This is a genomic window from Cognaticolwellia beringensis, assembly GCF_002076895.1.
GTDB lineage: Bacteria > Pseudomonadota > Gammaproteobacteria > Enterobacterales > Alteromonadaceae > Cognaticolwellia > Cognaticolwellia beringensis.
On the sequence record NZ_CP020465.1, the window covers coordinates 1326444 to 1384114 of the forward strand.

Genomic DNA, 57671 nt, shown 5'->3' on the forward strand with positions numbered 1-57671 from the left:
TAGAAAAGCTTCTTGCTACGTTATAAGGTGATCCACCAATAAATGGACGATAATCGCCATTTTCCTGCTCGATCATGTCAAAAAGAGCTTCACCGAAAACAGCTACTTTAAATGTCATTTTAATTCCTTACTCTACCGGTTCTTAGTGCGTTAAAAACACTTTAATTGTTAGCTCGCTCAGTGCTAAAAAATGCAACTGAGTTTAATCTATACTTAATATACGCTCAGCTGTGTATTCATTGGTGATTAAACCATTGATTAATTTCGATCTGAGGGCGCCAAGTATGGCGAATACTTTTTCTTCACCGGCAGCAATGGCATATACCGCTTTATCAGAGTTTACTTTTAGCGGAGTACTGGCGACTCGTTGGTTAACGGCGCAGTCAATTAAGTTGCCATTGATATCTAAAACCCAACTAATTAACTCACCTACAGCGCCTTTGGTCTGTAATTCTTTGAGCTCTTTAGGGGTGACAAAACCATCGATATGAAGCGGTGAATTAATCGCTAAATTACCAACACCGACAAAAGTCACATCGGCTTGTGCTGCTAACTTTAAGTTATTGGCGATATAACGTTGCGCATGCAACTGCTCTTTTTCTTCCTTACTACTAGGCAGAACAGGTAATGGCATAGGGTAATGTTTAGCATTAATATGTTCAGCCATGCGCATAACAACATCGTATGACGAGGCCGAGCCATCTGAAGCCATGTTACCTAGTAAGGCAACTATCTGGTGTTGCTCACAGTTCAATAAAGCCAATTCCTCGACGCAAGCCCTTAAAACTCGACCTGTGCCCATCGCTATTACTTTCGGCTCTGCTGATTTTAAATGAAGCTCTATCTCTTTAGCACCCGCTTGAGCAAGTCCTAAAGTAGATGTTGGCTCATTTTCATCACTTGGCACAACAATACAAGATTGTAAGCCAAAGCGATTTTTAACTTTTAATTGTAAGTCCATACACTTAGCGATTGGATGTTCTAGCCGGACTTTAATTAAGCCTTCGCTCACCGATAAGGCAACCATGCGTTGTGCTGATTGACGAGAAACATTGAGTTTTTTAGCTATTTCTTCTTGCGTATTGCCGGCAACATAATAAAGCCAACCTGCTTTAGCTGCATCGTCTAACTTTCTTATTTCTGCATTAGATCGTTTTAACACGGTTTACCTCTCGTTATTAACTGATGAACTAAGCGAAGGAACTAGTTCAAATAACTGGTTCCAATGTCCTATTGTACTAACATCATCGAGTATTTGAGTAGTAATATCTTTATTTTTCAGGTGACTAGCCCCAATATACCGGATTACATGCATATTGGCCGCCTGAGCAGCACGGATGCCCGCGTTAGAATCTTCTATCACTAAGCAATTATGAGGTTCAACGCCCATTTTTTTAGCAGAATGTAAAAACAAATCTGGTGCTGGTTTGCCATTTTTTACCTCAGAGGAGGTAAATACTCGGCCGTCAAAATACTGTTCAAGCTTGGTATAGTGCAACGAATGTTTTACTTTTTCAGGACTGCCGCTCGTAGCAACACAGCTATTGACATTAAGTTGGGATAATATTCGGTCAAGATGCTCAGTTTGTTGTAACTCCGAGGCAAATACATCTATTAATGCTGCTCGATAGCGCTGGCGGAATTCGCTCGTTAACTTAACAGCAAAGTCGGCGAAAACTTTAGCGGTAACATGCTCAAAATTATAGCCTAAGAAGTTGATCAGAAAATAATCTTCTGATACCACAACACCGATTTCTGCAAGCATACTAAGGAGTACGCGTTGGCTTAATATTTCGCTATCTACTAATACACCATCGCAATCAAAGATGACCAAATTTATGGAGTTATGTCTGGATAAAGCCTTAGATTCAGTCATCTTTGTTTTTCCTATTGTATTATTATTTTAAATATCGCTCTAGGGTAGCAAGAGTACCGATATCCCAAAGCATTTCCAACCAAAAGGTAAAGTTTTTAGTAAAGTTTTCGTCATTACTTAGATTTCCAAATATATCATTCATTTGTAAAAATACTGACGGGTTTTCTTTAGCTAAAGTTGCTTGAGATATTAATCTTGCTGACTGCGGATCATCAAGCGTAAAATCACTTTCATCATTACCCCCTTCAAAACAAAGTCGGCACCATAAAGCCACCACAAGTGCGAGTCCTTTACAGTCCCTATTACTTGCTATGTTCGCGGCTATAATTGGCAAAATAAATTTAGGTAAACGGTTTGACGCATCTTGGCAAAGTCTAGGCACAGTATCGCGTACTTCAGGATTAGCGAATCTTGATTCGATTATCGAAAAATACTCGTCAAAGCTAACGCCAGGTACCGGTGCAAGGGTCGGAATAACTTCTTCGCTCACCAGCTTTTTAAGGTATTGACTGATCATAGGATCGGCCATTACATCATGGACAAAAGCAATATTTAACAGCGATGCAGGGTAGGCTATAGCAGCGTGACCGCCATTGAGAATGCGCAATTTCATTAATTCAAATGGTGCGACATCTTCAACAAACTCTACACCAACTTCCTCTAAAGGAGGGCGACCATTAACAAAATTGTCTTCTAATACCCATTGTCTGAAAGGTTCACAGAAAACTGGCGCTTGGTCTTCTATGCCAAACAAAGTTGTTAATCGTTCACGTTCTTGCACTGATGTCGCTGGCGTAATGCAGTCAACCATTGAATTAGGAAAGGTAACATTTTTGCTGATCCAATTTGCTAACTCAGGGTCAATTGCATTGGCCATTTCAGCGACAACACGTTGCGTAACATTGCCATTATGCGGAATATTGTCACAAGACATCACCGTGAAAGGTTTTATGTTTTGCGCGCGGCGAAATTTAAGTGCCGCAATAATTAAACCAAATACCGTAGAAGGTGAGTCGATATTAGCAATATCGGCTTGAATTTCTGGATGAGCAAGGTTAAAAGCACCTGTTTTGTCATCCATAAAGTAACCACCTTCAGTAATGGTTAAAGATACGATTCTAATTTCACTTTCACTGAGCGCAGTAATTAGCGTGGCAGCGTCATTTTCAATAAAATCGGTCATCGCTGCAGTCACCTGAGCGGTAAGATTTTTATCATCTAATTCAACAACGGTTGTTAACCAGTCTTGTTGCTTTAGTTTATCGCGCATTGCTGCATCGTATGACTTGATGCCCGCACCACGAATGGCCCAGTCGTGAGCAATTCCAGCGTTAAATAATTTGTGCATGTACATCGCTTGATGCGCACGATGAAAATTACCCACACCGATATGAATGATACCGGGCGATAAAGATTCTCTGCTGTAGTTAGGTTTTTTAACCTGACTTGGCAGCGTATCAAGGGTTTTATTGTTTAGTTTAATAGACATAGGTATTTGCTCTTAATTTCCAACAGGCTAAATTGCAACAACGCTAGCGTGTTGTTGTGGCAAAGTGACACCTTGAGCATCAAAATGAAGCATCTTGTTGTCCACGGCACTTAGAAAAATTCGGTCGCCATAAACAAAAGGACAATCTCCACCGGCTTTAACGGTAAAGGTGCCACTGCCTTCAACATGCACATGTAAAAAAGTTTCAGAGCCAAGGTGTTCAATGACACCTACTTTACCAGCCCACATGCCTTCTTCGGTTGATATTTCTATATGCTCTGGTCTTATGCCTAAGCAAGAGGTTGGATCACCAGCGATTGGATCGACATCAACAAAGTTCATTTTTGGTGAACCGATAAAGCCAGCGACGAATTTATTTACTGGGGTATTATATAGTTCAAGAGGGCTACCAACTTGCTCGATTATCCCGGCATTAAATACCGCAATTCGATCGGCCATTGTCATTGCTTCTACCTGATCGTGCGTTACATAAATCATGGTAGTGGCTAAGGTTTTATGTAGCTCAGAAATTTCTAAACGCATATTAACGCGTAAAGACGCATCTAAATTAGATAAAGGCTCATCAAATAAAAATGCCGAAGGTTGACGTACAATTGCTCTACCTATCGCTACACGTTGGCGTTGACCACCTGATAATTGCCCAGGTTTACGCTCTAGGTAATCAGACAAGTTTAATATTTTTGCAACATTGGCAATTTTGCTTTCAATTTCTTCTTTGCTAACTTTTGCACGCTTTAATGGAAAAGCGATATTGTTGCGCACCGACATATGTGGGTACAAAGCGTAAGATTGAAACACCATAGCTAAACCTCTTTTAGCTGGAGGTGTAGCGGTGGCATCTTCGCCATCAATTTCTATGTTGCCGCTTGTGGTGTCTTCTAAGCCGGCAATCATTCTTAATAATGTTGATTTACCACAACCTGATGGACCAACAAATACGATAAACTCGCCGTCTTTAATTTCTAGATCAATCGGTTTAATTACGCTTACATCGCCGAAATCTTTAGTTACTTGCTTTAAATTAATACTACCCATTTTCAAATCTCCTATTTAACTGCGCCGAAACTTAATCCACGCACTAATTGTTTTTGACTAAACCAACCAAGTATTAAAATCGGCACAATGGCCATTGCTGACGCTGCAGACAACTTGGCATAAAATAAGCCTTCTGGGCTTGAATAACTGGCAATAAATGCGGTTAGCGGCGCTGCATCAGCTGCGGTTAGAATGAGGGTCCAAAAGGCTTCATTCCACGCTAAAATTACATTTAACAATAATGTTGAAGCTATACCTGGTAAGGCTATCGGTAACAGAACATATAATATTTCTTCGCCGATAGTTGCGCCGTCCATTCTTGACGCTTCTAGCACTTCACTTGGGATCTCTCTAAAGTAGGTATATAGCATCCACACCATGATAGGTAAGTTGATCAAGGTCATCACAATAACCAAACCTATCTTAGTATCGAGTAAACCAAAATTACGGAACAACAAGTAAATTGGAATAAGCACACCTACTGGCGGCAACATTTTGGTTGAAAGCATCCACATTAATAAATTTTTAGTGCGCTTAGTTTGGACAAATGCCATTGACCATGCCGCTGGCACCGCAATTAACAGGCCTAAAATACTTGAACCTAATGAAATCACGATAGAATTCCAAAAATGATTAAAGTAAGGAGATCGTGCTAACACGTCTTCATAATTCTCTAATGTCCAATCAAACATGAATAAACTTGGGCTAGAAGATATAGCTTCAGCTTCTGTTTTAAAGCTGGTGATCAAGGTCCATAATATTGGGAAAAATATTAAGCTACTGATTGTCCAAGCTAAAAAGGTATAAATTAATTTTGATTTATGACTCTTATTTATCGACATCACTTAATCCTCCAAGTTCTTACCAATTAGACGCATTAAGAATATTGCAACTATATTGGCGATAATAACGGCAACAATGCCACCTGCTGAACCACCACCTACATCGAACTGTAGTAATGATTGTGTGTAAATTAGATAGGTAATATTGGTTGACTCATAACCTGGTCCACCGCTGGTCGTTACTAGGATTTCAGCGAAAATAGACAGTAAGAATATAGTTTCTATTAAAATTACCGCGGTAATTGCTCGCCCTAAATGAGGCATAACGATGTAATAGAACTTACTGAATGGTCCAGCACCATCTAAGTCTGCTGCTTCAAGTTGCTCACGGTCGAGTGATTGAATTGAAGTCAGTAATATTAGCGCTGCAAAAGGTAACCACTGCCATGAAACAATGATAATAATTGACAATAATGGTATTTGAGCAAAGAAATCTATTGGGGTAACGCCAATCCAATCGGCAAAATGAGCGAATAAACCATTAACAGGGTTCATCAACATATTTTTCCACACGAGAGCCGAAACAGTCGGCATAACGAAAAATGGCGCAAGTACCATAATACGGACATAGTTACGTCCCCATATAGCCTGGTCGAGCAATATAGCTAAACCAATACCGCCGCCTAGGGTGATCAATAAAACACCACCAACAAGTAAGATTGTATTAAAAAATGAAGTAATAAATGCCGGATCTGTTAAGAAAAATTCATAGTTTAAAAAACCAATAAATTCATTGTTTCCGGGCGTAAGCAAATTGTAATCTAAAAACGAAAAGTACAATGTCATGCATAACGGCACTAACATCCAAGCCAACAGTAAAACTACTGAAGGAAATAACATTATCCGAGCGAGTGTGCGTGAGTTTGTTGTCGCCATCACAGAGACCTTTTAAAAGTAAATAATTGGGTAAGCACTTACGGCTTACCCACCAATAACAAATGAACTATTTTGGATAACGCGCTTTTTTCATTGCACGTTCAACTAGGCGTTGAGAAGTTTCTAACGCTTCTTTCACTGTCATTGTTCCTGTTAATGCGGCAGAGAACTGTTGTCCGACTGCTGTTCCTATACCTTGAAATTCAGGGATAGCAACAAACTGCACACCGACATAAGGTACTGGTTTTACAGTTGGATTTTTAGGGTCTGCTGATTGAATTGAATCTAAAGTAATTTGTGCAAAAGGAGCTGCAGCCATATATTTAGGATTTTTATAAAGTGAAGCTCTTGTTCCTGGAGGAACATTTACCCAACCTTTTTTGTCTGCTACTAATTCAGTGTATTCTTTAGACGTTGCCCAACTAATGAATTTCATTGCCGCGTCAGACTTCTTACTACTTGCAGGTACGGCTAAAGTCCAAGCCCATAACCAGTTACCACGTTTTCCAAGGTTATTATGAGGGGCTAAAGCAAAACCTACTTTATCAGCGACTAGAGAATCTTCTTTGTTGGTAACAAATGCGCCAGCAACAGTTGCATCAATCCAGATACCACATTTACCCGTTTGGAATAACGCTAAGTTTTCATTGAATCCGTTAGCTGATGAGCCTGGAGGACCTGATTCTTCCATAATATCGACATAGTATTGTAATGTGTCATGCCATTCTTGCGAGTCAAACTGTGGTTTCCAGTTTTCATCGTACCAGCGAGCACCAAATGAGTTAGACATAGCGGTAATAAGTGCGATGTTTTCACCCCAACCTGCTTTACCACGTAAACAGATACCGTAAATACCTTCTTCTTTATCCGTCATTGCTTTTGCTGCTTTGCGAATAAAATCCCAAGTTGGGCTTTTAGGCATTTTAAGACCTGCTTTTTCGATAAGGTCAGTGCGATACATTACCATAGAGCTTTCACCATAAAATGGTGCAGCAAATAGCTTATTATCAAAGGTTAAACCACTGCTAATAGCCGGTAGTAAATCTGCTTTGTCATAGTTAGCGCCTAATTTATCAAGCTCTGTTAACCAACCTTGTTTTCCCCAAATTGGTACTTCATATGTACCTATGGTCATAACATCATATTGACCACCGCGCGTAGCGACATCAGTTGTCACACGTTGGCGAAGAATATTTTCTTCTAGTGTTACCCACTTCAGTTCAATACTCGGATTTTTGTCAGTAAAATCACTGCTCAGCTCTTTCATGGTGATCATGTCACCATTGTTAACTGTAGCTATGGTGATGGTTTCGCTTGCAACAGCAGCGCTCATCGTCATAACGCCACAAGCGAGCATTAATAATTTATTTTTCATCTGGTATTCCCCGTATTCAAAGTTAATGTCTCACCTAAAGGTACTAAATGAGACTGTTTTTTTTAATTGTAATTTACTTTAGTCTAGAAAAAGTAAAGCCGAATGCAATATAACTTAACTAACAAACAGCTTTACATCTCTAAGTAATAAACCGACAGAAGCCGGCTTATAACTTAAAATTTAACAGAGATTTCTGAAGTGAAACCGTCAAATCCAGTACCGATTTGACCGCCTGAGTTAACACCTTCTTCTTGATCAACATATTCAAACTTTAATAATGTCTTGTCATTGAACCAGTAACCTGCGGCTACTTGAATACGCTCTACATTGTTATCAGTTTGTGCAATTAAATCTGAAGTATTTTCAGCATCAGAGTAACGAGCTGCTACATAGAATTTGTTAGGAATAATGTAGTGCTGTGCTTCAATAGTATAGTACTCAACAGAAGTATCACCTTTAATTACGGTATTTGAATCGAAGGTTGTTCCGTTAGCATCAGCAACACCATTATCGCCGAAGTATGTAACACCTGCTACTGCATTACCTGCAGCATCTGCGAAGGTGTAATCATCAGTTGACTTACCAACCATTAAAATAACACTCGTATCAGGGGTAGGTTGATATGCTAGGTTTAACTGAATAATAGATTGTTCAAGACCAGGCATTGCGCCAACATGTGTATCACGTTCGCTTGAAGGACCCGCAGAGAAGTTGTAGTTCTCACCATCACCAAAACGGTAATTAGTCGTTGTTACACCAGCCATACTTGCTACGCCGTTTTCAAAGCGTAATTGATCGCCTTGATTAGCTTGGAAATAATTTAAACCTACTTTAAAACCGCCTTCAAATTCAAGCGTACCTTGGATGCGGTAATTGAAGCCTCGATCTTCTTGGAAAGCTTCGCCAAAACTTGAAGTCGTCATATGACCTGCAACATTGTAGCCACGAATAGTGCCGCTATCATAAGACTCGCTGTAGCTTAACTGCATGCCATTTTCTGCTGTTGCATAGTCAGTGATGCCGTTACCAATTAATGCATTGCCTTGGTTATCAGCGCCATCTTGAAAACCTTTAAATTGGAAAGGAGCTGCACCAATGTTACCTAAACGCAATGTTAGGTTTGCGTTTTCACGTGCTTGACCACTAAGGCCAAGTAATTCAAATTCTATGCCTGCAAAATCTTGGTGAAAGGCGAAATCTCGGTCACCGTTGTTACCGAAGTCATTTGGCTCTTCAGCAATGTCGACATCGGCCACGATATGCTCGTTAATGTGAAACTTAAGTTGTAAATTTACTCTTAAACGACCAAATCCTGAAGACTGTTCTTCATCAGCAGGACGGAAAGCACCGTCTTTCGCTTGAATTGATTGGTAGTTTTGCAATGCTAAAAAATTAACTTCTGCAAGACCGTCTAGAAATTCAGCTGATTGCACGTATGCAGGTGATGATGCTGCCATAACCGCTGCAGCTAGCATACCTAGTTTACCAAATTTCGATGTTGATTTGTTGTTAAGAGCTTTGTGTGTTTTTGAGTTAGACATGTATATTTCCCCTTTCCGCCTAATGGCAGAGTTAGTTTTTTTATACCTCATTCAAACTAAAGTATGAATAAGAGCAAAGTATGAATATTTTATATTTTATTAATAATTCTACTGCTTTTACATTGTTATCTTTGGTTGGCATAAGACCCAAAAAGGGCAATTGCTCAACGCGTGGTCATATTCCCACGTAAGGTTTTTGTCGTCAACCAGTTTGTGCGAAAAACATGCTAAATCTTAAGTTTAAATTATTTTATTGTTTTTATTCAATTTGTTATGAAATTTATTTTTTTAAAACAAACTAATTTATTGGTGGTGGTAGTTAATTTTTTGTTAATTAAAACCTTCTTATATGTAAATATTTATATAGCTTTAAACATGACAATCAAAATAAACTAAATTAATTGTAGTGTTTTAGAAGGTGTGTAAATTCATCGAGTATAAGTATAGATAGGGATTTTAATTTATAAAGAAGGGACTTATAGTATTAAAGTTTGCCAATTTTAATTGCAATAATTTAACAATGTTATATCAGGATTAGCATCAATATGATGCTCGTTTATTACTTAATTAAACGACTTCATTAAACGACTTAATGAAATTACATAAGACTAATGAATTTATGAAAGCCTTTGGCAATTACTCTTACATCTTCGGGATAAAATTTTACATGTGGCATTTCAGACATATCAATATATTCAAGATTAATAGTTAATAGTGTTTTTTCTAACTTTCTCCTTTCAGGTGCGGAGTTTTGGAATAAACGCAGTAAATCTATTTTTAGGTTAATAACACCATCTTTTGAAATAGTTTCATCAGATATGTCAAAATTTAATTCAGTATAACTCTCGTCGAAACCAATATGATAGACCAATGGCAGTGGGTTATTATTTATTGTTAACGTACCTTCCAATAACAAAAACTTATAACCTACTTGCCAGTTCCAAGCCATTCTACTATTAGGATCTAAGTCACCAGAAAACATTAGTGTGCCATTTGCTTTCGGATCTATGCCAACACCAAATGTTAATTGGTTAAGGTTACTAATCTCGATTTTGGGGATAACCATTTGGTGGAAAGCCTTATTCCCGTCAAACCGGATAAGGTGATAGCTTTCTTGTTCCGAAATGCTATTGCCCGGAAAGCTTAAACGAATATTGCTAATGAATAACTGAAAATCTCTGATTGAAAATTCACCATTACCACCAGGATTTTTATAGCTTTGAGTGTTCAGCACCAAAGGTTTATTGCCAACAAAGGGGTGAAAGCGCAAAGTTAAGTCTTGTGGAGAAGGGCGAAGCCAAACTGAAATCACCACTAATACAAGTACTAGTATTAATACACTAATAAAAATTTTGCTCTTGTTAACTTTGCTGTTGTTAGATTTAGTCATCACTATTCTCGGCGATAAAAGGGTCTGAAAAAGCACGGTTAGCTAAGAACTCTTCATCAGTTAACGTATGTAAAAATGCAATGATGGCGGCTATTTCATTATCATTGAGGTTTAAGCTAATATGAACGTTTTGTGTTTTCGGAATATTATCTGCTTCAATAATTAATGGGCTGAGCGTTTTACTGCGCTTAATGCCGCCATTGTAATGCGCTAAAACCTCTTGCAAAGTAGCAAAACGGCCATCATGCATATATGGAGATGTAACCGCTATATTGCGTAATGTGGGGGCTTTGAATAAGCCTCGGTGCGCTTCATTCTGTGTTAACGTAAATAAACCTGGTTGTAATGTTTGATCATTATCTAAGCCATTATTGCTAAAGCCATCAAACATAGTGCCAAAGCCGCTGGTGAGAAATTGGCTATGACAATCAATGCAATTTCCCCCACGTAATACCACTTTAGTATCAGGATGAGCCATAAAAAGCTTACGACCTTGTTCTTCTATGGCGGTAAGAGATATTTCGCCACGTAAATATTGGTCGTATCGTGAATTAGCTGAAATCAATGTTCGCTGAAAGCTTGCTAGCGCTTTCGCTATATTTTGTGCACTTATATTTCCAAAAGCTTGTTTAAATAGCTTTTTGTAGGTCTCATCATTATTTAAATCAACGATCAGTGCTTCGATATTACGCGCCATTTCATCATGGTGTGTAATGGGAATAATTGCTTGTTCTTCAAGCGATGAAGCACGACCATCCCAGAAAAAGTGCTTGGGTCCCCACATTAAATTCACTAAGCTCATGGAGTTGAAATCAAGGGGGATTCCTGACACGCCTACGGATGTTTTTAAACCGTCAGTAAAGGCCAATGCTTGCTTATGGCAGGTCGCGCAAGACACTTTGTTGTTGCTAGACAATATTGGGTCATAAAAAAGCCTTCTGCCGAGTAATACTGATTCTTGGGTTAAGGGATTATCTTCGGGCAAGTTAAAACGGCCAAAAACAAATGGTGCGGTTAATTCGACGAGGTGTGTGTCTAGTTTTTTATTCTGTTGTGTGTAAATAGTTGACGCTATAAATAAAACAGCGATAGCGACAACTATAGTAGCAATTTTCATGATGATTAATGATGGTGCGTAAAGCCAGAGCCAAATAAAGCTTCAATGTTATCGATGCCTTTTTTGTATTTTTCTTTGAAGTTAATTTCGCCAAGTCGCTCTCCTGTGAGAAGGTCATGTACGGTGACTGAGTGGTGATTTAATTTCACTAGAAAATCAACGTCAGTTGGATCATTGTCTTTAGCATCGCCTAAATTTAATAAATTATTTTGTACGGCAATAAGCTTGCGACCGGCCGCTGTTTTATAAAATATCATATGGTGAGCACCGCTTTCTGCTTTTATATCTTCGCCTGACGATACTAAGTTAGGTAATTGTTTTAAATCGTAGCGTTTGACTATACCGGGCACGCCATGGCTGATAAATAATTCGTCTTCATTACCATAAAACTCTAACGGTACGGCTGTACCTGCTGTGGCTCCGTCATATAATTTTTCAGGCGTATTAAAAGTTTTGGTTTTCTCATTGTAGGGAACTTTCCAAGTTTCAAAACCGAATAAGGTGTTTACTAAAATAGCAGGCTCGACTCCTTCGACAATACTGGGGCGCACAAAAAGCACTTCGACAGGAGACGATGGGAACCCAACAGGCTTGGCATCTTCAATGACAATGGTTTCTATTGGTTCTAAAGTGTTTAAGTCGATAATGGTTATGGTATTGCCAATTTCTGTAGCAATGGCTGGGTGAGTGGAAGATGTTACTACCATTCTATCGCCATAAGCTGAAATACCATGCGGGAACATGATGTAAGGCTGACCAGCTTCAACTTGAGACTTTCTTGCTTCGATAATTTTAATGACTTCGTTGGTTTGGGCGTTGAATACGCCGACCGTACCAGCGTCAATTTGAGTTAAATCAGAGCCGCCCATAAAGGTAACGAACATCGTTAGTTCACCATTGACGTTATGCCACATAATATCTTCTCCGACATTTTGTCCATTGGTGTTCAGGCATTCGAAGTTACTAATTATCGGCTCAGCTTTGGCGTTTCTCACCAAGTCAATTTCAGCTAAGCTGCATTGAGAGCCAAGCCCCGTGGCATACAAACGTCCGTTAGGGCTGTAATAAAGGTGGTGCATAGGCGCATCAAGTTTGGGGAGTGGGTAGTCATAAAGTATATTGCCAAAATTGGCCGAGTCGGGATCCATTTCAATAATAGCAATGCTATCGGTAGTCCCTAAGGTTGGCAGACCGCTAAGTAATACCATTGCTTGAGTTTCTTCAATGTTAATAGCATCATTTTGTGTCGTCGTTTGTTCTATAGTCGCTTTACTACTCGTTTCAGTTTTATCAATTGTTGCAGTTCTCGATGTTTTGCTGGCGTCGCCACAACCACTGAATAAAAGTATAGCTAAGGAAATTAATATTAGTTTGCTCATGATAATGTCCCTTTAATTATCTGTTTGTATTATATTTTTGAACAAACTTATAAAAACAGATAAACATTACGCCATACCCTTCACTGCAATTAACTACTGCCATTAAACGTATGTCTGTTTCTCTAATACTAACTATGTTCTTGCTGAGTAGATGTCGTTGTTTCATCTATATAGGTGAAACAGTTGTGTACAACCTACAAGTTTAGTTGAAATCATGAGTATCACAAATGGTTGTTATTTTAGTTTTAACCCTGTTTACCCGGAGCGTCTGATCATTTGCGTATCTTCATGATAAACTTCTCCCTAAATTAGGACTAAAAGGATGAGTGATGCATTTTGTTATCGTTGGGTGCGGTGCTGTTGGTGGTTATTTTGGTGGCCGTTTAGCGCAGCACGGTGAACATGTGACGTTTGTTGCCCGTGGCGAGCAATTTAAAGCCATGCAAACATCGGGGTTAACTATCAAGAGTATTGAAGGAGATGTGCAACTAAATAATGTTAATGTGGTTAATGGCGAAAGCTTAACGGAAAATAGCTTAGCAGCACCTGCCGATGTTATATTTCTCTGTGTAAAATCGTATCAATTACCCGCCGCTCTTGCACAAATAAAACCATTAATAGTAAATAATACCCGCGTAATACCTTTATTAAATGGCGTTAATGCTGCAGATATTATGCAAGCGCAGGGCATCCCACGAGAAAATATTATTGGCGGTTTAGCAAAAATCATTGCCGAGAAATCGGCTACGGGGGTTATCAATCATACCGGCGCTAAACCTCATATCACTTTAGGTGCTTTTATTTATAAACCGACAGTGAATAGTACGACTGTAAAAATGAGTGAGCAGGGTGCTGCCTTGCAAGATGAAGAAACTGCACGACTTAGTGCAATAGCCAAGCGCTTGAAATTAGCAGGTATTAGCGTTGGGGTTACCAGTGATATAGAACTGGCGTTATGGCGAAAGTATATACTTGTTGCTGCCTGGGGAGCTTTAGCCTCAGCGAGAAAGCTAAATTTAGGCGAAATTCGTTCACAAAGTCATATCGCATTTTTATTAGAGCGCATTGTTAATGAATATGCCGATATTGCGCGCAAATCTGGCGTAAACCTAGGCGATAAACATATCAAAGAAACATTGAGCTTTTTATCACGCTTACCCGACAGTAGCGAAACCTCAATGCAACGAGACTTTGCCGCGGGGAATAACTCTGAATTTGATGTGCTAGTTGCTTATCCTATGCTACTAGTTAAAGAGTTTAATTTATCAGCGCCGGTGTTAACGCAGTGTTATACCAAGTTGAGTACTTAACTACTCATTTTTAATGGTTAAAACTAATAATGACGGCGTTATAAAATTTATAAGTAGAGTAACTACTAACTAAATTTTATGCCTTGTAATTATCCATTTTCCCTCATGAAAAAGTAGACCACTTAATTAATCAAATAGGTATTATCAGAAAATAACTGAAGGTTAGATAGTGTAAAATTTGATTGCAGGCAAAACGTGTCAAGTACAAATAAAGATAAAAAATTTATAATAAATAACAAATTCACTACTGCTAGCACTTCAGAGGGCGTTAAATTTATGCTATTGTATCGCGAATTTTTATCGTATCAATTAAGTGAAGATTAAATAATGTCTGAAAATAAACTTGAAACAATCGAACAACGCGTAAGTTATGGTGTAGGTCGTCAACTAGGTGACCAACTTCGTAACAATCCTTTTAAAGATTTTGACGTATCTGCTGTGCAAGCTGGTTTAGCTGATGCAATTGCAAATACTGAAAGCCAAGTATCTGATGAAGACTTAAATGAAGCCTTTGGTATTGTATCTAAAAAGATGCAAGAACTAGAGCAAGCTGAAGCTAAAGAAAAGTCAGCTGAAGGCGAAGCCTTCTTAGTAGAAAATGCAAAACGTGATGAAGTAACAACCACTGAATCAGGTTTACAGTATGAAGTAATTGCAACAGGTGAAGGCGCAACGCCAACAGCTGCTAGCACAGTACGTGTGCATTACCATGGTACATTCATCAACGGCGATATCTTTGATAGCTCTGTTGATCGTGGCCAACCTGCTGAGTTTCCAGTAGGCGGCGTTATTGCTGGTTGGACAGAAGCATTACAATTAATGACTGAAGGTTCAAAATGGCGCTTATATGTGCCTTACGGCTTAGCTTACGGTGAGCGTGGCTCGCAAGGTGCAATTCCTCCGTACGCAACGTTGGTATTCGACGTTGAGTTATTAGCGGTTGTTAGCTAATTATTCTATTTTTTAAAAGCCCTCAGTTGAGGGCTTTTTTATAAGCTTTATTTAAAAATATATAATACCAAGTTTGAGTTATCTCATAGGCATTAAAGAAGTCATGTACAAAACAGTTATCGAACAGTTATTCCAGCGTTATATAAAGGCGTTTCATCAGAAAAATATGGCAGATACGCAAACCTGCTATCAGTTGCCTTGTACTTTACATACACCCGATAGAGTTGTTTTAATTGAAAGTGATACAGTTTTTAAACGAGAGTTTATAGATATATTTACCGTACTTAGTCATGCAGAGATAAAGCGTTTCGTCGCATTAAAAGCGAGTTTTAGTGTGTTGAGCGAAAATTTGGTACTTGCTTGTATTGATTGGCAGTTTATTGGTCCTAAAGATGAAGTTTTTACCGATTTTTCAGCTTTTTATCACTTAGCGTTGAGTGACGGACAATGGCGGATTTTTAATGTGGTGTCACAAGAGCTTAGCCAATCAGTTGCTTTAGATACCGCTTTTGATATTGCTTATAATACAGCAGATGCTGATATTACCCCTTATAACATTACACAGTAGGAAGAAGTTGCTATGAAAGTGAAAGTAGCCATTTTAGGATGTAGCGGGCGCATGGGCCGCAATTTAATACAAGCGGCAATAGAGCATAAATCTGTTGAGCTTGTCGGTGGTAGTGTTCGTGTTGGTTCATCATTTGAAAATTTCGATTTAGGTGAAATCGCTGGTATTGGCGCTATCGGTCAAAAAACAACAACGGACTATCAAGAATTATTAGCAGCTGATGTGTTAATTGATTTTACGTCAATTGAAGCCACGCTTGAGCATATAGAGTGGTGTCAGCAACACAATAAAGCCTTAGTCATTGGCACTACGGGTTTTTCAGACCAACAAGTAGAAACCCTTAAAGTTGCAGGCAAGAATATACCCGTTATTTTGGCACCTAATACTAGTGTTGGTGTAAATTTATTGTTTAAGTTGCTCGAAATTACGGCCAAAGCGATTGGCGACTATACTGATATAGAAATTTTTGAGGCGCATCACAGATTTAAGAAAGATGCACCATCAGGTACCGCAGTGAAAATGGGCCAAGTTATCGCGGATACCTTAGGACGTGACCTTAATGAAGTCGCAGTATATGGCAGAGAAGGCATTACAGAAGAGCGAAGCCGAGAAACTATAGGTTTTGCCACAGTGCGTGCTGGCGATATTGTTGGTGAACATACTGCTTATTTTGCAGACATTGGTGAACGGTTAGAATTAACCCATAAAGCAAGTTCCAGAATGACTTTTGCTTTAGGTGCAATGCGAGCGGCTTTCTGGTTAAGTGAAGCCGAACCGGGTTTTTATGATATGCAAGATGTATTGGGTTTAAAAGATTAACGCAGCCACTTTAATAAATATAAACCTGACTAAATGGTTAGTATTTATAGGGGCTGCTCATAGAAAAGTGTTGTTTATGACGTCTTTACAGCAATAACGTCAAAAACAGAGAGTTTTTACAATTATTACTAGACGAAAGAAGCTTACAAGCGTAAAATAAGTGGATTTTGTCAAAAATTTACTGTTCATGATGAACTGGCATAGGTTTTTGGCATTTTTTGTGCGTATCGCTTTTATCGTTAATGGTTAAATTCTTAGTTGTTTTACCATTAATTTTCTTTCTTCTTAACGGAGGTTACATTGACTAAATCTGCCATTTTAGTGCTTGAAGACGGCACTGTATTTAAGGGCACCGCTATCGGTGCAGAAGGGGCGGCTGTTGGTGAAGTTGTATTCAATACTTCAATGACTGGCTACCAAGAAATTCTGACAGATCCCTCTTATGCAGAGCAAATTGTTACCCTTACATATCCACACATAGGTAACACAGGTACCAATAGCGAAGATGAAGAATCTAGCACTATTTGGGCAAAAGGTTTAGTAATTCGTGACTTACCGCTATTAGCAAGTAATTTTCGCAATGAGCAAAGTTTAGACGACTACCTAAAAGCAAAAAATATTCTAGGTATTGCCGATATAGACACCCGCAAACTTACGCGTATTTTACGTGAAAAAGGTGCACAAAATGGCTGCATAATAGCGGGTGATTTTGTTGATGAAAGTGTAGAAGCAGCAAAGGCGTTAGCTCAAGCACAAGCTTTCCCTGGCCTTAAAGGTATGGACTTAGCAAAAGTTGTTTCTACAAAAGAAGCATATCAATGGACAGAAGGCAGTTGGCAACTAGGAAAAGGCCATGTTACTCCAGAAAAATCAGAGTTTCATGTCGTTGCATACGATTTTGGTGCTAAACGTAATATTTTACGTATGTTAGTAGACCGAGGTTGTAAATTAACCGTGGTGCCAGCAGAAACTTCTGCGGAAGAAGTATTAGCGATGAATCCTGATGGTATTTTCCTATCAAATGGCCCAGGTGACCCAGAGCCATGTGATTACGCTATTACCGCAATCAAAAAATTCTTAACAACAGATATCCCTGTTTTTGGTATCTGTTTAGGCCATCAATTATTAGGCTTAGCCAGTGGTGCTAAAACCATTAAAATGAAGTTTGGTCATCATGGTGGTAACCATCCGGTAAAAGATTTTGAGCGCAATGTTGTGATGATCACCGCACAAAACCACGGTTTTGCTGTTGATGAAGATAGCTTGCCTGAAAATTTAAAAGTGACGCATACATCACTATTCGATGGTTCAATCCAAGGTATCCACCGTACAGACAAGCCTGCTTTTAGTTTTCAAGGTCATCCTGAAGCGAGCCCCGGTCCAACAGATGCTGCACCATTGTTCGATCATTTTATCGACTTAATCGTTGCTTCGAAAAAAGCTTAGCCCTTAGACAAGAGAAGAGAGAATAGAAAATGCCAAAACGTACTGACTTAAAAAGTATCTTGATCTTAGGCGCGGGACCCATTGTTATTGGTCAAGCATGTGAATTTGATTATTCTGGTGCACAAGCATGTAAAGCACTACGCGAAGAAGGTTACCGAGTTATATTAGTTAACTCGAATCCTGCAACAATAATGACCGACCCTGAAATGGCTGATGCAACATATATTGAGCCTATTCACTGGGAAGTTGTGCGCAAGATTATAGAAAAAGAACGCCCTTGTGCGGTATTGCCGACTATGGGCGGTCAAACCGCATTAAACTGTGCGCTTGAGCTTGAAGCTAAAGGTGTATTAAAAGAATTTAATGTTGAAATGATTGGTGCTACGGCTGATGCGATTGATAAAGCAGAAGATCGTAGTCGTTTTGACAAAGCAATGAAAGCCATTGGTCTAGAAACGCCGCGCGCTGAAATTGTCCACACTATTGCAGAAGCACACGCAGCGAGCAAAAATTTAGGCTTCCCTTGTATTATACGTCCATCATTCACTATGGGTGGCTCGGGTGGCGGTATTGCTTATAACCGCGAAGAATTTGATGAAATTTGTACACGTGGTTTAGATCTTTCTCCTACTTCTGAATTATTGATTGATGAATCTTTAATCGGTTGGAAAGAGTATGAAATGGAAGTAGTTCGCGACAAAAATGATAACTGTATCATTATCTGTTCGATTGAAAACTTCGACCCTATGGGAATTCATACGGGTGACTCGATCACGGTTGCACCGGCACAAACATTAACCGATAAAGAATACCAAATCATGCGTAATGCATCGATTGCCGTATTACGTGAAATCGGTGTTGAAACGGGTGGTTCAAACGTCCAGTTTGGTATTTGTCCTGATACCGGTCGTATGGTGATTATTGAGATGAACCCTCGTGTATCTCGCTCATCTGCGCTCGCTTCTAAAGCAACGGGTTTCCCAATTGCTAAAATTGCTGCAAAACTGGCTGTAGGTTACACCTTAGATGAATTAACTAATGATATTACTGGCGGCGCAACACCGGCATCTTTTGAACCGACTATCGATTACGTTGTAACAAAAATTCCACGTTTCAACTTTGAAAAATTTGCTGGCTGTGAAGACAGACTAACCACCCAAATGAAATCAGTGGGTGAAGTTATGGCTATTGGTCGTAACCAGCAAGAATCATTACAAAAAGCATTGCGCGGCTTAGAAGTTGGCGTTAGTGGTTTTGACCCTATGGTGGATGTGACTCAACCTGGCGCTAAAACTAAGATCATGCACGAATTGCAAGAAGCGGGTTCTGACCGAATTTGGTATATCGCTGATGCTTTCCGCTTAGGCTTATCGGTTGACGATATTTACCGTTTGACGAAAATTGACCGTTGGTTCTTAGTCCAAATTGAAGACATTGTATTAGAAGAAGCAAAAGTTGCTGATGGTGGTTTGAAAGTATTGAACCCTGTTTATTTGCGTAAATTAAAACGTAAAGGTTTTGCTGATTCTCGTTTAGCCGATTTAATTGGTGTTGCTGAAGCTGAAGTGCGTAAAAAACGTCATAATGCGGGGATTTTCCCCGTATACAAACGTGTTGATACTTGTGCTGCAGAATTCAGTTCTGACACGGCTTATATGTACTCTACTTATGATGAAGAGTGTGAAGCCAACCCGACAAATAATGAAAAGATCATGATACTCGGTGGTGGTCCTAACCGCATTGGTCAAGGTATCGAGTTTGATTATTGTTGTGTTCATGCGGCATTAGCATTACGCGAAGACGGTTATGAAACCATTATGGTTAACTGTAACCCAGAAACGGTTTCAACAGATTATGATACGTCTGACCGTTTATATTTTGAGTCAATTACCTTTGAAGATGTACTTGAAATTGTTCGTATAGAAAAGCCAAAAGGCGTTATCGTGCAATACGGTGGTCAAACGCCACTTAAATTAGCCCGCGCTTTAGAAGCAGCAGGTGTACCCATTATTGGTACATCTCCAGATGCCATTGACCGCGCAGAAGACAGAGAGCGCTTCCAACAAGCGGTAGACCGTTTAGGTTTATTACAGCCTGAAAATGCCACCGTTACCTCAATTGATGAAGCAATGGCGAAAGCTGAAGCGATTGGTTTCCCATTAGTGGTTCGCCCATCTTATGTTCTAGGTGGTCGCGCTATGGAAATCGTTTATGATTTAGATGACTTACGTCGTTACATGACTGAAGCAGTTAATGTATCGAACGATTCACCGGTACTGCTCGATCATTTCCTTGATGATGCTATTGAAGTCGATATTGATGTGGTTTGTGATGGTACAGATGTAGTTGTTGGCGGCATTATGCAACACATTGAACAAGCGGGTGTACATTCAGGTGACTCAGCATGTTCATTACCTGCCTATAGCTTAAGTCAAGAAGTACAAGATGTCATGCGCAAGCAAGTGACTGATTTAGCGTTTGAATTAGGTGTTGTTGGTCTAATGAATACGCAAATGGCAGTAAAAGACGGCAAAGTATATTTAATTGAAGTTAACCCTCGTGCTGCGCGTACTATACCGTTTGTATCGAAAGCCACTGCGGTGCCTTTAGCGAAAATAGGTGCCCGAGTAATGGCGGGTAAATCACTGAAAGAGCAAGGGATTACTAAGGAAGTTATTCCTCCGTATTTCTCTGTGAAAGAAGTGGTTATTCCGTTTAACAAATTCCATGGTAGTGATCCTTTAGTTGGACCAGAAATGCGTTCAACCGGTGAAGTGATGGGCGTAGGTAATACCTTTGAAGAGGCTTACGCAAAAGCTAACTTAGGTGCAGGTGTATCTGTACCGAAAGATGGCCGCGCGTTAATTTCAGTTCGCAATAGTGATAAAGGTCGTGTAGTTGAACTAGGCAAACAAATGGTTGCTTTAGGTTACGAGCTAGATGCGACTCACGGCACAGCGGTTATACTTGGAGAAGCTAATATACCTTGTCGCTTAGTAAATAAAGTACACGAAGGTCGCCCACATATTCTTGATAGAATTAAGAATGGCGAGTACACCTACATTATTAACACGACAGAAGGCCGTAAGGCGATTGAAGATTCTAAAGTGTTACGTGGTGGTGCTTTACGTTACAAAGTCGCATATACTACAACTCTGAACGCTGCATTTGCCGCCTGTCAATCACATGCTGCAGATGATCGTAATATCGTAACCTCAATACAAGAGTTACATAAACGTTGTATATAGACCGCTTAGAAATGAATTTGCTCACTGTATGAGTGCGAAATAAAGCATCATAAAAGCGCAAATTCATTTTAAGTTTTATGTAAGCGAATTATTTTCAAAAGGTGGTTGCCTACGACTAGTCGTATAGGTAAGCCGCCTTTCTTGTTAGAAAAAGAAGAGTAAAATGACAAAATATCCTATGACACTGTTAGGTGCTGAGCAATTAAAAGAAGAACTCAGAATTTTAAAAACCGAAAAACGTCCGCGTATAGTCAAAGATATTGCTACGGCTCGTGAGCATGGCGATTTAAAAGAAAACGCAGAGTACCATGCAGCTAAAGAAGAGCAAGGTTTCTGTGAAGGTCGCATTCAAGACATTGAAGGCAGACTGTGTAACGCACAAGTTATTGATATAACTGCAATACCTAACCGAGGTAAGGTAATATTCGGTACAACAGTAAAATTGCTAAATCTAGATACTGATGTTGAAGTGACTTACCAAATTGTTGGAGACGACGAAGCCGACTTTAAAACCGGACGTATCTCATTAAACTCACCGATTGCCCGTGGCTTAATTGGTAAAGAAGTTGATACTGAAATCGAAATTACCACACCGGGTGGCGTGGTTGAATATGAGATTATCGCGGTAGAACATATTTAATCACTAAATTATTTTAACCTTAAGCGCACTTAACCTCGTGCTAAGTGCTGAGGGTTATTAAAACCAGTCCCGTTAATTAATTTTACGTTACTGGTTTTTTTGTGCCTGACGAACGTCGTCATGCGGGCTACTTATGGCTTTAACATTTTTATAGCCAATACGTTGCAGTTGCTCTGCGGCTAATGCTGCTCGACCACCTGAAGCACAATGGACATATATTTCCATTTCCGCGTCTGTGCAGTGTTTAGCAATATTCATTTCTAATACACCTCGTGGAATCGTTATTGAGTTTTCTACCGGAGAGGCAGTACACTCTTCAGGCTCTCGAACATCAATAAAAGTCGCACTTTTGCTTTTAAATGCTTCTGCTGCGCTAACACAATTAACCAATTTTTTAGCTTGTTCGACTAATTCAGGTACAGATAAAATCATTCCAAAACCTTTAGTAATTTATGTAAGGGTGACTATACTATGCCAAGCATAATTCAATGTATATTAGTTTTTAGTAATATAATGAGTCACTAATTTAAAGTGGTTGTAGAAAAATATAAATCGTTGGGTACAAAAAAAGGGCTAAAGCCCTTTTTTTTAAATTACCAAAGCGTTTAATTAAATATTTCATACAGAATAACGCAGCAAAACTTTGTTATTCTGTAGGTATCAGAATATAACTAATTAAATTTTTGGAATACGAATTTTCTTTTCTTCCGTTTGACGGAAGATAACTAAGGTTTTACCGATCACTTGTACTTTAGTTGAATTTGTTTCACGACAAATAGCTTCAACAATAAGTGCTTTCGTTTCACGATCATCCGTAGGGATTTTAATCTTAATTAATTCATGATGATTTAAAGCGTAGTCGATTTCTGCTACTACTGCTTCTGTAAGGCCGTTGTTACCTAGCATTACAACGGGTTTAAGGCTATGTGCAAGGCCTTTTAAATACTGTATTTGTTTATTATTTAAGTTCATTAACAATTTTCGTTACAAGTTAGCTTGAATTATAGCTATTTTACCTCCATCTAGTTTGTAATACTAATATTGTTTGCAAACTGTCAGCTTTTTCCCGACTTTTAATAATTATTTCGGTTAAAATCAATTGAATAATTCTATCTAAGTGATGAATTCACAGGCCTAATTGGTATAATATAGCCTTGGCGTTATTTTAATGACAAATAAAGTAAACAATTAACCTAGATGCAAGTAACAATTAAACAGCAAAAAAATATAAGTGGATTGAATGAGTAAGAATAAGGTCAGTGTCAGTAGTGCTCGTTGGCTAAAAGAGCACTTTGATGATGAATATGTAAAAAAGGCACAACGTTTGGGCCTTCGCTCACGTGCTGTTTTTAAAATTGAAGAGATAAACAATAAAGATAAATTGATCAAGCCTGGAATGAAGGTGGTTGATTTAGGTGCGGCTCCTGGCGGTTGGTCTGAATACGCCACGAAAGTGGTGGGTGATAGCGGGCAAGTTGTTGCATGTGACATTTTAGCGATGGACCCTATTGCAGGTGTGGATTTTCTGCAAGGTGACTTTCGTGAAGAAGCCGTACTAGATGCTTTATTAACTCGAATTAATGGTAAAAATATCGACGTTGTTATGTCTGACATGGCAGCAAACTTTACCGGTAATGACGCTGCAGACGCGGCGCGCAGCATGTATTTAGTGGAACTAGCACTAGATATGTGCAACCAAGTTTTAAAGAAAGATGGCGCTTTTGTAGTGAAAGTGTTTCAAGGAGAGGGCTTTGAGCAATTTATTAAAGATGCTAGAGCCGCATTTAAAACCGTTAGAACTCGCAAGCCTGAATCGTCACGTGCTCGTTCACGTGAAGTTTATCTTGTGGCGACCGGCTTTAAATTGTAGTAAATTAGGTGGAATTATTTCATCGCACCATTTTGAACATTAGCAAGAGGTCATTAAGTTGAGCGATATGGCAAAAAATCTTATTTTATGGTTAGTTATTGCAGTTGTATTAATGTCTGTTTTCCAAAGTTTTACCCCTGGAAGCGGCAAAGATCAACAAGTGGATTACACACAATTTGTCCAAGACGTACGTCAAGGGCAGATTCGAGAAGTAGACGTTGATCGAAACGGCGTTATTAATGGTATTAAACGTAGTGGTGAACAATTTGTTACTGTTATACCTGGCGGCTATGATCGTGATTTAATCAACGATTTAGTTAAGCAGGGTGTTAACGCATCGGGCGAGTTGCCAGAAGAACCTAGTTTCTTAATGACTATTTTTGTCTCTTGGTTCCCAATGATATTGCTGATTGGTGTGTGGATATTCTTCATGCGTCAAATGCAAGGTGGGGGCGGTAAAGGCGCGATGAGCTTTGGTAAATCAAAAGCGCGTTTATTAGGTGAAGATCAAATTAAAACCACTTTTGCTGATGTTGCTGGTTGTGATGAAGCAAAAGAAGAAGTGTCGGAATTAGTTGATTACTTAAAAGACCCATCACGTTTTCAAAAACTAGGTGGACGTATTCCATCAGGTGTTTTGATGGTTGGTCAGCCAGGTACAGGTAAAACATTATTAGCAAAAGCAATTGCTGGTGAAGCAAAAGTGCCTTTCTTTACAATTTCGGGTTCAGATTTTGTTGAAATGTTTGTCGGTGTTGGTGCATCACGTGTTCGTGACATGTTCGAACAAGCAAAAAAAGCGGCACCATGTATCATCTTTATCGATGAAATTGATGCGGTAGGTCGCCAGCGTGGCGCAGGTATGGGCGGTGGTCATGATGAACGTGAGCAAACGCTTAACCAAATGCTAGTTGAGATGGATGGTTTTGAAGGTAATGAAGGCGTTATTGTAATTGCTGCTACTAACCGTCCTGATGTATTAGATCCAGCGTTATTACGTCCTGGTCGTTTTGACCGTCAAGTAACGGTTGGCTTACCTGATATTCGTGGTCGTGAACAAATTCTTAAAGTACATATGCGTAAAGTCCCTTTAGGTGATGATGTTAAAGCATCGGTTATTGCTCGTGGTACCCCAGGATTTTCAGGTGCTGACTTAGCTAACTTAGTTAACGAAGCGGCTTTATTTGCGGCACGTTCAGCACGTCGTGTTGTTGGTATGGCAGAATTTGAAAAAGCTAAAGACAAAATCATGATGGGCTCAGAACGTCGTTCTATGGTAATGACTGAGTCAGAAAAAGAAATGACAGCATATCATGAAGCAGGACACGCGATTGTTGGTCGTTTAGTACCAGATCACGATCCTGTTTATAAGGTGAGTATTATGCCGCGTGGCCGTGCGTTAGGTGTCACTATGTACTTACCTGAGCAAGATCGTTTTAGTCACAGCAAGCAGCATCTAGAAAGTAACATTTCATCTTTATACGGTGGTCGTATTGCTGAAGAAATGATTTACGGTTTTGAAAAAGTGTCAACGGGTGCTTCAAACGATATTGAACGTGCTACACAACTTGCGCGTAAAATGGTAACACAGTGGGGCTTTTCTCAAAAAATGGGTCCTATGCTATTCGCTGAAGAAGAAGGTGAAGTATTCTTAGGCAGAACATCGTCTAAATCGTTGAATATGTCTGATGAAACTGCTCGTGCTATCGATGAAGAAATTAAAGAATTTGTTAATCGTAACTATGAGCGTGCAGCAACTATTTTAAAAGAAAATGAAGACATCTTACACGCAATGAAAGACGCTTTAATGGAATATGAAACCATTGATGCTTTGCAAGTTGATGATTTAATGAATCGTACTAAAGTTCGTCCACCGGCTGATTTTGAGTCTAGGGACTCTGACAATAAGTCAGACAATAATACTGATTCTAGTAAACCATCGGCTAAAAAAGATGAAGAAGCAAAGGATGCTAAAGAGCCTAAAAGCTCAACGGATAATTCAGATATTCCAGCTTCATAGTTGATACAATAAACATTTAAAGCCTCAAAGGATTAAATCAGCAGATTTAATCCTTATTGAGGCTTTATTATTTTAACTTTTTAAAACTGCTCAAGTGTTTCAGAAGTTAAAATAATAAAGAACGCGTTATAAAAAGAGATTTCAGTGCTTAACCAACTTATTTGTCCTAGCTCAACATTAGATTTATCAACACCACAGGTGATGGGTATCCTAAATGTTACTCCTGATTCATTTTCAGATGGTGGCAAGTTTGCTGATTTAGAAAATGCATTGGAACAAGTTCAGCGTATGATTAGTGATGGTGCCACCATTATTGATATAGGCGGAGAATCTACACGCCCTGGTGCGGTAGAGGTTAGCGAAGCGGATGAATTAGCTCGTGTTATTCCCGTATTAAAAGCCATTAAACAACGTTTCAATATTTTAGTATCAATTGACACTAGCAAAGCCTCAGTGATGAGTGCGGCCATAGATGCTGGTGCTGATATTATTAATGATGTTCGAGCTTTACAAAATGATGAGTGCTTAACCGCAGTTGCAAATAGCAATATCCCAGTTTGTTTAATGCACATGCAGGGCTTACCCAGAACTATGCAAAGCAGCCCTAGCTATGACAATGTGATTGAAGATATTTTGGTCTTTTTTCAACAACGCATTGATGCTTGCGTTAGTGCAGGCATAGCACGAGAACGAATAATATTAGATCCTGGTTTTGGTTTTGGCAAAACACTAGAGCAAAATTTTCACTTACTGGCAAACTTGTCAACGTTTGGTCAATTAGATTTACCCATTCTCGCTGGGTTGTCGCGAAAGTCTATGATCGGAAATTTATTAAATCGAGATGTTGAACTGCGCCTAGCGGGCAGTTTAAGTACTGCAATGCTTGCTGCTCAGCAAGGAGCAAATATTATTCGCGTTCATGATGTTCAAGAAACTGTGGACGTATTAAAAGTATTAAAAGCGGTAACTGATAATAGCTAAATTAAGTCAGTTACGTTAATTATTAAAAATTGCTAATAGAAGAACAGTAAGCACAAGGGAAATAATAATGTCACAGAGAAGATATTTTGGCACCGATGGAATTCGAGGCTTAGTAGGCCAATATCCAATTACCCCAGAATTTGTCATGAAATTAGGTTATGCAGCTGGTCGAGTATTAGCAGCACAAGGCACTAAAAAAGTATTAATTGGTAAAGACACCCGTATTTCAGGCTACATGTTAGAGTCGGCATTAGAAGCAGGCTTCTCTGCCGCTGGTATTGATATTGGTTTGTTAGGGCCAATGCCTACGCCTGGTATTGCTTATTTAACGAAAACTTTTCGTGCTGAAGCAGGTATCGTCATAAGTGCCTCGCACAATCCGTTCTACGACAATGGCATTAAATTTTTCTCTCAAGACGGACAAAAGTTACCCGATGATGTTGAATTAGCCATTGAAGCAGAATTAGATAAAGAGATGAGTTGTGTTGAGTCCGCTCATTTAGGCAAAGCAACACGTATTGCCGATGCAGCAGGTCGTTATATCGAATTTTGTAAAAGTAACTTCCCAAGCCAATACTCATTAAAGGGTATGAAAATCGTGGTTGATTGTGCTCATGGCGCAACCTATCACATAGCACCGAACGTTTTTCGAGAGTTAGGCGCAGAGGTTATAGAAATAGGCACCTCACCTAATGGCACTAATATTAACCACGAATGTGGTGCAACGTCGATGGCAGCAATTAGTGCAGCCGTTGTTGAGCATCAAGCCGATTTAGGTGTTGCACTGGACGGTGATGGCGATCGTTTAATGATGGTAGACCATACCGGTTATGTTATAGATGGCGATGAAAGTGTTTATGTTATCGCTTGTAATGACTTACAAAATGGCAGTATTGATGGTGGTGTTGTTGGCACATTAATGAGTAACATGGGCTTAGAGCTTGCACTTGCTGATATGGATGTACCTTTTGTTCGTAGTAAAGTGGGTGATCGCTACGTAATGGAAATGCTTAAGCAAAAAGGCTGGAAATTAGGTGCAGAAAACTCAGGTCACGTAATCAACTTAAACCATACATCTACCGGTGATGGCATTATTGCCGCGTTAAATGTTTTAACGGCAATCTGTAATTCAGGTAAAACATTATTTGAATTGCGCCAAGGTATGACGAAATTACCGCAAGTATTAGTGAACGTAAGGTTCTCTGGTGACACTGATCCGTTAACTAATGCTGAAGTTGTGGCATCTGTTGACCGAGTCAATGAAAAACTGACCGGTCGTGGTCGAGTGTTACTCAGAAAGTCAGGTACAGAACCTTTGATCCGCGTCATGGTTGAAGGTCCAGAGCATGATGAAGTTACCGCCTTAGCAAATGAAATTGCCGACGCTGTAAAGCAAGCTTGCTAGGGAAAAAGTTCGTTCGATTTTAAAGTCGAATGAATAATGAGCAATTAAACATGATATTGCGTGAAATACTTGTATCTTGTCGACAGGTTAGTTAATATCTCGCCGCTTTGATTTAGGAATGAAAAATGAATAGACTTTCGATAGTTGCAGCAAACTGGAAAATGAATGGCAGTTTAGCTTTAGTCAACTCAATGGTTTCAGAGTTAAATAACGTAACGTTAAATGAAAATGTTGAAGTAGTTGTTTGTCCTAGCTTTCCTTACTTAGCGGCATTTAGTTTAGCAAGCGATAATGTAAATTTGTCAAAAGCATTTAGTTTAGGTGCTCAAAACTTAAATGAATTTGCTAACGGCGCATTTACTGGCGAAGTATCAACGTCAATGTTACAAGAAGTTGGTGCAAGCTATGTCATAGTCGGGCACTCTGAGCGTCGAAGTATTTATAACGAATCAAGTGTTTTAGTTGCACATAAAGTTAAAGCAGCATTATCGGCAGGGCTTAAACCTATTTTATGTATAGGTGAAAGTGAAGACGAACGTGTAGCAGAACAAACCGAAGTTGTTTTAGCGGCGCAATTACAGCCCGTAATAGATGAAATAGGTATTGAAAATTTTAAAAATGTTGTTATTGCGTACGAGCCTGTTTGGGCGATAGGTACTGGAAAAACAGCATCGCCAGAAATGGCACAAGCAACTCATCAATTTATACGTGAATTTATCGCAAAAGTTGATGAAAACGTCGCAGTTAAATTGCCATTGTTGTATGGTGGCAGTGTCAATGCGACTAACTGTGAAGAATTATTTGCACAAGCTGATATCGATGGTGGATTAATCGGCGGTGCTAGTTTAAAAGCCGAAGAATTTAAAATAATTTGTTCGGCAGCAAAGGGAAAATAAAATGTTGTATCAAGTGTTAATTGTAGTGTATTTGATCGTTGCTTTATGTTTAATTGGTTTAGTACTAATTCAGCAAGGTAAGGGTGCTGATATGGGCGCATCATTCGGCGCTGGTTCATCAGCCACTATTTTTGGTTCAAGCGGTTCTGGTAACTTCTTAACAAAATCGACAACTTACTTAGCGATAGCATTTTTTGCCATCAGCTTAGTATTAGGTAACTTAACAGCTAACCGTGTTAAAGCAGGTGCTGACTTTGATGACCTAGCTGTGCCAGTAGAACAAAGCATTCCAGCTGATGCATCAGTTGTCGAACCAAAATTTGATAACGCTGATGTACCTGCGAGCGACGCTACTGCAGAAAAAGGCAGCGACGTACCAAACTAGTTTTATAATATTTGCAGATATGGCGGAATTGGTAGACGCGCCACCTTGAGGGGGTGGTGCCTTAGGGCGTGAGAGTTCGAGTCTCTCTATCTGCACCAAATACAGGTTCGATAAGAACCAATAAAGACCGGAATAACCTTTATAATAAGGTGTTCCGGTTTTTTTATGTCTTAATATTCTTCAGAAAGTAACCTAGTGTACAGAGTAACTTTATAGCGCTATAACTGCTTCTTCACTTTTTGGATATGCATGAAGCCATTGAGCAGTTATCACTAAAAATATATGCATTATAAATGGTATTAACAAGCTAACGCTCGGTTAAATCAAGATGTAATTCATTACATAACCTGTGTCAGGGTCATAGCGTAGTATGCAAAAATCAACTTATCTCCTTATTTAATAACACCTTAAGTACTATAAATATGAGAGTTAATGATAACTTAAGAATGTACTTTATTAACTTGATAGGCAAGGCTATGCAGTGTAAATGAATGCTAACGTTGGCTCGTGTCATAGTACATTTCTATAAATTTTCGTATCAAACTATGTTACTTCTTTATAAACATTTTGCTCCAATAATTTAAGTGCCAAATGCTTTATGCTCTGCAATGATAATAAGTATGAGTAAAGTGCCTATCAATAGACAAATATTAAGTTGTTTTAACGGAGCGATAATTACTTCTACTAGATTTACTTATTATTAATAATCATAACAATTGATATGTTGACGTTACGGCTTAAGGGCCTTTAAAGCGCTGCCGACACAGTTTATTAACGAATTGTTGGGCGCTATGTAAGCGAAGGGGGTTAATGGCTTAAAATTGGCTGCTAGTTTGCCTCGTTATGCTTTTTTTATAACGAGTATGATTTATGACGGTTTATATTTATGGAACACTTTGCTGAAAAATTACACATTAGACATGTCAGATTTAATAATACTCTTTATATAATGCCAACTAAGGTTATTAATCTTTTGGATTACAGATAAAACTGTACTGAAATTGCTCAAAGGCGAACGCATTTACATTTATAAACGTACTTTTTAAGCTTATGCGAAATTATGGGGGTTGTAATTGATACTAAAGAAAGGAAACTTGGTTGAGATATACTTTGTTTTCACTAGAAGCCTAGTTTATATAAAGCTTAAAAAACGAAGTGCCTAATACACTTCGTTTTATTAAAACTATCTTACTCAACTGACTATATTCGTTATTTAATGCTTTCTAACAACGCTTTAGCTTCATCTTGCTCGTAAAAATTAATATTGCTAGAAAGCGCACGATCCAATTCTCTTCTTGCTTCCTCAACTCGGTTAAGCTTCATTAATGTATAGCCTAAATGGTAGTTAATTGCCGGATCATTAGAGTTCATAGTATAGGCTCGTCTAAGTAAGATTAAGCCTTCTTCAAATTCTCCTCGTAAAACTTTTATCCACCCATAAGTATCTAGTATAGCGGAAGATGTATCATCTAGTGTTAATGCGTTGGAGGCATATTTTTCAGCTATAGCTAGATCTGACTTTATTAAAATATTGGCTAAATTATTAAAAATTATTGATTTATTTTGCAGTCCATCAACATCTTTTAAAATTTCATAATGTATTTTAGCATTCGCTATATCACCCATATTTAAATAATAATGAGCCAAAAGGTTACGCATAAAATGAAAGTTTTCATTTTTTGTCAAAATTTCAGTGGTCGTGTTTTTAAATGCTTCAAGACCATAGCCTATAGTAGTCATTTGGTACAATTTTACGGATGCTTGAATAAAACTGTGATCTAATGAAAGCGCTGTTGCATATTTTTCACTGGCCAGAGTTAACTTTTTTTGTTTTGCCAGTAAATCACCACGAACTAATAAAACATTAGGGTTATTTGTATAGGCTTTTTCAATAGCAATAAGTTTGCTGTCGGCTAGTTCTAGCGAATTTAATTGAATATCTAACTTAACTATTTGTAATTGTATTAATAAGTTTTCAGGGGCTAATATAAGTGCTCTTTTTAATAATGCTTGCGCTTTTAAAGGCTCATTAGTCTTCGAATATAATTGGCTTAGTTCATAAAATGCTCTTGGTCCTTCTACTATTCCTTCAAGTATTTCAATTTGCTTTACAGCCTGTTTGGTATCTTTTAGGGCTAAATATATTTCAATTCTTTGTTTTATATATTCAGGGTTTAAAAACACTAGTTTATTGAGGTTGTCTAATTCGTTTAGCGCTGATTCATAGTCACCTTGTTGCATATAAATATCGACTAAAACTTCAGAGGCTTTGATGTTAGTTTTACTCGCGCTGGTTAATTTAGTTAGCTTCTCTAAGGCGAGGGAGATATTGTTCATGTCTCGATCAAGCTTAGCGTCTAAAATAATTAAAGGGGCAAATGCTGACTGTGTTTCTAAAAGCTTTGTTGTTATAACTTTAGCATCCTCAAATTCACCTAATGCCGCTTTAGCGTTAGCAATATTAAAAAGGCTGTTAAAGTCTCCAGGTTTAATAGATAAAACTTGCTCAAATGTTTTAACCGCGGGGCTCCATTGCTGCTGTTGTAACAACAACACACCTTTAAAGGTCAAAAAATCGGAATTTAATGGTTCTGCTTCTAAGAGCGTGTCGGCAATTTCATTAGCTTCAACTATCTTTTTATTAGCTCGGTAGACAAGGCCTTTAGTAAGCAAAAATATAGCATTAAATTCTTTTGGTTGATGTTGGTCAAGTAAGGCAATTGCGTTATCAAATTGCTCTATTTTTGATAAGTAATTCACTTTCGCGAATAGTAACGCCTGGCTGTTTTTAAATTCGTCTTCTAAGGTTGTTATTAGTCGCTCAGCTTTATAAATTTTTTGATTGTTTAAATATAAATCTATTAGTTTTGTTGCTAGCGGTAAGTTGTTAATAATCAGCTTTTCTTTCGCTTCAAGTAAATCTAAGGCTTTATCTTGTTGGTTTTGGCGTAAATATATGTCAACTAACATTTTTATAGCGGCAGAGTCTTGTGGTACATCTCTTAAATAGGCAAGTAGCTCTTTTTGAGCTACTTCAAAGTCATTTTGTAAATATGCAGCAGCACCAGCAACATAGGTTAGTGAGGCGTTAGTATTTTTTTGCTCGTCAGTATATAAGGATAATTTTTGGCTGATGTCTATAAGCACGGCTTTAGCTTCTTCAAACTTAGCGGTATTGGCTAAGAGTTCGCTTTGTAGTAATTTTGCCATAGGATCTTCAGGGGTATTAATCAAAATTTTATTAACCAATAAGAGTGCTTCTTCAAACTTGCCAGCGTTAGTGTAGGCATTGGCGAGTGAACGCTGCACAATAGGGTCGTTATTATCAATGTTATAGGCAGTTTCGAAAGCATTTAAAGCACTTTTATTATCTTTTTTTCTTATGTATAGCTGGCCTTTAAGATGCCAAATTCTGCTTTGTTGAGGATATAAAGTAATGACTTGTTCGATTAATTTTTCTGCTGTGCTGTAATTTTGTTGGTTTAATTCAAATGCGGCAAGAGAACCTAGCGCTCGATCATTTGTTGGTGCTAGGCTTAGCGCAAGATTAAAATATTTACGAGTCTCCTCTATATTGTCTAGCGCACGATAAGCGTTAGCCGATAACAGATACCATGTAAGTTTATTTTCGGCATTTAACGATTTACCTTTTCCTAAATCAATGACTTGTTGAAACTCTCGAGCGATCATCAAGGCACTGCCTAACTCATTTAAGAATAAGTTAATATCAGCACCACCCATTAATGCTTCATCGAGTATCGCTATGCCGTCACCAAAATATTGTTTATGCATTAATACTTTACCCATTAATACTTTAGCCGAGAGGTTTTCAGGCTCGTCTTGCATAACGTTTTTTAAATGAATATAAGCTTCTTCAATTTGATTACTATTATAAGCGGTGAGGGCTTTTTCAAAGTTGTTGGCAGCAGCTGTAATAGAGCTGATAAGAAAAATACTGAATAAAAATAATCGCATGGCAATCCAAAATATAAAGGGTGAATAAACTAACATAAGTAATTATTGCTTAATCTAACCTATTCTAAAAGTAAAAATAAGTTAAATTAACGTCATAAGAAGAGTAATTAAAAAGCTTAGGGCATAAAAAAAGATGGCTTAGCCATCTTTTTTCTTGAAAAATATTTATTACTTTAGCTTCTTACGACTAGAGGCGAATAAGCCAACGATTGCTAAACCGAACAATGCAATTGTACTAGGCTCAGGTACGCTTGTTGCTGGAAGTTGTTGGCTAGTGGTAAACTTAACCCCAGCTAACTTCATACCATCATTGCCTTCCCAATCCGTTTCACCACCAAAAGCAGACGCATTTAATGCCCCAATTAACCAAAAATTAGAATAAACACCTGCCAAGTTATTCGCATTACCTTCACCGACCACACCAATATTAGAGTAATAGTGGTGAGAGTAGTTACCATCGTGATACAACTGAGAGTAGTTAGAGGTTGTAGTTGTATCGCTACCTATATTACCCCATGTATTACCATCAATGCTCCCAGCACTATCTGAGCTAATAGCAGCTACACTTACCTGGTTGCGACTTGCAACAACATCACCGTCAGTACTATTATTCTGACCATACGCCCAGCTATAAAAAGCTTCTGATAAAGCTACAGCCGCAGAAAACTCAAGTAAAAAGAAGTCATAATCTTGATAATTACAATTGTTATTTGCTAGATTGTCAGCTGAATGGGAGTAGCCACAATTTCGAGTATTACGTTCATCTTGATTGATCATGGACCAACCATTACGATTAGGGTCTAAATCGTATGCTCTTTCTATAAAAGGGTCAGCATCATTATCATTACCATTAGCATTGATACCATTACTACTAGAATTTTTTGTATCTGACCAAGCTGAAACGTTGATATCGATACCATCAACCGTAAGGCTAAATTGGTTAAATGCAGAACTGCTCTCACCAGTGATGTTATTACTATGAAAGTCAGCAGTTGTAACACTTGCTATAGCTGACGATGATACAAATAACGCAGCGATCAAACTTATATTTTTTATGTTATTTAACATATAAACTCCATTTACCTATCTAAGACATCTACTGAGATTTATTTCAAATCTCAACATAGAGATAAAATTATATATTGTACTTATAAGCAAATAGCGCACCAAATAAATTAATTCATTTTTATACAATAAGTTACCAGTAATTAATTGTTATTTTTAAGCACTATTGTAAATTATTATGACACTTTCTATTTCCATATTTCGGTCAATTATAACGCAATAACAAATAAAATCATAGTGGTTATACCAGTTGGTGTGATTGTCTTACATTAGTCTGAGCTTCTAGGGGGGTCTTGCATCCAACACAATAGCAATAAAGCTAGTTTCAGTTAAATCGCTCATGATTTGTTTTTTGTTTTTTTGCACTGCACTTATTTAACTAGCACTAAGGTAGCACTTCTTTTAAGGGGAATGTTTATTACAGTTAACCTTGTTCATTAAATGAACATTCGTAAAAACTATAATTAATAAGCGAGCCAAACATGAAATCAATCCCCTTAAAAGCATCAAGCAAAATAGTACTTTCTCTATTACTGACTTTTGCAACTCAAAATGTTTATGCAGCCTGTGTTGACAATGTAGTGTTAGTACATGGTAATACCGGTACACCATCTGATTGGAACAATACCTATGATTTACTCAAGGCAAAAAACTATAAAGACAGCGAGATTTTTCGGCCATCTTGGGGCGGCTCTTCTGCTAGTTATAACAACCATAGTGGCTCAGAAGAAACGCCCGTTAAGAATGCGATCAACAGTGCAATAGCCAGTTCTTGTACAGGTAAAATTGATATCATTGGTCATTCAATGGGCGTTACTCTAGCCGCGCAACAAGTTATAAAATTGGGAAAAAGTAATAAAATAGATGCATTTGTTGGTGTAGCAGGTGCATATCGCGGATTATGGACCTGTGGCGCTTATCCTTGGAATGTATGGACACCAACTTGCGGTGCTAGTGGTTTATCGGTGTCGAGCCCATTTTTAGATTGGTTAGAGGGTAAAACAATTGCAAGTCGGGTATATTCTATCAAGAGTTGGAGTGATCAAATAGTTTGTGGCAGTGGCACATGTCGTGCTGGTGGTATTCATTCAAGCCAAATTGATAATGAAAATGCGACCTATAGTTATAATTTAGATCATTTTGGCCTGCAAACAAATACGGCTCAAAAACAATACGATCTAATTAAATAAGTATAGAGAATTAAGCTTAACGTTAACTTTTAGCGTTGTGCATTATAAATAATTGCCGATAAGGAAGCCGGTAACTTATTGCATTAAACGTTTATGCCCCGGCGTTGTGCTCAGGTTAGTAACTATATTGCCGGCTAATTTTTGTCAAAAGGCATTTTTAGTAATGACAACAACGTTGCTGTTTTATTATCGGCCTTATAGCTTTTAAGGCCGATATCTAAATCTTCATCAGGCTTCTTAGCTTGAGATTTATAACTCCCAAATAACCTGTCCCACCAACTGACACTAAAACCATAATTACTATTAGTTTCTTCAACCACTTGGCTATGATGAATACGGTGTAATACTTGTGTAATCAGTATGGCGCGTAATGGGTACTCTAACCAACGAGGTAATCGAATATTGGCATGATTAAATAATGCAAAACCATTAAGGGCTACTTCAAAAATAATTACAGCAATAGCAGGTATTCCGAGTAATAGCACAGCTAAACCTTTAAGTAATATGCTTAACAAAATTTCAATAGGATGAAAGCGCAAGCCTGTACTGGCATCGATATGACTATCAGCATGATGTACTTTATGAAAACGCCATAACATGGGCACAAGGTGAAATATTCGATGCTGCCAGTAAATCATTAAATCTAATAACAATACGCTTAAGGTGATGATCAGCCAGTTGGGTAAGTTAATATTATTGAATAGCCCTAACCCTTGTGATGAAGCGTATAGAGCAATGCCGGTAACACCAATAGGCACTAATAACCTAGCGACGACTGACGATATAATTAAAAGTGAGAAGTTACCTAACCAACGTACGCGCTTAGTCAGCTTGCTTTTTCGTGCAGGGAAACAACTTTCTAGCACGAGCATAGTCAGTAAAATGATGAAAAATATACTTAATCGTAAACTGGCATCGGTCATCTAGCTATCCGTTTTAATATTGCTTGTATCTGCACTTTCTTTAGCAGAGGCTTGAATATTTATCGTCTGTAATTTCAAGGTATGATAACCACCATACACTCTTGTAACTATTGTTATACCCGCTAAAAAAGCAAAGCCATAAGCGAGTTCAGCAAAATATTGCGGCCATAAACAAAATGCGATGAAAACAGCTATGGTTTCGGTACCTTCGGTTAAGCCGTTTAAATAATAAAAACTTTTGTAAGCAAATTGGGGTTTTTCTAAGTTGAATTTTTCTGCCGGAATAGCAAAAGCTAAAAAACTGGAACCTGTACCAATAAATACCGCTAATAATACCGCAGCAGCTAATGCATTATGTTCAGGGTTGGCTAGAGCAAAGCCTAAAGGTATAGCAGCATAAAACAAAAAGTCGAGGCAAATATCTAAAAAGCCGCCAGCACTTGTGCTGCTATTTTGGTGCCGCGCTAGTGCGCCATCTAAACCGTCAAATATTCGATTTAAAATAATGGCCGCTAAGGCAAAATCCCACAAATTAAAGGCCAATAAAGGCACGGCAAATAAACCTATAATAAAACCAATAACGGTGAGTTGATCAGCCGTTACGTTTTTTTTATCTAAAAGACTCACTACTGGATGTAATAAGGGCTTTATCACGGGTGTAATATATTTATCTAACATGAAATTTCTTCTTAACTATTTTATGTTTATGGCGCATTTACGTTGATATTAGCTCATTCATTGACTAATTTATCGACTAGTTCATCGACTAATTCATCGACAAGTGAATAACTTTACCGTTAGCGGCAATCGCATCAGACTCATCATGGGTCACCATTATAGCGGGTAACTTGTGTTGCTTTATTTGCTCAAAAACCAACTGTCGGGTTTCTTGGCGTAATTGACTATCTAACTTACTGAACGGCTCATCTAATAATATAGCTTTAGGTTGACTTAATAACACCCTTAAAAGTGCCACTCGTGCTTGTTGTCCGCCTGATAAACTGTCGGGATGACGATGATCTAAACCTGCTAAACCAACTTCAGCGAGGGCGAAGCTAATTTTTGTTGCCCTAGCTTTTTTATCACCTTTTGGCATGGCAAAAGCAATGTTATCAGCAACTGATAAATGCGGAAACAACAATGCGTCTTGATACAGCAAACCCATATGGCGTTGATAACTTGCTGTGTGGGTAATATTAGCGCCATTTAAATGTACATTACCATCGGCATTAAATCCTTTAGGTAACATACCCGTTAGCCAGTTCAATAAAGTTGACTTACCACTGCCAGAAGGGCCCATAATGGTTAACACCTCACCACCTTTTATTGTTTCATTAAGTGATAATAGCGGGGCTTTATCTCGTGATATGGTTAAATTTTCTATCTGTAAACTGTTGTTCTCGCCAGTGGGGTTCATAAGGTAACCTCGGTTTTCATCTGTTGCGCTCTTTGTTTGTTTTGTCGTGTCGATACTAGCCATATCATGGAAAAAGCAATAGCAGGTAATAGCATTTGTATGAGTGCGTATACGGCACTGGTGCGACGACTAGCGCCATTGGCTAAGCTTACCGCTTCAGTAGTGACAGTATTCAATCGACCACCGCCAACAAGTATCGTAGGTAAGTATTGACTAAAGCTAATAGCAAGCCCTAAAGCACTGGCCATTAAAATAGGCATAAGTAGTTGCGGTAAACTCACCTGTAAAAATATCTTTAAAGGTGAGGCGCCTAGGCTTGCTGCAACTTGGGCATACCGAGGATCCAGTTTACGGTAACTAGTTGCTAAAGATAAAAATACGTAGGGTAAAACAAACAATAGATGTGCCAAAGCGACATTTATAAAGGTTGTTTTACTGTGCAGGGCTTCTTGTAACCAAACTAAACCAAATAAAAAAGCAATGGAGGGGATCATCAGCGGTAAATAAATAATCAAACTACTGTAATTTGAAAGTTGAGCACCATTTTGTTTTTCAAACTCTAAGGTTAGTAAAGTTAAAATGACCGCAACACTTGTTGACACTAAACCGATACTGAGTGAGTTTATGATGGGGGTTTGTACTTGTATCAGTGCAGACTTCCAATGCAGAAGCACCCATTGCTCAGGTAAGGCTAACGGAAACTGCCAGTAGCCAGCAAACGACCAAAACACCATGCCAAGTAATGCTAGCGCAATAGAGCTGATCAACAAAACGGTAAAAATACTGATGACTTTAGCCCACAAAATATCGCCGTACTGGCGTTGACCATTGCTGAGGCTTTTGCAGGTTATAGCCAGTGTTAACTTTTCTAATATCCACCATGTAATGAGAACTGCAACGGTAATCAGTAGCTGTAATAAGGCTCCTGCAGATGCTTTTATTCGCAAACTTAAATCAACATCATGAAACCAATTCATTATCGCCACGGCTAATGTCGGTGGTGTATTTGGACCTAGTATTAATGGCATTTCTACACTAGCACTCGCGTAGGCGAGTATGGCTAATATGGGTAAGCGCATTAATGGATATATGTTTGGCAATACCGCTTTGAAAAAGGCGGTCATTGGGTAATAACCTAAGCTAAGGGCGAGACGATATTGAGCGCGCAACTTAATATTGAGCGCTGGTTGAGCAATAGCACTTAACGTCATCAGTAATAGAAAGGGCAGTTCTTTTAGCGTTAACCCCATGATAATGCTTATACCGTATGGGTCGTGAGGTAGAAGCCAGTCAATTGGGCTTTGCCACCCGGTTATCCATGGTGATAGTAAACGGGCGATCATACCCGACGGCGTAATTAAAAATGCAATGGCAATTGCGGCTGCCGCATGTGGAATAACTAAAATGGGCCCTAGTAAACGCTGGATGCGCGCTAACCAAGGGCTGTCGAAATATGTTGCGATTAATAATAATGTGATAATAAACGCTAGCAAGCCACTGACAATGCTGGTGAAAAAGCTCAAACCTATCATCTGCGCTATACCGGGTGTTTGCATTAATTGCTCAAACCCTTGCAAGTTAAACTGGGTTTTATCTAAGGCCGGAAGCCAGCCAAACGCGGGTAATATTACGCCAAGTAAGCCACCAAGTACTGGCAAAATTAATATGGTCATTAACAGTTTAGGGCTAATGTTAACTATCGTGCTAAAAAAGCTATCACGCGTTTTAGTTTTAGTTTTAGTGATCAATGAATTGCTCATAAATTATTGCGCCCCATAGCGTTTCAGCCATTCACGGCTGATGAGTTTAGACCAGCTAGGGTGAGGTTCACTTAATGCTTTTATTTTACTGCTGATCGGTAATGCACTTGGAGACTGCTTATTTGTACTAAACAATAATTGTTGCGGTGACGGTAATTGTGAAACATCGATAACGGTACTATCACCCCAAACTTCAGCTTGTTGTTTTTTTGCTTGTGCTTCAACGCTGAGCATAAAATTAGCAACTACTTTTGCTGAGTTACTATTCGCCGCATTATAAGGAATAGCAACAAAATGTATATTACTTAAGCTGCCATCTTGCATAACAAAACTTCGGGTGTTTTCGGGTAAGTTATATCGCGCGACAGACGCTGGAATTTGCGCCGCAGAAAAGGTGAAACCAAGATTTATTTCACCGTCACCCACTAGCCTTTGCAGTGCAGTGCCACTGGCAACAAAGTATTGTCCTTGGTGCCATAAGTTAGGGTGTAACTTATCTAAGTAGCGCCATAAAACGGGTAACAACGCAGCTTGGCTTAGTGGTGTTACTGCTTGATACAAACCTGATTTTATTTGCTCTGTTTGAAATTGGTTTAATGCGATAAGCGCATATTTAAGAAAACTTAACGATAAGAAATCAGGCGGTTTGGGGTAAGTAAAACGCCCAGGGTTTTGCTCAGCCCAAGTGAGTAGTTGCTGAACATCTTTAGGCGCATGTTGAATACTCTCTTGATAGCTATGCTGTGCAAAATTAAATTCATTGCTTTGATGCGTCGGCGTGTAATAAAAAGTCAGCGACGCTTGCCCCCAAGGAGCTTCCATGCCTTGTGTTGGCAGACCGAAATCACGGGTCATGGCCTCATTCTCACTAGGGTTAGTCAACGAAAAATTAGGTAATTGCGCAACCCAGCCTTTAGCTAAAAGTTGATATTGAGCCATAGATGCAAAGTTTTCGCCGTTAATCCAGACTAAATCAACTTGCCCTTGCTGATGGTTCTCTGCCGACTTTTCTGCTAATACACGGCTAACAGCTTCACTGGTGTCGGTTAATTTTACATGGTGTAAGTCGATATTATGTAATTGTTTTACTCGCTTTGCTAACCACTGAATATAACTATTAATTTGTGGGTCACCGCCCCAAGCATGAAAGTATACGGAGTGATTTTTACCTGATGCTTCAATGGTATTCCAACGAGTTTTTAAGGTTGTTTTTTGGGTTAATACTTCAGGCGATTTTGCTGCTGATGTTTCACCAGATTTTTTACCAGATAATTCATCTGATATGGCGGTTTGATCAGTGATTACAGCTGAAGAAAGTTCGGCATAACTTAATGATGATAAGGGTAGTAGGGCGACTGATATAATGGTTAACTGCCAAAATTTCTCAATAAAGGCTGTTACTTTTGAGGTTGTAGGACGTTGTGCTTTTAAGTCAGATGTTTGCTTACTGGATAATGAAATAATAAATTTATTCAGACAAACATAAGTAAAAAGAGTCGTTAAACGACTCTTTTTACTACTCATTAGATGCTGAAGCTTACCTCGCAGCATTGAGTGCCCAATCATAATTTAAAAATTTATTATCCATTTTTTCAGACTTTAATAATGCTAGTTGAGCGGGTGTTAAATTTAATGCTTCATGATAAAGCAATATAAAAGCAGGTAAAGAATTACTGCCACGAAAGCCTAAAGCGAAGTCATCACCATACCATTTAAAAATAGCAGAAAGCTCCATTGAACTGTCGTTAAAACGGTTACGGCTTGTATCTGTTAAAAAACGCACCGTTTGTTCGTTTAACTGTTGCTCTAATTTTTCTGCACTATAAGCTTCTTCACGCAAAGCAGGGCAACCAATACTGGCACAATTAACGGCAAAATGAATACGTGGGTCACCATATTTATTATCGCCACGAATTAATTGGTGTTCAATATTATCTAAGCTGCGTGTTTCGCCGAGTAATGGAATAAATTTTTTACTCCATGGCGAACTAAAAAAGCTACCCAAATCTTTAATTGATGCTAAATCTGGATATGCGGTTAAAATAAACTCAACGGTCCAAGCATTATAAGCGTTGATTAAAAAAGCCAATTGCTTAGGTGCTGGCCATTGAGCAAACACGTCTTTATCAACTGAACCAAGTGCAGCTAAATAAGCTTTTAACTGCGCTCGTTCCATTTTCATGCCCGCGTAATCTACTTGGCTTGAATGACCATTATTTATCGGCTTTACATGCTGAGCTAATAACGTTTGCCATGGTTGATGCAAGGTTTCTTGCGCCACACTAATGGCGCTATAAACTGTACTTAACACTAACAATAAAGCTAACGGTAAAGATTTAGCCCTTAATAGGGCTTTGTTTAAGTTAACCATGAGTATTAACCTCTTCTCCACGTATGGAACTTCTCTAACCAGCTTAAAACGGTTTCAGGTGCATGGTTACGTTTCCATTCGCCAGCGGCGTATTTATTACCTTCAGCCCATGTTGGGTAACTGTGAATTGTGCCTAATATTTTGTTTAATCCTAAACCATGTTTCATCGCTAAAACAAATTCTGCAATTAAATCACCGGCATGTTCAGAAACAATAGTGACGCCGAGTATTTTATCTTTGCCTTTTGGCGTGATCACTTTGATAAAACCGTTAGCAGCACTGTCAGTAATAGCTCGGTCTAACTCTTCAAAGTCAAAGCGGGTTATTTCGTAGTCAATGCCTTGCTCTATCGCTTCTTGCTCATTAATACCAACACGCGCTACTTCTGGGTCAATAAATGTCGCCCATGGGATAACACGATAATCGACTTTAAACTTCTTAAAAGTGCCAAACAATGCATTAACTGCAGCATACCAACCCTGATGAGCGGCAACATGAGTAAACTGATAAGGACCAACAATATCGCCCGCCGCAAATATATTAGGGTATAACGTTTCTAAGTAGTCATTAGTTTGAATAGTACGATTAGTTTCGATACCTAATTCTTCAAGACCGTAACCTTTCAAGCGGGCAGAGCGGCCAACAGCACACAATAACTCGTCGTATTCGATAGCCATTTCTTCTTCTTGCTCTGAACCTTGCTCGTGCTTAAGGTTTTTAACAATGATGAATTTTTTACCATCGCGTTGCTCACAACGTAAAGCTTGATGTGAGGTCAGGATATTAACACCACTTTTTTGTAAAGACTGACTGGCAAATTCAGAGACTTCCAAGTCTTCTCTGATCATAATGCGCTCAGCCATTTCAATTTGTATGACTTGTGAACCTAAACGAGCGAAACTTTGTGCAAGTTCACTGCCTATAGGTCCGCCGCCTAATACGACTAATTTTTTCGGCGCAGTATCGAGTTTGGCAAATTCTGTCCATAAAGTATCACTGGTAACGTAACCACTGTCTTCAATACCCGGTAATGGCGGTACAAATGGACGAGCGCCGGTTGCAATAACAATACTGCGAGCGGTGAGTGTTTGCATGGTGCCATCGTTAAGTTTAATTTCTACCGTCCATGGGTTAATTAACTTTCCGTAGCCTTTAATAACTTCTACACCTAAGTCAGTGTAGCGTTCAACACTGTCATGCGGGGCAATATCAGCGATAACTTGATGAACACGAGCCATGACTTTCTTGAAGGAAAATTGTGGTGTAGCGTTTTCTAAACCGTAGTGTTCGCCATGTTTAATTTGATCGACAATTTTTGCACTTTTAATGATCGCTTTACTGGGTACACAGCCATAGTTTAAGCAGTCGCCACCCATCTCACCCGCTTCAATTAACGTAACTTTCGCTTTTACTGCTGCTGCAATATAACTCGTTACTAAACCACCAGCACCCGCACCGATAACTAATAAATTACGGTCAAAACTTTTTGGTTTTTGCCATTTTTTATAAACTTTACGTTGCTTTATTTTATTAACAATTGCTTTGCCAATTAAAGGTAAGAGCCCTAATAAAACAAAAGAGAAGATAAGCTTAGGCGATAATATACCTGACAAGCTTTCTATGTCAGCTAGCTGTGTGCCGGCGTTAACATAAACTACAGTTCCGGCAAGCATACCTAGTTGGCTTACCCAATAAAACGTCCAAGCTTTTATGCCAGTAACGCCCATTAATAAATTGACTAAAAAGAACGGAAAAACAGGTACTAAGCGCAATGTAAATAAATAAAACGCGCCTTCTCTTTGAACACCTTCATCAATAGCTTTTAAGCGTTCAGGAAACTTCTTTTTAATGCTTTCACGTAATAAATAGCGTGAGACTAAAAAGGCTAATAGTGCGCCAATGCTTGAGGCAAATGAAACAATAATAAAGCCTTCAACTAAACCAAATAAAGCACCAGCAGCCAAGGTTAAAATGGCCGCGCCAGGTAACGAAAGTGCAGCGACTAAAACGTACAAGGCAAAGAAACCACCGATGATTAATATTGGTGATTGTTCACGCCACTCGCCAAATTGATCCATTGATCCTTTCAGACCTTCTAGCGTAAGTAATTGGTTTAAATCGTAATGAAAAAACAATGCTACTAGCGTAATAGCAATAACTAATAATAAGACTTTCTTAAACATGAAATGTGTCCTTAAAAACTGTGCGTTAAAGTGAGTTTGGCATTGATAGGCAATTCAGGGAAAACTAATGTTGAGCCAAAATATCCCCCTTCAAACACGGGGCGCCAATTTTTTTGATTAGTGACGTTATTAATATCGAAACGCACTTTAGTGTTTTCGGCTATGGTATAACTGGTATTAAGACCTAAGGTGTATTGATCGCGTATGTTCACCGTTGCCAAATAATCTAGCGGGTAACTAGAAGTATATAAAGCGGCAAAACCTGCTTGCCAATATTCGCTTAGATAAATGCCACCATTAACACTTAAAGATTGCTCTGGAATACCTTGAACACGTCGAGTAGATGGCGCAAATGCAGTAAAGCTTGGCGCACCAACACTGGACCCTTGAATAATATCAGGGCGTGAATTATCAAAGGCATCGGCTATTTGTGATGAGCTTTGACTGCTAGCTGAGTTATCATATCGAGCATCAAGGTAGCTGTAACTAACGTTAAACCAGTAAGGTGCAGCGTCATAAAAAACTTGCAGTTCAACACCTTTGGTTTTTATACCTGTGTTACTACCGTCGCGATTACGTAAACTACGACGTTGATTAAATATTGAACCATCAAGATACCAAGCACTATTGTCTGGGATATATTTAATACCGACTTCATTGAGGGTGTTTTCAGTGGCAAAGTTCTGTTCACTGATCAAATTGTCACCGCCTAGTGAATTACCACCGGCCATACTGTTTGATGTTGCTTCGTTGTAGCTTGTTGCCGCATAAATGGTTAAATCAGTATCAAGCTTATAATTAATACTAGCTTGTCCTGAGTGTAATATTTTATTAATGCTATCTTGCGCTGCTACTTGACCTACAGGTGCAATAGGATCTCTGGCTTCTACGTCATAAAAGTCGATACGGTAACCAAAGTTTGTTCTTAAACGTTCGCTCCATTGACTATCTTGTTGAATAGCAAAGCCTGTCTGCCAGCTAGTAGAGTCGGTAGTATCAGATAATGAAAAATCACCCACGTTGTCATTATTTATATCATATTGTCCACCGGGTGAAACAAACACACCGGGGCTGAGTTCTACAAGTCTAGCTTGTTGTTCAAGTGTAAGTGGAATGCGTCGATTTTCAATGGGCCCTGTTAAATCGATAGGGTCGTCAGCCTCGGTAGTAAATTGGCTATAACCGCGTACTTTATTGTAACGAACATCAAAGGCGAAAATGGTTTGTTGTTGGTTGTTCCAATCATGACTTAGTTCTAGTCTATTTTGTGCCGTATCTGCGGCATCTATAATTTCCACAAAGCTATTTTGAGCAATTTCATCACGAGTTAAATGCTGATAATAAGTGCTGTTTTTTAGTCGTGTTTGTCCACTTAATTCGCGCGTATATATACTGTGAAGTAAAAATGTTTCGGCTTCGTTTGCGTTATCAGGGTCGGTTAATACAGTACTGCGGCTGATTTGAACCTGTCCAGTAGGTGATATGATGGCACCAGCACCAGGTATAAGGCTGCCATTAGGCTGTACGCCTTGGCCCGTTATATATAAGCCATGATCGATCAGTGCTTGCGTAGGTCGGTTGATACCGGCATTGTCAGTAAATTCAACTTGGTAAAATTCAACGTTTATATCCCAAGTGCTTTTCTCATCTGGCAGGAAGCTAAATGCGGCATAAAGGCTGTCACTTTCGAAACTTGAATGATCGTAAAAGCTGCCATTATCAATATGCTCAGCGCTGATCCTAAAGCCACTTTCACCTTTAACTATAGGAGCCGATATATCAAGTTGTGCACTGTATTGATCCCAACGACCAGCAGTAAACTTTACTTTTGCTGCACTTTCTTGCGTTGAAGCACGTTTAGATTGTAAATTAACAAAACCGCCGTTACGTTGGCTACTACCAAATAACACGGGTGGCGCACCTTTTATAACATCAAGCTGCTCAACAGAATTAAAAGAAAGTGGCACACCAAAGCCATTATTACCCGCTTGACGACGCATTCCATCTTGAAACAGTTCGCCAAGTTGCCCACGTAACGTTGGTAGGCTTGGTGCACCAAAACCACTTGCTGAATAACTGCTTGGTGAGATAGCTAAAATATCTTGTAAGTCAGTTATGTTTAATTGTTCCATCATGGCACTAGTAATGGGTGTCATAGAACGTGCAATGTCAGCTAATGCTAAATCATCGCCAAAGGGACCACTTATTTTAGTGTTTTTAGGTGAAAAACCATGATTAATAATACGTTGACCGGCTACTTCAATAACTTCAATACCTGTTGCTTCAGTTTCTGCTACTGCTTGAGCATTCGCTACTTGAGCTTGAAAAACGATATGAATGCTAAGAGCGATTAAACTGTATTTCATTTATTAGTACCTATTTTTTTATTATTAATCATGGATTGAATATTACTTATTTAAAATGCTATGAGGGACTAGACCCCTCTTAAAAGTAAAAAATTTCAAAGACTGTAATTTACACTACGTTTATTTTTAGAATTAGTTCATAAAGCTACTTGTAAAGTCGTTGATCTACTAATTAAAATGTACGTGAACACGCATTATCAGTGTATTAATGAAGTTAAAAGGCGTTTAAAAATATTGAAATTTTACGTAGAGAGCTTTTAATCGTTTAGATTAGCTAAAATGAAGTTGAGTTAATCTTGTGGCATTTACTGTATTTAAATATAGCAAAATGTAAGCCAATAACCGTTAGTGTTCGCGATTAATAATTATTGTCTTAAGCAGTTTTGAGAATAGGTGAGCTAGTAGCTGTGGAAGATGGCTTAGGTGTGGTTGCATTAGGTGTGGCTATATCTTGCAGCGTTATTTTTATGTCTGGTTGTTTACGTACTGGATATGACGATGCTTGAGCATTGGTGTTAATGTTTTTGTTAATAAAGTCTAAGGTAGACTTGCTCATTTTTCTCATCATATGCCCTTAATATTAATAAAAATGTACCTAAACCGTTCCAAGCTGAAATATTTTACTTGTTAAATGGCTTAGGCACAGCGCTATATTTTGCAGTTGAATTGAGAACGAAGTATTAAAAACAACCTCGTTCTCGATAACCAACTAATAGTAATTACTTAGTTACTATTTTTTTCGCACTTGTTGCTATTTTAGCTACAACACGACGGTTTAACTGATTAGCAGTACGAGTTGTCTCTGTTGATAATAACTGAGACTCGCCGTAGCCTTTTGAAGTTAGGCGACTAGCTTCAATGTTGAATTTATTGATAAGAATGCTTTTCACTGCGTCTGCACGTTTTTGTGAAAGCATTAAGTTATAGTCAGCAGGACCGGTAGCTGAACTATGTCCTTCAATTTCAACTGATGTCGCTGTATATTCCTTCATGAAATCAGCTAAACGTCTGATATCATCAACTAATGCTGGTTGAACAATCGAGCTGTTATTAGCGAAAGCTATGTTTAGCTTAATTTCAACGGCATGTTCTGAATATAAAGTACAACCTTTAGAATCTACTTTAACTGTTGCTGGTGTATTAGCACAACGGTCAACACCATCTGCAACACCATCGTTGTCACTGTCTAAAACTTTAGCAACTACAGGTTGTACAGCAGGCGTAGGCTTAGCAATAACAGGAGCTTGCTCAACATCGCCAAATGCATATTTAAGACCAAGCTTTACACCTTGGTCGATAAAACCATAGTCAACATCTTTATAAATAGCGGCTTCAGTGTAAAAAGATAAACGGTCGCTAACTTGAAAGTTATAACCAGCACCAATATTTACAGCATTGTAGCTTTTAACGTTGTTAAAACGTTTAACACCAGCAAATACATATAAGTCGCTATCTTCTAATTTGTAAATAGCGTCTATACCTGCACGTGTGCCGTAATCTTTGTCATTTCCGTTGATTACATCATAGCGAGTTTTTGCAAGTTCAATGCGCACATCCCAGTAGTCGTTAATGATTTTCTGTAAATCAATACCGATAGATTTTCCGGCTTCAATTTGGCTCCAATCAGCTTTTGCATCTTTATTGGTGCTCGACTTTATATAGTCGCCAAACACGCCTAATTCCCATGTTTTATCGATATTTTCAGCAGCTAGTGGTGAACTGATAAGGGCTGCAAGAAGAGTTATTTTAAATGTTTTCATTTGGTAATTCCTTTTTAGGTCTAAATAATTTAATAATTTCTATCTTGTATAACGAAGATGAATATAGAAAGTCACAAATTAATTTTTTTAATTAAATTATGCATCTATATTTTGACGATTATTTGCTTAAAGCGCCACACAATACGGCGCTTATTTTGATAAAGATCACTAATAATTAAAATATTTTAAATAATTTGTGACAAACCTTTTCATAACTAGCGTAAAATTCACCACAATACTGATACTGCTAAGTTTTTGTCACTAATATAAATAAAATTATTGTGACTTTTTAGATTAAAAATCGTTGTTATTAAAGAGTAGAAAATTATAGCTAGGGGGAACAATGAATATTATAGAGCAAAGTTTAATAGAGGAACTTGAGCGTGAAGATGAAGTTGCTTTCATTGCATCAGATGAAGAATTATTCAAACGTGCTGAAAACACCGCTAACGTGCAACAAGGTAGTAAAGATTTAATTTCGCTAGGTATGGCCTCAATTTGGGTGGTATTTGCGGGTTTGTTTATCAATGTTTTAAAGCCAACATTTAAAAATATGGCTGATAATAGTAGGAAGAATAATGAACACTGAAAATATTACGGATAAAACCTATAACGGACTTCTCGCTATTTGGCATAAAGTGGTTACCTTTATGCCTGACTTAATTGTTGCGTTACTGTTTTTACTTGCTGGTTGGGTTATTTCAAGTTTAATTAAACGTCTGCTTAATAAATCGTTAATAAAAATAGGCTTTAATACATTCTTAGATAAGCTTGGTTTAGACACCTTGCTGAAAAAAATGGACTTAAAAGTTAAAGGCAGCCAAATAGTCGCAAGTATTATTTCGGTTTTCATCTTTTTAATATTTTTATTAGCAGCGTTAGATATTGTTGGACTTGATATGTTGTCAGGCTTGATTGACACAGTCGTCCTTTTCTTGCCTAAATTACTTGCTGCACTGGCAGTATTACTTTGTGGTTTTTTTGTTGCGCAAATTGTTTTTAACGCTGTGAAAATAGCGTCAAAAAATACTGGCGTCGATTATGGCCGATCTGTGGCAGAGGTTTGTCGTGGCATTATTATCATTATTACGGTTTCGCTTTCTATCACTCAGCTTGATATTGATGTGTGGCTGCTCAATAGTATTATTTCAGTGGTTATTGCTAGTGTTGGCCTTGCCGCGGCTATTTCTTTAGGCATAGGTACAAAGTCGATGGCACAAGAAATTGTTGCGGGTGTTTACCTCAGAGAAATGTATCAAACGGGTGACAACATTGAAGTACAAGAAGTTAAAGGTGCACTTGTTTCAATAGGTAGCGTTGCGACTAAAGTTATAGGTGAAAAAGAAGCAATAATTACCGTACCTAATACCTTTTTGTTAGCGAATAAAGTCACTAAGCAGTAGGCTACTTTTCACTTGAATTCGTTTAGCGAACGCCAACTCGTTGCCTTAGTGCAAGAGGGCTTACCTTATGATACGCGCTTTTTTCAGCAGCTGATCACCCCATACTTGCCTAAATTAAAAGGCTATTGTGTCAAAGTGCTTGGTAACCAGTCTGACGCTGAAGAGGCGGTGCAAGAAACTATCATTAAAGCCCTGACAAATTTGCAAAGCTTTAAGTGGGTGGTATCATTTAAGTCTTGGTTATTTAAAATAGCACACCATGAATGCATTAATAAAATTAGGGAGCGTCGTTGGGATATAATGCGATACGATGATGATTACCTTGATACCCTTGAAGCTAAATTACCTGAAGAAGAGGATATAGCTATGTTGATTTCAACAATGCTTGAGAGCTTATCTTTTGATGATCGTAATATCATGCTGTTGCGCTACCGTACAGGATTAGATTTTCAGGAAATTGCAGATATTTGTGAAATGAAACTTTCAGCAGTAAAAATGAGGCACAAAAGGGTACTTGAATTTTTGGCTTGTCAAATAGACCCAAAATAAAAATAAAAATAAAGATAAAAATAAGCCCCTAATAACTTTAGTTATTAGGGGCTTATGCTAATTCAAAGCGAATAATTTATCACTCCGATGATATTGTTATTGTTTCTTTACCCAGTTTCCGGCCGCATCTTGAATAAAATGACCAGACTGCGTTTTGCTGAAGGCCTTTTCACCGGCTAGCGCTGTGACTTGTGCCATGGTGATTTTATTTTTACGCGCTAAATTAAGATAAATGTTTTTACGCTTTTCGTTAACATTCTCTACCAAACTTTGCGCTTCAGGACTATCTACCACAACACCTAAGTAACCATTTTGCATTTCACCAATTAAGCCTTGTTGTTTCGCATCGTCAAGCGAAATAGCCCATGCGGAAAATGCCATAGTGGTAGCAAATAGCGCAAAAGTAAATTTTTTGACTATGTTTTGGGCTATGCTATTGGTAATGTTTTTTGTAAGTTTATTCATAATTACTCCCTAAAATACGTCGCTATCGTCACTAAATATGTCATCAAGTTGTCTGTCGACTTTTACTTTGATTTCATGATCAATTTTTAAATTTAAATTAATCGTGATGGGCTCTTTGGCGCTAACTTCTACCCGATGTGTACAGCCACTTATTATAAAAATAGCTAACACTGTGGTTAGTATTTTATTCATACATACTCCTTAATGTTTTTGTAAACCTTTGATAATACGTTCTTCAAATTGCTCGGTAATTGACATTGATTCAAGCAAGCCTAATAAGTCATAGCTTAAGTTTAAGTTAAGATTTACATCGTTGTCGATGTCTGGGTTTCGGCCTTTGATTACCGTCTGCAATAACATATAGCCGTCGTCTGCCATTGAAACATCAGAGGACAGTTGATGATAGTGTAAGTTTTGCAGTGCATCAAACGCTAACTTTAGTTGTGTGTTACTGGCTTTAAGCTTATCTACCGCGGGGTTATTTATCACTTGAATTAGGCCGTTACTAACATTATGTAATTCGCCTTTTTCCATAGTATATTTTTCACCATCATATCGAATAGGTAACTGCCCTGATATATCACCGGTAACCACAATACCTTGCTTCTTGTCTAACGCCAACACTTGCTCTAAGTCTATACGAGTAAGCTGAACGTCAACTGAATGATCTTGATCTAGCGGCCATTGTATTTTTGGAATGGCGAAGCTGCCACCTAAAATATTACCTTTCAGTTTTGTTGCTGAAAACGTAAAGTCTTTTTGATAACGCCAACGGGTGTTAATTGAAAATTTTGTTATTGGCGTAGGGGTATCGATCAGTGCCACCGTTAGGTTCCCTGATGAGTTTTCTGTTGCATAATTCAACGTACTAAACTCATTATTTGAAAATTGAAAGTTTTGCTGCCAATTTAACTCTTGTATCCAAATATCGTCTATTTCTCCACTCAGTGATGTTATAGCGACGGATAATGCTAAGGGAGTATTCTGAATATTTTTAAAATCAGTGACTTGGCCTTTTATACTGTAACTTAGCTTACCGTCAACTAAATCAACTTTTTTGGGTAATTTAATATTTAACGAGAGCAGTTCAGTGAGTTGTAAACTATTAGCTGTTAAGGCGAAATGGGGTTTATCTATTGCTCCTGATATCGCTAAGTTTCCAAGCAGAAGATTATCGGCAGTGGCAGTGGCATTCAATTTAATATCATCTAAATTACCCGTAACGCCAGTATTTATAGCCAATGTTTTGATTTCAATAACCTTGCCAGCACGTAACTTTTGAGCCTGACTATTTAGATTTAAATTCAAGGTAATGCTTGGCTTTTCTTTTATTTGAGCCATATTTTTAACTTGCATACGACTTTGTATTTCTACATTACCTTGTATTTGCGTTGAAAACTTTTTAATCGATAATAGCTTTTTATCAGCTGTTTTTTGTTTTGATAATATTGCGATAGAGTTGCTAGTCAAAGATGAGTTTTCAAAAAAGCTTATAGTTGTTTTTTCGTGGTTTTGGCTTATGGAGCCTTGTAGTTTTATTTCTATAGGGGAGTGAGTAAAGTTATCCATTGCTGATAATTTCAATGGGCTATCAAGCTGAAAGTCTAACTCAGCAAGCTGCTCGGGGATGTTTTGTGCATTTACTTTCACTGTTTTTAATTCTAGCAGAGTAGTACTGACGTTGTTCTCGTTTTGGTGAGTACTTTCAGCATTAATAATTTCAGTGTTACGGCTGTCAGTGATAGTACTTTCAATCTGCGAAGGCAGATGATTTTCGTCAATAGTAAGATCGGAACTTAGATAATGACTCAGGTCTAATGCGATATTATTTAAGTCCAGTTGATGCACTAGCAGATCGATTTTTGCCTTTAAGCTTAGGGCTGATAAAGAAATTTTCTGGTTGTTCAGGTTATAAGTTAACTGGCCTTTTGGGCTGAATGTTAATTGATCAACTGGGTTGTCTGTTAGTAGCTTAATAATATCAGCAGAAATAGCGTTCTGGCTTAAATAGTCAATCAAATATTGATGACTAAATTGTAGCTGTAAAATGTTATCTTTTTGAAACTCAAGATCAATACTGTTAATTGCTTGGTTATCTGCTGATTTTTCATCTGGCGCGAGATTAACTTGGCTGTGCAGATTAAGCGCCCCAGTCAGCGTAAATGGACCACTGCCTTCAATACTTTTAGTCGTTTCGATTAATAAATCTTTCAATTGGCTAGCTAAAGTTAATTGACCTGCTTGATAATTTACTACGCTTTGAAAATTGCCGCTGGCTGCAACCGTTTCTAAAATTTCTAGTATTGCTGGCGATACAGGGAGTTTATGAGTGAATAAAAAGCGCTTTAAAGGTTTTAACTGGCCAGAAAACTCAGCTGACAATTGATGCTCTGTTGGTTTTTTAGCAGAAAAGTTAGCGGTAAGAAAGCTAGTACCTTGGAGATTATTTAATGAAAACGCTACCGTATTTTGTACTACTGAAAATTGGCCAGAATAGCTCGTTGTTTTTGTTGTATTGTTAGCCGTTATTTTTTTGCTACTTTCAAGTGAGAAAGGCGAATAGCGTACATCTGCAACATTCATGTTAAAAGGTAAATTCACTTGTGAAAGTTGCGTTAAATAATGGTCGAGTTGCTGTGCTAACGTTCCATCTTTACTGTCTTGTGGGCTGGTGTTGAGTTCTGTGAATAGCTCAGCTGTTCCTTTTACTATTGCAGTTGTAATATCAATACGTTTAATTTTTTGCTTAGCAGCTAAGTCTAACGTTATGGTCATAGCTTCAATGTTAATATCTGCTTGCGGGGTTTGCAGGCATAAGCGACTAACTTCAATTTTCAAATCAAAGGTAATGTTAAAGTCTAAACAGCTTATTTTAGCTTGATACAGCGCAAGCTGTTCTTCACTAATATCCTTTACAAGAGCAACGCGGGCAAGATAAAGCCAAAAGATGGCAATTAATATTGTACTTAGCAGTATGGCAACAGTAAGTAAGCTTTTTTTTGCGAATGTCATTGGCTTGTTTTCATTCCTTCATCCATGGTTAATGCCGTTTTTAATCCGTTTAAGATAAGCTACGTTATTGTTGTACCATAATATCAATCAAAATCGTTGATTTAAATACACTGCTAGAAATAGCACAAGACAAGAATATAATTTCTCCTGCATGAGTATATTTTAATTAATCAGTAGAAGCGGTATGATATCGGCATTTTTTACTGTAACCATTATAAAGAGAGAAGCATGTCTGCTGCCCCATTAGAACGAATTACTATCGAACCTACATCATCTGCCACCGCCTGTGTTATTTGGTTACATGGCTTAGGAGACTCTGGCGCAGGATTTTCACCCATAGTGCCAGAATTAGGTTTACCTAAAAACCATAGCGTACGTTTTATATTTCCTCATGCACCTGAGCAACCTGTAACGATTAACCAAGGATATGTTATGCGTTCATGGTATGACATTAAAAGTATGGATTTGCATAATCGTGCTGATATGGATGGTGTGCTTGAATCTGAAGTTAAAGTGCGAGCATTAATTTCTGAGCAAATTTCAGCAGGCATTCCAGCTAGCAATATAATTTTAGCTGGCTTTAGCCAAGGTGGTGTTGTGGGTATGTTTACGGGGTTACGATTCCCTGAAAAGCTTGCGGGTATTATGGCGTTGTCGTGTTACTTACCTAATGCTGATGCACTTCCTGAGCAACTTAGTGCGGCTAACAGCGACACTCATATTTTACAACTTCATGGTGATAATGACGATGTAGTGCAATTAAGTGCCGGTAAAATGGCTAATAAATTACTTAATGAGAAAGGTTATCCGGTTACATGGAAAACTTATCCTATGGCGCACAGTGTACATCCAACTGAAATTCGAGACATTGCTGCGTGGTTGGTTGCACGTTTAAACCTTGCATAACACTGACTTTGTTTAATACCGAAAAGATAGAAAAATAGTATAGGAAAAATAAATGCCAGAAGTTAACGTGAAACTCGTTTTTGAAAAAGAAAACAAAAATAGCATCCGTTTTAAAGAAGTCCCTGAACCCGGAAAAGCAGAGGCTGTGGGTAGCATATATTTACAGAAGTGGCTTGCGGGTGATGCTAAGTCGATTGAGATTTCAGTAAAAGTGCCGGATTAGTCGTTTTTAGTCAATCGATTTAAGTCTGTCTGTGCCGTCTGTGCCGTCTGTGCCTGTCTGTACATAGTTAACTCAATTGTTATCTGATATAACACGGCTTAGTTATCAAATATGACAATGCGCTAGTTTTACTATTAGCGCATTTTGCTTTTCTGCAGTGAGATTTTTGTCAATATAATATCCATTGGTAGGACTTAATCTATCTTTCTAAATTCCAGTAAACGATTATTGGCAGGCATTTCGTGATCGTGTTCCAGAGTTAACCCCGCCTTTTCAGCTAATGCTATTATGGCTTCAATATCGCGAATCGCACTTTGGCTATCACGCTCTTTAAGCCATATATCAAAACCGGCATTACTTTCACTGCTGTATTTACCTTGATAATTAAAGGGTCCATAAATACACAGTTTTCCTTGTTGGTTTAAATGTTGTGATACGCCACTAAAAAAGGCTTGTACTAATGGCCAGCTAACAATGTGTAAGGTATTGGCAGTGTAAATAGCGTCAACTTTTTCAATTGGCCATGGGTGGTTAAGATCAAGCTCAATCGGATATAGTAAGTTCCCCGCAGGATATTCCTGCAACCATTGGCTGATGCCTTGATGATTTAAAAGCATATCACTGGTTTGCCAACTTAACCACGTCATGTGTGGCGCAAAAAATACCGCGTGTTGCCCCGTGCCCGAGCCAACTTCTAAAACGCTTTTACTGTTGCTAAAAGCTTCTGCTAATAAGGCTAGAATAGGTAACTTATTATTTTCACATGCTTGGGAAAATGGTTTATTCATGATTTATTACTCAAGTGTTTACTTTAAATGAAGGCTAAAATTCTTATTCATATTATGCCTGATGTAGTTAACGGTTTTCATCGTTTGAATTAAAAGGTAATAATTGCTGGCACTGGGCTTGATAAGTGCGCATTTGTTGTTGCTCTTGCAAACAAAATGCTTTAATGGCGGGTCTAAAACCTGCATGTTTAATCCAATGATATGAGGTGGTAAGCTTAGGTTCAAACCCGCGTTGTATTTTATGTTCGCCTTGCGTACCGGGATGAAATAAGCACAACTTATTTTCAATACAAAACTCTATACCTTGGTAGTAGCACAATTCAAAATGCAAATTATTGTACGACTTTGTGCAGCCCCAAAAGCGACCATATAAATGTTTATCGTCAAAAAAGTACCAAGCACAGGCGACATCTTCACCATTACAGCTAGCGATGATAAGCAGAATATGTTCGGGTAGTTTTTGTACTATGGATTGAAAAAATTCGAACGATAAATGTGGTGTATGCCCGCGCTTTAAATACGTTAGCTGATAAGTTAAATAGAAAAATGTTAATTCTGCTTCACTGATATCTTTGCCGATTATGCGCCTAACATCGATGTTTTGTTGTGTTATTGAAAGTCGCTCTTTGCGAGTGTTTTTTCTTTTTCTTGCGGTAAAGCGGGAAAGAAAATCTTCAAAATCTCGGTAGTTATAATTAAGCCAATGAAATTGAACTGTGTTGCGTTGATAAACATCTTCAGCTTCATGCTCTGTTGGCGAGCAATATAATAAATGCCAACTATTTAACTGTTGATGTTGGCAATGGTGAGTTAATATTTCAAAAACGTCAGTAAATGCAACATTTTTGGACAGAAGTTTATGACTAGTTACTGGCGTAAATGGCGTGGTAGCGACTAATTTAGGGTAGTAAGGAATATTATGTTGTTGGTACGCATCGGCCCAAGCCCAATCGAAAACATATTCTCCCCATGAATGTGATTTAACGTACATGGGTAATATCGCGTTAATTTCACTGCTATCGTTATTACGTAATTGTAAATGATGAGGTTGCCAACCTTGATCATTAGAAACCGAGCCGCTGCTTTCCAAACTCTGAAAAAATTGATAATTGGAAAATACCGAAGGATCACAGTTTAAGCGCTGCCAGTCATGTTCAGTAATATCTGAAATACTCTTTACAATCTCAATTTTCAATGATTATTCTGTTACTTATATATGATTAACTGCAGCTTAACAGAAGGTTAAATTAATAGGTATACCTGCTCCACTTCATTATGCAGCTTTGTTTAGGTTTAATTTTGAAACTTGAAGTTACTATTAAGGGGATATTAGATGATAATATTCATCTATCGCTTAAGTAGCAAAGACCAGGATAAAAGCATGTGTGGCAGACTTAGTATTATTGACTATCCGTTATGTAAAATTGTAAGTGAAACGACAGGTGTTAACTTTAATAGCGAAAGTAATGACAATTTGTGTCCAAGTGAATCCGTATCTACCATTGTGCAGTCACACGAGCAACTCACCCAAGTTAATATGCAATGGGGAATTCAACCGTCTTGGTCGAAACGTTTGCTGATTAATGCCCAAAGTGAAACTGTTGACATTAAGCCTACGTTTGCCCAAGCATTTGCCTCTCATCGGTGTTTAATACCGTGTAGTGGTTGGTATGAATGGCGAAAAGAGGGCAGTAAAAAGCAAAAATATTATTTTAGTCATGCACAAGAACAGCCATTATACATGGCTGGGGTAAGCTATTATGGTGTTAACACCCAACCGCAAGTGGTGATATTAACCACCAAGCCAAACAGCTTATGCGAACAATATCATCATC

General features: G+C 38.3%; 51 protein-coding genes and 1 tRNA gene (2 of these 52 cut by a window edge). 21 read left to right on the top strand and 31 right to left on the bottom strand.

Features of this window, described 5'->3' with window-relative positions:
• The 12 genes from B5D82_RS05555 to B5D82_RS05610 form a co-directional block, all read right to left on the bottom strand.
• Positions 1-118: the start of a carbohydrate kinase family protein gene (locus B5D82_RS05555; protein WP_081149839.1), read on the bottom strand. The gene continues 830 nt to the left of window position 1, outside the view; only the first 118 of its 948 coding nucleotides appear in the window; the start codon lies at positions 116-118; its stop codon lies beyond the left edge, outside the window.
• Between the two features lie 84 nt (positions 119-202).
• Entirely contained in the window at positions 203-1162 is a 960-nt protein-coding gene (locus B5D82_RS05560; RefSeq protein ID WP_081149841.1) for a sugar-binding transcriptional regulator, read from the bottom strand.
• Between the two features lie 3 nt (positions 1163-1165).
• The gene (locus B5D82_RS05565; protein WP_081149842.1) at positions 1166-1876 is read right to left on the bottom strand and encodes an HAD family hydrolase; all 711 of its coding nucleotides are present in this window, start codon (positions 1874-1876) and stop codon (positions 1166-1168) included.
• Between the two features lie 22 nt (positions 1877-1898).
• Positions 1899-3365 (bottom strand): mannitol dehydrogenase family protein, encoded by a 1467-nt coding sequence (locus B5D82_RS05570; RefSeq protein ID WP_081149844.1) that lies wholly within the window; start codon positions 3363-3365, stop codon positions 1899-1901.
• Between the two features lie 27 nt (positions 3366-3392).
• Positions 3393-4421, bottom strand: a complete 1029-nt coding sequence (locus B5D82_RS05575; RefSeq protein WP_081149845.1) for an ABC transporter ATP-binding protein — start codon at positions 4419-4421, stop codon at positions 3393-3395.
• A gap of 11 nt (positions 4422-4432) precedes the next feature.
• Positions 4433-5263 (bottom strand): carbohydrate ABC transporter permease, encoded by an 831-nt coding sequence (locus B5D82_RS05580; protein ID WP_081149847.1) that lies wholly within the window; start codon positions 5261-5263, stop codon positions 4433-4435.
• A 3-nt stretch (positions 5264-5266) separates the two neighbouring features.
• Positions 5267-6139 carry a carbohydrate ABC transporter permease gene (locus B5D82_RS05585; RefSeq protein WP_081149848.1) on the bottom strand — a complete coding sequence of 291 codons (873 nt, stop codon included), beginning with the start codon at positions 6137-6139 and terminating at the stop codon, positions 5267-5269.
• A 67-nt stretch (positions 6140-6206) separates the two neighbouring features.
• Positions 6207-7514: an ABC transporter substrate-binding protein gene (locus B5D82_RS05590; protein ID WP_081149850.1), complete on the bottom strand. Its 1308-nt coding sequence runs from the start codon at positions 7512-7514 to the stop codon at positions 6207-6209.
• Positions 7515-7687: 173 nt separating this feature from the next.
• Positions 7688-9055 (bottom strand): hypothetical protein, encoded by a 1368-nt coding sequence (locus tag B5D82_RS05595; RefSeq protein WP_081149852.1) that lies wholly within the window; start codon positions 9053-9055, stop codon positions 7688-7690.
• 598 nt (positions 9056-9653) lie between these two features.
• Positions 9654-10445 (bottom strand): MbnP family protein, encoded by a 792-nt coding sequence (locus B5D82_RS05600; protein WP_081149853.1) that lies wholly within the window; start codon positions 10443-10445, stop codon positions 9654-9656.
• The gene (locus B5D82_RS05605; protein ID WP_081149855.1) at positions 10438-11562 is read right to left on the bottom strand and encodes a cytochrome-c peroxidase; all 1125 of its coding nucleotides are present in this window, start codon (positions 11560-11562) and stop codon (positions 10438-10440) included. Before B5D82_RS05605 ends, B5D82_RS05600 begins: the two co-directional genes overlap by 8 nt.
• Before the next feature lie 5 nt (positions 11563-11567).
• Positions 11568-12941, bottom strand: coding sequence for a YncE family protein (locus tag B5D82_RS05610; RefSeq protein ID WP_094122768.1), 1374 nt, complete (start codon positions 12939-12941; stop codon positions 11568-11570).
• A gap of 329 nt (positions 12942-13270) precedes the next feature.
• On the opposite strand from B5D82_RS05610, the gene B5D82_RS05615 reads away from it, so the two are divergent.
• The 7 genes from B5D82_RS05615 to greA all read left to right on the top strand — a co-directional run bounded on the left by B5D82_RS05615 (position 13271) and on the right by greA (position 21923).
• Positions 13271-14251, top strand: coding sequence for a ketopantoate reductase family protein (locus B5D82_RS05615; RefSeq protein ID WP_081149856.1), 981 nt, complete (start codon positions 13271-13273; stop codon positions 14249-14251).
• Positions 14252-14578: 327 nt separating this feature from the next.
• On the top strand, positions 14579-15202 hold the full coding sequence (gene bamJ / locus B5D82_RS05620; protein WP_081149858.1) for a BamJ family beta-barrel-assembly machinery protein: 624 nt from the start codon (positions 14579-14581) through the stop codon (positions 15200-15202).
• A gap of 103 nt (positions 15203-15305) precedes the next feature.
• On the top strand, positions 15306-15770 hold the full coding sequence (locus B5D82_RS05625) for a hypothetical protein (RefSeq protein ID WP_081149859.1): 465 nt from the start codon (positions 15306-15308) through the stop codon (positions 15768-15770).
• 12 nt (positions 15771-15782) lie between these two features.
• Positions 15783-16589, top strand: a complete 807-nt coding sequence (gene dapB / locus B5D82_RS05630) for a 4-hydroxy-tetrahydrodipicolinate reductase (protein WP_081149861.1) — start codon at positions 15783-15785, stop codon at positions 16587-16589.
• A gap of 300 nt (positions 16590-16889) precedes the next feature.
• Positions 16890-18035 carry a glutamine-hydrolyzing carbamoyl-phosphate synthase small subunit gene (gene carA / locus B5D82_RS05635; protein ID WP_081149863.1) on the top strand — a complete coding sequence of 382 codons (1146 nt, stop codon included), beginning with the start codon at positions 16890-16892 and terminating at the stop codon, positions 18033-18035.
• A 29-nt stretch (positions 18036-18064) separates the two neighbouring features.
• The gene (gene carB / locus B5D82_RS05640; RefSeq protein ID WP_081149864.1) at positions 18065-21283 is read left to right on the top strand and encodes a carbamoyl-phosphate synthase large subunit; all 3219 of its coding nucleotides are present in this window, start codon (positions 18065-18067) and stop codon (positions 21281-21283) included.
• Positions 21284-21446: 163 nt separating this feature from the next.
• The gene (gene greA / locus B5D82_RS05645) at positions 21447-21923 is read left to right on the top strand and encodes a transcription elongation factor GreA (RefSeq protein WP_081149866.1); all 477 of its coding nucleotides are present in this window, start codon (positions 21447-21449) and stop codon (positions 21921-21923) included.
• An 87-nt stretch (positions 21924-22010) separates the two neighbouring features.
• Here greA and B5D82_RS05650 read toward each other — a convergent pair whose 3' ends face one another.
• The gene (locus tag B5D82_RS05650; protein ID WP_081149867.1) at positions 22011-22355 is read right to left on the bottom strand and encodes a rhodanese-like domain-containing protein; all 345 of its coding nucleotides are present in this window, start codon (positions 22353-22355) and stop codon (positions 22011-22013) included.
• 243 nt (positions 22356-22598) lie between these two features.
• Positions 22599-22895: a ribosome assembly RNA-binding protein YhbY gene (gene yhbY / locus B5D82_RS05655; protein ID WP_081149868.1), complete on the bottom strand. Its 297-nt coding sequence runs from the start codon at positions 22893-22895 to the stop codon at positions 22599-22601.
• Between the two features lie 268 nt (positions 22896-23163).
• Here yhbY and rlmE point away from each other — a divergent pair, with 268 nt between their 5' ends.
• The 7 genes from rlmE to B5D82_RS05690 all read left to right on the top strand — a co-directional run bounded on the left by rlmE (position 23164) and on the right by B5D82_RS05690 (position 29578).
• Positions 23164-23793, top strand: coding sequence for a 23S rRNA (uridine(2552)-2'-O)-methyltransferase RlmE (gene rlmE / locus B5D82_RS05660; RefSeq protein ID WP_081149869.1), 630 nt, complete (start codon positions 23164-23166; stop codon positions 23791-23793).
• 67 nt (positions 23794-23860) lie between these two features.
• Positions 23861-25813 (top strand): ATP-dependent zinc metalloprotease FtsH, encoded by a 1953-nt coding sequence (gene ftsH / locus B5D82_RS05665; RefSeq protein ID WP_216629021.1) that lies wholly within the window; start codon positions 23861-23863, stop codon positions 25811-25813.
• A 144-nt stretch (positions 25814-25957) separates the two neighbouring features.
• Positions 25958-26794, top strand: coding sequence for a dihydropteroate synthase (folP, locus tag B5D82_RS05670; RefSeq protein ID WP_425429878.1), 837 nt, complete (start codon positions 25958-25960; stop codon positions 26792-26794).
• A 67-nt stretch (positions 26795-26861) separates the two neighbouring features.
• Positions 26862-28199, top strand: a complete 1338-nt coding sequence (gene glmM / locus B5D82_RS05675; RefSeq protein WP_081149872.1) for a phosphoglucosamine mutase — start codon at positions 26862-26864, stop codon at positions 28197-28199.
• Positions 28200-28324: 125 nt separating this feature from the next.
• On the top strand, positions 28325-29095 hold the full coding sequence (tpiA, locus tag B5D82_RS05680) for a triose-phosphate isomerase (protein WP_081149873.1): 771 nt from the start codon (positions 28325-28327) through the stop codon (positions 29093-29095).
• A 1-nt stretch (position 29096) separates the two neighbouring features.
• Positions 29097-29480, top strand: a complete 384-nt coding sequence (gene secG, locus B5D82_RS05685) for a preprotein translocase subunit SecG (RefSeq protein WP_081149875.1) — start codon at positions 29097-29099, stop codon at positions 29478-29480.
• 13 nt (positions 29481-29493) lie between these two features.
• Positions 29494-29578, top strand: a tRNA-Leu gene (locus B5D82_RS05690).
• A gap of 1111 nt (positions 29579-30689) precedes the next feature.
• Here B5D82_RS05690 and prsT read toward each other — a convergent pair.
• Complete coding sequence (gene prsT / locus B5D82_RS05695) at positions 30690-33455, bottom strand: XrtA/PEP-CTERM system TPR-repeat protein PrsT (RefSeq protein ID WP_157673845.1); 2766 nt, start codon at positions 33453-33455, stop codon at positions 30690-30692.
• Between the two features lie 168 nt (positions 33456-33623).
• The gene (gene xdp1, locus B5D82_RS05700; protein ID WP_081149877.1) at positions 33624-34523 is read right to left on the bottom strand and encodes an exosortase-dependent surface protein XDP1; all 900 of its coding nucleotides are present in this window, start codon (positions 34521-34523) and stop codon (positions 33624-33626) included.
• Between the two features lie 479 nt (positions 34524-35002).
• Between xdp1 and B5D82_RS05705 the strand changes: the two genes are divergently transcribed.
• The gene (locus tag B5D82_RS05705; protein ID WP_081149878.1) at positions 35003-35710 is read left to right on the top strand and encodes an alpha/beta fold hydrolase; all 708 of its coding nucleotides are present in this window, start codon (positions 35003-35005) and stop codon (positions 35708-35710) included.
• Positions 35711-35844: 134 nt separating this feature from the next.
• Here the strand turns inward: B5D82_RS05705 and B5D82_RS05710 are convergent, their stop codons facing one another.
• The 10 genes from B5D82_RS05710 to B5D82_RS05755 form a co-directional block, all read right to left on the bottom strand.
• The gene (locus tag B5D82_RS05710; RefSeq protein ID WP_081149879.1) at positions 35845-36633 is read right to left on the bottom strand and encodes a sterol desaturase family protein; all 789 of its coding nucleotides are present in this window, start codon (positions 36631-36633) and stop codon (positions 35845-35847) included.
• Entirely contained in the window at positions 36634-37311 is a 678-nt protein-coding gene (locus B5D82_RS05715; RefSeq protein ID WP_081149881.1) for a CDP-alcohol phosphatidyltransferase family protein, read from the bottom strand.
• A gap of 88 nt (positions 37312-37399) precedes the next feature.
• Positions 37400-38050 (bottom strand): ATP-binding cassette domain-containing protein, encoded by a 651-nt coding sequence (locus tag B5D82_RS05720; RefSeq protein WP_081149882.1) that lies wholly within the window; start codon positions 38048-38050, stop codon positions 37400-37402.
• A complete protein-coding gene (locus B5D82_RS05725; protein WP_081149884.1) occupies positions 38047-39810 on the bottom strand; it encodes an ABC transporter permease in 1764 nt (587 codons plus the stop codon). Before B5D82_RS05725 ends, B5D82_RS05720 begins: the two co-directional genes overlap by 4 nt.
• A gap of 3 nt (positions 39811-39813) precedes the next feature.
• Positions 39814-41334 carry an ABC transporter substrate-binding protein gene (locus B5D82_RS05730; protein ID WP_081149885.1) on the bottom strand — a complete coding sequence of 507 codons (1521 nt, stop codon included), beginning with the start codon at positions 41332-41334 and terminating at the stop codon, positions 39814-39816.
• Between the two features lie 13 nt (positions 41335-41347).
• Positions 41348-42181: a DUF547 domain-containing protein gene (locus B5D82_RS05735; protein WP_081149887.1), complete on the bottom strand. Its 834-nt coding sequence runs from the start codon at positions 42179-42181 to the stop codon at positions 41348-41350.
• Positions 42182-42186: 5 nt separating this feature from the next.
• Positions 42187-44364 (bottom strand): FAD-dependent oxidoreductase, encoded by a 2178-nt coding sequence (locus tag B5D82_RS05740; RefSeq protein ID WP_081149888.1) that lies wholly within the window; start codon positions 44362-44364, stop codon positions 42187-42189.
• A gap of 11 nt (positions 44365-44375) precedes the next feature.
• A complete protein-coding gene (locus tag B5D82_RS05745; protein ID WP_081149890.1) occupies positions 44376-46730 on the bottom strand; it encodes a TonB-dependent receptor in 2355 nt (784 codons plus the stop codon).
• A 373-nt stretch (positions 46731-47103) separates the two neighbouring features.
• The gene (locus B5D82_RS05750) at positions 47104-47286 is read right to left on the bottom strand and encodes a hypothetical protein (protein WP_157673846.1); all 183 of its coding nucleotides are present in this window, start codon (positions 47284-47286) and stop codon (positions 47104-47106) included.
• A 163-nt stretch (positions 47287-47449) separates the two neighbouring features.
• Positions 47450-48490: an OmpA family protein gene (locus B5D82_RS05755; protein WP_081149893.1), complete on the bottom strand. Its 1041-nt coding sequence runs from the start codon at positions 48488-48490 to the stop codon at positions 47450-47452.
• A 343-nt stretch (positions 48491-48833) separates the two neighbouring features.
• On the opposite strand from B5D82_RS05755, the gene B5D82_RS05760 reads away from it, so the two are divergent.
• From B5D82_RS05760 to sigX, 3 genes are read left to right on the top strand one after another with little or no spacing between them, the layout of a single operon-like run.
• Entirely contained in the window at positions 48834-49079 is a 246-nt protein-coding gene (locus B5D82_RS05760; RefSeq protein ID WP_081149895.1) for a hypothetical protein, read from the top strand.
• Entirely contained in the window at positions 49069-49893 is an 825-nt protein-coding gene (locus B5D82_RS05765; RefSeq protein WP_081149896.1) for a mechanosensitive ion channel family protein, read from the top strand. The genes B5D82_RS05760 and B5D82_RS05765 overlap by 11 nt, the downstream gene beginning before the upstream one ends.
• Before the next feature lie 12 nt (positions 49894-49905).
• Positions 49906-50442 carry an RNA polymerase sigma factor SigX gene (sigX, locus tag B5D82_RS05770; RefSeq protein ID WP_081149898.1) on the top strand — a complete coding sequence of 179 codons (537 nt, stop codon included), beginning with the start codon at positions 49906-49908 and terminating at the stop codon, positions 50440-50442.
• 96 nt (positions 50443-50538) lie between these two features.
• Here the strand turns inward: sigX and B5D82_RS05775 are convergent, their stop codons facing one another.
• The 3 genes from B5D82_RS05775 to B5D82_RS05785 form a co-directional block, all read right to left on the bottom strand.
• Positions 50539-50823 (bottom strand): YdbL family probable chaperone protein, encoded by a 285-nt coding sequence (locus B5D82_RS05775; RefSeq protein ID WP_245807615.1) that lies wholly within the window; start codon positions 50821-50823, stop codon positions 50539-50541.
• A gap of 93 nt (positions 50824-50916) precedes the next feature.
• Positions 50917-51099: a YnbE family lipoprotein gene (locus tag B5D82_RS05780; RefSeq protein WP_081149901.1), complete on the bottom strand. Its 183-nt coding sequence runs from the start codon at positions 51097-51099 to the stop codon at positions 50917-50919.
• Positions 51100-51108: 9 nt separating this feature from the next.
• The gene (locus B5D82_RS05785) at positions 51109-53919 is read right to left on the bottom strand and encodes an intermembrane phospholipid transport YdbH family protein (RefSeq protein WP_081149903.1); all 2811 of its coding nucleotides are present in this window, start codon (positions 53917-53919) and stop codon (positions 51109-51111) included.
• 228 nt (positions 53920-54147) lie between these two features.
• Here B5D82_RS05785 and B5D82_RS05790 point away from each other — a divergent pair, with 228 nt between their 5' ends.
• Positions 54148-54825, top strand: coding sequence for an alpha/beta hydrolase (locus B5D82_RS05790; RefSeq protein ID WP_081149905.1), 678 nt, complete (start codon positions 54148-54150; stop codon positions 54823-54825).
• 52 nt (positions 54826-54877) lie between these two features.
• Complete coding sequence (locus tag B5D82_RS19995; protein WP_172820623.1) at positions 54878-55048, top strand: hypothetical protein; 171 nt, start codon at positions 54878-54880, stop codon at positions 55046-55048.
• A gap of 194 nt (positions 55049-55242) precedes the next feature.
• Here B5D82_RS19995 and B5D82_RS05795 read toward each other — a convergent pair whose 3' ends face one another.
• Together B5D82_RS05795 and B5D82_RS05800 are read right to left on the bottom strand one after the other, a co-directional pair.
• On the bottom strand, positions 55243-55836 hold the full coding sequence (locus tag B5D82_RS05795; RefSeq protein ID WP_081149906.1) for a DUF938 domain-containing protein: 594 nt from the start codon (positions 55834-55836) through the stop codon (positions 55243-55245).
• A 67-nt stretch (positions 55837-55903) separates the two neighbouring features.
• Entirely contained in the window at positions 55904-57031 is a 1128-nt protein-coding gene (locus B5D82_RS05800) for a GNAT family N-acetyltransferase (protein WP_081149908.1), read from the bottom strand.
• 138 nt (positions 57032-57169) lie between these two features.
• Between B5D82_RS05800 and B5D82_RS05805 the strand changes: the two genes are divergently transcribed.
• Positions 57170-57671: the 5' portion of an SOS response-associated peptidase gene (locus B5D82_RS05805; protein WP_081149910.1), read on the top strand. 125 nt of this gene lie beyond the right edge of the window; the window shows 502 of its 627 coding nt (coding positions 1-502); its start codon is at positions 57170-57172; the stop codon falls past the right edge of the window.

Coding starts and splice junctions, on each gene's coding strand:
- bamJ (WP_081149858.1), top strand. CDS start 14,579: ATGTCTGAAAATAAACTTGAAACAATCGAACAACGCGTAAGTTATGGT.
- B5D82_RS05595 (WP_081149852.1), bottom strand. CDS start 9,055: ATGTCTAACTCAAAAACACACAAAGCTCTTAACAACAAATCAACATCG.
- B5D82_RS05610 (WP_094122768.1), bottom strand. CDS start 12,941: ATGAGCAAACTAATATTAATTTCCTTAGCTATACTTTTATTCAGTGGT.
- B5D82_RS05615 (WP_081149856.1), top strand. CDS start 13,271: ATGCATTTTGTTATCGTTGGGTGCGGTGCTGTTGGTGGTTATTTTGGT.
- B5D82_RS05600 (WP_081149853.1), bottom strand. CDS start 10,445: ATGACTAAATCTAACAACAGCAAAGTTAACAAGAGCAAAATTTTTATT.
- glmM (WP_081149872.1), top strand. CDS start 26,862: ATGTCACAGAGAAGATATTTTGGCACCGATGGAATTCGAGGCTTAGTA.
- dapB (WP_081149861.1), top strand. CDS start 15,783: ATGAAAGTGAAAGTAGCCATTTTAGGATGTAGCGGGCGCATGGGCCGC.
- B5D82_RS19995 (WP_172820623.1), top strand. CDS start 54,878: ATGCCAGAAGTTAACGTGAAACTCGTTTTTGAAAAAGAAAACAAAAAT.
- B5D82_RS05710 (WP_081149879.1), bottom strand. CDS start 36,633: ATGACCGATGCCAGTTTACGATTAAGTATATTTTTCATCATTTTACTG.
- B5D82_RS05580 (WP_081149847.1), bottom strand. CDS start 5,263: ATGTCGATAAATAAGAGTCATAAATCAAAATTAATTTATACCTTTTTA.
- xdp1 (WP_081149877.1), bottom strand. CDS start 34,523: ATGTTAAATAACATAAAAAATATAAGTTTGATCGCTGCGTTATTTGTA.
- rlmE (WP_081149869.1), top strand. CDS start 23,164: ATGAGTAAGAATAAGGTCAGTGTCAGTAGTGCTCGTTGGCTAAAAGAG.
- B5D82_RS05570 (WP_081149844.1), bottom strand. CDS start 3,365: ATGTCTATTAAACTAAACAATAAAACCCTTGATACGCTGCCAAGTCAG.
- B5D82_RS05790 (WP_081149905.1), top strand. CDS start 54,148: ATGTCTGCTGCCCCATTAGAACGAATTACTATCGAACCTACATCATCT.
- B5D82_RS05705 (WP_081149878.1), top strand. CDS start 35,003: ATGAAATCAATCCCCTTAAAAGCATCAAGCAAAATAGTACTTTCTCTA.
- B5D82_RS05590 (WP_081149850.1), bottom strand. CDS start 7,514: ATGAAAAATAAATTATTAATGCTCGCTTGTGGCGTTATGACGATGAGC.
- secG (WP_081149875.1), top strand. CDS start 29,097: ATGTTGTATCAAGTGTTAATTGTAGTGTATTTGATCGTTGCTTTATGT.
- B5D82_RS05760 (WP_081149895.1), top strand. CDS start 48,834: ATGAATATTATAGAGCAAAGTTTAATAGAGGAACTTGAGCGTGAAGAT.
- B5D82_RS05735 (WP_081149887.1), bottom strand. CDS start 42,181: ATGGTTAACTTAAACAAAGCCCTATTAAGGGCTAAATCTTTACCGTTA.
- B5D82_RS05795 (WP_081149906.1), bottom strand. CDS start 55,836: ATGAATAAACCATTTTCCCAAGCATGTGAAAATAATAAGTTACCTATT.
- B5D82_RS05755 (WP_081149893.1), bottom strand. CDS start 48,490: ATGAAAACATTTAAAATAACTCTTCTTGCAGCCCTTATCAGTTCACCA.
- B5D82_RS05585 (WP_081149848.1), bottom strand. CDS start 6,139: ATGGCGACAACAAACTCACGCACACTCGCTCGGATAATGTTATTTCCT.
- tpiA (WP_081149873.1), top strand. CDS start 28,325: ATGAATAGACTTTCGATAGTTGCAGCAAACTGGAAAATGAATGGCAGT.
- yhbY (WP_081149868.1), bottom strand. CDS start 22,895: ATGAACTTAAATAATAAACAAATACAGTATTTAAAAGGCCTTGCACAT.
- greA (WP_081149866.1), top strand. CDS start 21,447: ATGACAAAATATCCTATGACACTGTTAGGTGCTGAGCAATTAAAAGAA.
- carB (WP_081149864.1), top strand. CDS start 18,065: ATGCCAAAACGTACTGACTTAAAAAGTATCTTGATCTTAGGCGCGGGA.
- B5D82_RS05730 (WP_081149885.1), bottom strand. CDS start 41,334: ATGAGTAGTAAAAAGAGTCGTTTAACGACTCTTTTTACTTATGTTTGT.
- B5D82_RS05775 (WP_245807615.1), bottom strand. CDS start 50,823: ATGGCATTTTCCGCATGGGCTATTTCGCTTGACGATGCGAAACAACAA.
- B5D82_RS05765 (WP_081149896.1), top strand. CDS start 49,069: ATGAACACTGAAAATATTACGGATAAAACCTATAACGGACTTCTCGCT.
- B5D82_RS05650 (WP_081149867.1), bottom strand. CDS start 22,355: ATGATTTTATCTGTACCTGAATTAGTCGAACAAGCTAAAAAATTGGTT.
- B5D82_RS05780 (WP_081149901.1), bottom strand. CDS start 51,099: ATGAATAAAATACTAACCACAGTGTTAGCTATTTTTATAATAAGTGGC.
- B5D82_RS05715 (WP_081149881.1), bottom strand. CDS start 37,311: ATGTTAGATAAATATATTACACCCGTGATAAAGCCCTTATTACATCCA.
- B5D82_RS05720 (WP_081149882.1), bottom strand. CDS start 38,050: ATGAACCCCACTGGCGAGAACAACAGTTTACAGATAGAAAATTTAACC.
- prsT (WP_157673845.1), bottom strand. CDS start 33,455: ATGCGATTATTTTTATTCAGTATTTTTCTTATCAGCTCTATTACAGCT.
- B5D82_RS05725 (WP_081149884.1), bottom strand. CDS start 39,810: ATGAGCAATTCATTGATCACTAAAACTAAAACTAAAACGCGTGATAGC.
- ftsH (WP_216629021.1), top strand. CDS start 23,861: ATGGCAAAAAATCTTATTTTATGGTTAGTTATTGCAGTTGTATTAATG.
- B5D82_RS05745 (WP_081149890.1), bottom strand. CDS start 46,730: ATGAAATACAGTTTAATCGCTCTTAGCATTCATATCGTTTTTCAAGCT.
- B5D82_RS05565 (WP_081149842.1), bottom strand. CDS start 1,876: ATGACTGAATCTAAGGCTTTATCCAGACATAACTCCATAAATTTGGTC.
- B5D82_RS05750 (WP_157673846.1), bottom strand. CDS start 47,286: ATGAGCAAGTCTACCTTAGACTTTATTAACAAAAACATTAACACCAAT.
- B5D82_RS05625 (WP_081149859.1), top strand. CDS start 15,306: ATGTACAAAACAGTTATCGAACAGTTATTCCAGCGTTATATAAAGGCG.
- B5D82_RS05740 (WP_081149888.1), bottom strand. CDS start 44,364: ATGTTTAAGAAAGTCTTATTATTAGTTATTGCTATTACGCTAGTAGCA.
- B5D82_RS05605 (WP_081149855.1), bottom strand. CDS start 11,562: ATGAAAATTGCTACTATAGTTGTCGCTATCGCTGTTTTATTTATAGCG.
- B5D82_RS05785 (WP_081149903.1), bottom strand. CDS start 53,919: ATGACATTCGCAAAAAAAAGCTTACTTACTGTTGCCATACTGCTAAGT.
- B5D82_RS05575 (WP_081149845.1), bottom strand. CDS start 4,421: ATGGGTAGTATTAATTTAAAGCAAGTAACTAAAGATTTCGGCGATGTA.